The sequence below is a fragment of the Rouxiella badensis genome (assembly GCF_002093665.1).
GTDB classification, from domain to species: Bacteria; Pseudomonadota; Gammaproteobacteria; order Enterobacterales; family Enterobacteriaceae; genus Rouxiella; species Rouxiella badensis.
Map to the genome: position 1 here is coordinate 1 of NZ_MRWE01000015.1, position 57671 is coordinate 57671.

Below are 57671 nucleotides of genomic sequence, written 5' to 3' on the forward strand. Positions count from 1 at the left end.
ACCCTACGTATAGTAATAATCTATTGCATGAATTTAAAGGCAAAGACCAAAGCGTTCAATTGATTAAAATAAATAAAGACGTTCTCCTTAACGGCGCGACATCCTTCTTGTTCAACAACGATAATCAGCATCAGACTATAGAAATTAATAGAAGCACATTAAAAGAAGAGAGTGACGACATCAAGGTATGGCAAGGTCATTCTGTGGATGATAAAAGAACTGCGGTTTTTTCTATAAAAAATAACAAAGTAAGTGGTTTTGTTAAATTAAGTGATCATTCAGCTTATGAAATTCATCCGATATCAGAAGAGTTACATGCGCTGGTAAGAATCGAGACGGCGGGCGGTGATGAAAATGAATTTGACTATATCCAAGATGATAGCGTTGAGCCCGGTTTATGGGAGCACGATGAGCAATCCAGTAATGAGATCGCCAAAATAAGAGTGTTGTATGCTTATACCAATCAGTCGCGCTATAAATTTGGCAATAGTCCTGAATTGTATGCAAGCACATTAAATACCTCATTAAATTCAAGTCACGTAAGAAGTAATTCATTAGCTAGATTTGATGTGGCAGGCACGCTTGACACTAATGTAACTGAGACTAACATGAATAGTCTGCTTTCTAATATGAAAAATAAAAACACGCCCTTGGGTGCTGGAATAGCTCAAAAGCAAAAAGAAACCCAGGCAGATCTGATTGTTTTAATATCCGAACTCGGCGGAGGGCTGGCTTATAGGTCCGGAATGCATAGCGTGGTCAGTGCTAATCAGGCAATATCCAATAATACACTAGCGCATGAAATCGGCCATAATTTTGGACTTAATCATGGTGAAAAAGAACAAGGCATAACTGCCTATGCTAATGGTTATCGTGTTGCAGGTAAATTTAGTACTATTATGTCAAAACGTACAACGGGTGGTACAGCAATCAATTTCTTCTCGAACCCACAGTTGAAATTTAATGGCGACCCTATAGGTACAGTGAGCAGTAATGATGCAGTGCGCCTGATCAATGAAAGACGCTTTATTGTCGCTAACAACTTTCCTGACTGGGAAAATAAACATCCCCTTAACACAGGAATTTTACCCCCTCGTCAATTTTTTGAAGTTGTCCTGAAAGATATAAACAAAAATGAAAAATTAGTGCTTGATAAAGTAATCAGTAATCCGGGGGAATATAGCTGGCCTTATGAGGTCTCTATCGCAGTGAATGACTTTTTCCCAGCAGAGATCATTAGGGCTGGAGAGTTTCTCAAAGGGAGAATATCACCTGTTGTTGGTTCTGGTTATCGAAACAGCATATGGTTGAACCTTGGTAAGAAAGATGCCTATCATCTTGAAGTGAATCGCAAAACATATGCTCTATATAATGGTGTGAAGTGGTCAGACACCAGTAATATTAGCGGTGGTGATGGCCTTCCCGCTCACTCAACGGCAACGGCGATAGTTAAAAGTAAGTCAACCGGCAAGGTTGTCGAGCAATTTACCTTCACAAATCAGGGTGCTGATTTAAACAGTTATGGATGGCCCAGTAAACTGGCAGAGGTAATTAACAATAAGAAATCAAGCTATTTACGTGCAGGCGAAATGAAAGAAAGTGGTGATATTGAAATTATTAATGGTAGCGGCTACCGTAATAAATTATGGTTACCATTAAATAAAAAAAATGACCTAATCGTTGAATTAGCCATCAGTACAAATCAATAACTCTTTTTGAGGGTAATACGATAATCAGAAAGAAAAGATAACCTTGCCTCACCAGGGGCGAATTAATCTCCAGCAGTCAATATCGGGTACTGCTGGAGATTAATATTTATCCTTAGCGGATATGTTGCTTACCTTTGCTTATTTAGTGATGCAGCATTTCGTCGACAATCTGTGCTGCATCCAAATTAAGGCGGTAATAAGTCGGCCAGTTGTCCATCTCTTCCAGAAGCGCCTGCTGTGAAATATTTCCGATGAACATATGGAAATGACTGGAGCGACGCGGTGCAATAATGTGATCGCTGAACTGAACGTATTTGGGTGCCTTGCTGGTAGCGTCGTGGCATTCAAACAGATAGCGCACACCTTTCTTACCGGATGGGTAAGTTAAAATCTTGTGCCCGGCATAATCATATTTACAGGACGCAACCTGTTTACCGCGATGAAACTCTATAACGCCGTCCTCAATGCCAATGGTATCAACGTGGGTCGCATAGCCTTTGCGGTAATAGGCCTTAACTTCTGCAGGCGTTTTACCCTTATCCTGTTCGGCCTTCTTTTGGAAAACTGGGTCAAGTTCCCCGCTTAGCAGATACGGATAAACGGATTGCCACAGCCCATCCCAATCCTTAAGTACTCTGTCTTTCACATTTTTATCTTTAAAAATACCCATAGCCGCTTGCTCTTCCCCCGCTGTCATGGGCGCACCGTGTGAATGATTGCCGTGAGCAAAAGCATGACCACTTGCGATGAGCATTCCCAGAAATACTGCAACTTTTTGAAATTTAACCACGAAGACTGAATCCTTATCAACTTTGTAATGTAGTTATGTTATAACGTAACAATAAGTTTTATTCAACTCTACGTGCCCTACTTCTTCTAACACGCTACCAGAAACGCCGTTGTTAACCGCCCGTCATTTTTCTTTCATATTATTGTGTTAGGACGAAGTCAGCGTGGCTTTATAAAAAATAAACAAAGGTTAAACAAAACCCTCTCTTCGATTTAGCGCTTTATATAAACATTAAAAATACAACAACTAAGGACTATAGTTATTCTCGGCACGGGCGCAGTGATGGGTGGATTCAGTATGGCCATCTCGACCACGTGTTTAACCTGAGTGTTAACTGATGGGATTATTTAACCCGGAGAAAATATGACATTTTTGAACATACTGATTTTGGCAGTCATTCAGGGGCTAGCCGAACTGTTGCCCGTATCCAGTTCGGCTCACGTCATTATGGCAGAGAAAATTCTGGGGCTTGATCCCAGCGCGCCTGACATGACGTTGCTGTTGGTTATGCTACACACGGGTACCATGTTCGCCGTTATCGTTCATTTCTGGAAATCCTGGCGCGATACGTACTTTAGCTCTGGCGCCGCCTTTAAACGTAACGCCCTGCACATCATTCTGGCTACTATGATGACCGGTGTTGTAGGGCTGACGTTGCAGCATATCATCAAGGTGTTTTACGCCGGCAATGCTTCTACCTTTGAAATCGAATCATTGTTTAGCAACAGCAAGCTGATTGCTTCGGGGCTTGTGGCTGCAGGCATACTGATCATTGTCTCTTCAAGAATCAAAGAAAGTCATGCCACAAACCTTTCCCCTTTTCAATCGTTAACCATTGGTATCGTTCAAGGTCTTTGCCTGCCTTTCCGTGGGTTCTCACGCTCAGGCGCAACAATTTCCACCGCATTATCCCTCGGTGTTGCGCGTAAAACGGCTGAAGAGTTCAGCTTTGCCTTGGCCGTTGTTTTGACGCCAGTTGTTATCATTAAAGAAGTCGTCCGTGTGTTCCACGATAATGCCGCAACTCATGCTTCATTGACCCTGTCTTCAATCCTCTTGCCAAGTTTGTTGGGAATGGTTTTCAGCTTTATTGCTGGTTTACTGGCACTGCGCTGGCTTGCGGGCTGGCTTGAGCACGGTAAATGGCATCTTTTTGGGGGTTACTGTATTTTTGCCGCCTGCGTTGTTCTCTGGATTGGTTAACAATCTCTGCTGCACTGCTTAAAACTCATCATCCTGGCTCCCTTTACGGGAGCCTGTCAGGAAACTCTGTTCACCCTGCCCTTATTCCTTTTTTTCATAAGCTTATCCTATGGCTTGTTTACAATAGTTTGTGTTGACTATTTCGCCATGATGAAGAGATTTCACTACATATCAATGGCTAACGCCTTGGCAACCTCTGTATAGTAATGTCGCCGTAATATTGTTTTATAAGTTTTAATTATTAAGAGAAGCGTATTTATGAAGAAATTGCTGTTGTCCGCTCTGATCGCCACCTCTGTCTTGATGCTGTCCGCTTGTAAACAAGGTGATGATAATAAAGTAAAAGTTGCCATCAATACCGGTCCCGATCAGGCAATTTGGCAGGAAGTGCAGAAAGTTGCCAAAGAGAAATATAATCTTGACGTTGAGGTCATTCCTTTCAACGACTATGTTCTGCCGAACGAATCTCTGAACAGCAAGGACGTTGATGCCAACGCCTTCCAAAGCCTGCCTTATCTCGAAGCGCAGTCTAAAGAGCGCGGCTATCACTTCGCTATCCTGACCAAAACCTTTATTTTCCCGATTGCGGCTTACTCGAAGAAAATTAAAAACGTTAAAGACCTGCCGGATGGCGCAACGGTGACTATCTCTAACGAAGCGACTACGCTGGGCCGCAGCCTGCTGCTGCTCCAGGCACAAGGTTTAATCAAGCTGAAAGCTGGCGTAGGCTACTTGCCAACGACGCTGGACATCATCGACAATCCGAAAAAACTGAATATTGTTGAGGTGGATACGCCGCAGCTGACGCGTACTCTGGACGATCCTAACGTCACTCTGTCTATCATCAACACCAACTTCTCCTCACAGGTGGGTCTGTCTCCACGCCGTAACGGCCTGTTTATGGAAGACGCGGCGTCTCCATATGTCAACGCACTGGTTTCTCGTGAAGACAACAAAGACAGCAAAAAAATGCAGGAACTGAAAGAAGCTTTCCAGACTCCAGAAGTCGCGGAAAAAGCCGAAGAAGTGTATAAAGGCGATGCCATCAAGGCCTGGTAATGACGCCTTGATGCATCATCCGGTAGTCAGGGCTTTGGCTCTGCTACCGGATTTTTTTGCCTATAAAACAGGCGTCGCTACGTGAATTCTGAAAAATCCTGGCCTCTATGAGGCACAGATTTTACTGAGCGTTGCCGCTAAACGCCCTATTACGGTTCATTTTCTGGTGAGGTTGAGCCTCGTAAGGCTTCCGCTATGAAAAATTTATTCAATACAGGATTGAAGGTTTAATTCGAGCGCAAATGAATAGATTTCTCAACGTGATCTGACATAAATTTGCCCTGGTTAATTAAATGTTTAATGAGGGAGAACATATGTTTTTAGAGGTAGTCAGGCAGCTTTCTCTTTTGGTATGCAGAAATGCTGTTCCAGATGGAAATGTGAATCAGTCAAATTTTGCCAGAAAAATGTTGAATATAGCCAATACCGTTTTGCAGCCCTGCACTGTATATGCCGCAAAGGAACATACACCCTCCCTACCTTGGCAATATGGTTTTTCCTATAGGGACTCTTCTGGTCTCAATAAGCAATATGTTTCAGGGGAGACCCGCCTCATAGAGGCAAAATATACGCCGTTTGAATCAGATATTATTAATCATTTAACCGGCAACAAGAGCCATGAAAAGGTGAAAATTAGAGTAACATCCAGCGCAGTTAAGGTTCCAATGGACGGAATGGATGGCAATACTTATCTGGTCAGAAGTGATTTCGTGCACTACAGAGGCCCGGGAGGTCAGGTAACAATACTGCCCAATGGAGACGTTGATACGTCTGATGATCAACATATGAAACGAAATATGCTGCCGGGTATGCAAAGAAAAGCCGGCGATTTTGCAGTTTATGAAATTCCTGAAGAAAAAATGTCCCAGAGAAAGCGTGGTGAATTTTCCTCTTTTTCCTTATTACGAGAATACTAAGGGTAATCACCTCTAATCGCTATCAAGCTTTTCATTATTAAGTACAGATCCTACGCTAAGTACGAATACCGTAGGTGAAGTTTCATCGCTTTATTTAAGGGCTATTGAATGTTGTAACTAATTAAAGGTTATAAAAGAGGCTCCATCAAGGAGCCTTCATCTTATGCCCTAAGTTCATAATAAATATCGAATTCATCCTCATGCGTTTTGATAAACCCATGATTGATGTAGAACCGGTTAGACCGACTTCCACGTAATGCACCCAACCGCAGAGGCAATGTGCGCTCTCTTGCCGTCTTGATGACCTGTTCGATAGCCGCTCTGCCCAGTTGATGATTTTGATAATCAGGATGAATGTACAAATGATCCAAATAGAGATGGTCCATTTTATCCGTGATGACAAAGAATCCCGCTAGACTGCCCTGACTTTCAATTTTGAAGGTGTTCATCGGCAAGAATGTATCAAGAAAACGGTTTCTGACTCGTTGTTCATCAAACCGCCCGACGGCTTCCAGGCTAGGCCTCATTGCTGCTGCCCGTATTTCAGCAAGCCGCTCTCCGTCCTCCTGCTCTGCCATTTTAAAATCCATATCAGCACCCTCACCCTATTTCGAATAACCTTCCTATAACAGTCTGATCATTATGGCAAGCGTGCCGACATTTGTCAGGCTAGCTTATTATTGGCTCCTGAGATCGTTACCCTTTTCATCCTCGGTTTCAGTCTCAATGAAAAATGAGTGAATGAGCATTCCCCTTGCTCTTTTAACTCCCTGAATAGAATCATTAAAAAAAACTTACAAAATTCTAACATCAATCAAACATAACTTCTCTGGCACTGATTACACTTATCTTTTACGGGGTGATTTTACGCAATCCCTCAATGCTTATCCTGCCCAGGAGTTTTCATGACTAAACAAAGACGTTCGGTTCCCGGCGTTCACCCCTATGACGGCCCGGCGGGCGGTTGGGGTGCACTGAAAGCCACGGCGATTGCGGTCCGCACTCAGATGGATAACCTGACCGCGCCAGCAACCTTGCTGCGCACCAACCAGCCGGACGGATTCGACTGCCCCGGCTGCGCATGGCCAGACAAAGAAAAAAACTCGACCTTCCAGTTCTGTGAAAACGGCGCCAAGGCGGTCACCTGGGAGGCCACCAGCAAACGCGTCACGCCAGAATTTTTGGCGGCAAACAACGTGACCTCGCTACTGCAGAAATCAGACTTCGAGCTTGAGGGCTACGGACGATTAACCCACCCGCTGGTTTATAATAAGGAAACGGATACGCTACAGCCGGTTGAATGGGAAACCGCCTTTAGCCGCATTGCAGAAATCTTGCAAAACGTTGACTCGCCCGATGAAGTTGAATTCTATACTTCCGGCCGCGCCTCAAATGAAGCCGCGTATTTGTTCCAGCTGTTTGCCCGCGAGTTTGGCACCAACAACTTCCCCGACTGTTCCAACATGTGTCATGAGGCCACCAGCGTCGGCCTGCCGCAGTCTATTGGTATCGGTAAAGGGACCGTTTCACTGGACGATTTCGATGACACCGAGCTCATTATCTCCATTGGCCACAACCCCGGCACCAACCATCCCCGTATGATGGGGACGCTGCACGAAGTTGCGCGCCGCAACGTCCCTATCATAGTCTTTAATCCGCTGCGTGAGCGCGCCCTGGAGCGTTTTGCCGATCCACAGAACGTCATCGAGATGGCAACCTACACCTCCACCAACATTGCTTCGACCTACTATCAGGTAAAAGCGGGCGGTGACGCAGCCGCGCTGAAAGGCATCATGAAAGCACTGCTCGAGCTGAACGCTTCTGAGGGTAACCTGCTGGACAACGATTTTATTGCCGAACATACCCAGGGATTCGAGGTGTTTGCCGCAGATATGGCCTCAACATCCTGGGATGATATCGAGAAAGAGTCCGGCCTGACACGCGAAAGTCTTACACAGGTTGCCACGCTCTATGCCAAATCAAAGGCCACGATCGTCACTTACGGCATGGGCGTGACTCAGCACAACAAAGGGACCGCCAACGTTCGCCTGATTGCCGATCTTCTGTTGTTACGCGGTAACTTCGGTAAACCGGGTGCGGGGATATGCCCTCTGCGCGGGCATTCGAACGTGCAGGGAAACCGTACGGTCGGCATTACTGAAAAACCGTCGGCCGCCTTCCTGGAAAATCTCGAGAAGGTGTTTGGCTTTGTGCCGCCGAAAGAGCATGGTCACGACGCAGTAAAAGCGATGGAAGCCATGGCCGAGGGTAGATCCAAAGCACTGATTTGTCTGGGCGGTAACTTTGCTGTCGCGTTGCCGGATCCTGAGAAATGTTTCCCGGCAATGAAAGCCTTAGACCTGAGCGTTCACGTGGGAACCAAACTCAACCGCTCGCATCTTCTGGTTGCTAAGGAAACCTATGTGTTCCCCTGCTTGGGTCGTACCGAATTGGACCTACAGGCCAGTGGTCGCCAGGCGATTACCGTCGAGGACTCGATGTCAATGGTCCATGCCTCCTCGGGTAAGTTGAAACCCGCTTCAGAGTTTTTACTTTCTGAGCCGGATATCGTCGGTCGTATGGCGAAGGCAACAATCCCTCATACCAAGGTGCCTTGGATGGAGCTGGTTGCCGACTACAGCATAATTCGAGACCTGATTGAGAAAACTATTCCGGGCTTTGATAAATACAATGAGCGGATAGCTATCCCCGGTGGATTCCGTATGCCGCTGCCGCCTACCGAGCGTAAATGGCCTACCCCGACCGGCAAGGCGATATTCTCGGTGTTCGACGGCGTTACCGAAGATCTGGTCGTTGAAGGAGAAGACGTGTTGCGCATGATTACCCTACGCAGTCATGACCAATACAACACCACGATATATGCGCTCGACGACCGTTATCGCGGCGTGTTTGGCCGTCGCGATATTCTGTTTATGAGCGACACCGACCTTGAGAAGCGCGGGCTGGAGCACGGTGACCTGGTGGATATCGAAACCGCAGTACAAGGCAGTAAGCTGCGTCTGGAGAACATTACGGTGATCGCCTATAACATCTCGGAAGGTTCAGTGGGGGCCTATTATCCTGAGGCCAATGTATTGATCCCGCTTGACTATATCGATAAGGAAAGCGGCACGCCTTCCTATAAGTCCTTACCTGTCAGAGTCGTTAAACACGCGGTTACCGCTTAATTTCCTCCTCATCAAAATGCCGCTACTTGGCGGCATTTTCTCCCCCTTTTTTATTAGAATCCACATAACAATAGCCATTTTAAGCATTTGTAGTTAATGCGTGAGCAGATAATAATCCTTTGATTAGCAAACGTTAATTCATTGGAGAAATCATGGGCGATGTCATGATTAATGTCAGCGGGCTTAACAAAAGTTTTCATCAATTCGCCGCACTGTCAGACGTTAATTTCACCATTAAGCGCAGCGAAGTGGTATCTGTTATTGGGCCTTCCGGATCCGGTAAATCGACGCTTCTGCGTTCATTAAATCTGTTGGTAAAACCAGACAGCGGAATTATTCAGATTGGCGGCCAGCAAATAAATGCCGACGCACTGCATCACCGTCAAATTGCCGACTTCCGTCGTCAGACCTCGATGGTATTTCAACACTACAACCTGTTTAAAAATAAGACCGCGCTGGAGAACATCACCGAAGTGTTGATTTGTACCCAGCGTCTGCCTAAGTCTCAGGCACGCGAGCGTGGCATGGCGTTGCTCTCACAGGTGGGACTGGCCCACAAGGCCGATGCCTACCCTTCTACGCTCTCCGGCGGGCAGCAACAGCGCGTTGGCATTGCCAGAGCGTTGAGCGTCAATCCTCAGGTGATTCTGTTTGACGAGCCAACCTCTTCTCTTGACCCGGAAATGCGACGCGAAATTCTTAACCTGATTGCTGGTCTGGCAGACAAAAATCTAACCATGATGATTGTGACCCACGAGATGAGTTTTGCGCGCGACGTGTCTGACCGCATCTTCTTTATGGAGCAAGGAAAGATTATCGAACAGGGCAAGCCGAGCCAGATACTCAGCGCACCGCTCGAGAATCGTACCCGCACTTTCCTGCATGACTTCGCATGACTTTATTCTTCGCCAACGGAACGCCACACCATGAATTTTGACGTCAAATATATGCTGAGCATTATTCCCCATATCCTCAGCTATCTTCCCGTTACCCTGCTTATTTCCTTACTGTCTATTTTACTCGCCACCGCGTTGGGGATCATTTTTGCCCTGCTACTGCGCGCGGGTAAAGGTGCCGCAGGCTTTGCACATCTGTATATCTCCTTCTTTCGCGGTACTCCGGTGTTAGTGCAGTTGTTAATTATCTATTTTGGCTTACCGCAGATATTTCCCGCCCTTAACTCCATGAGCGCGATGAATGCGGTGATCCTCGGGCTTAGCCTGAATACTTCCGCTTATCTGGCCGAAATTTTCCGTGCCGCGATTGATTCCGTTGATAAAGGTCAGCTTGAAGCGTCGCTTGCCTCAGGCCTTAGCCTATTCCAAGCCTCATGGCGCATCTTGTTACCTCAGGCCTGCCGTAACGCCATTCCCGCCACCGGCAACGTCTATATTGGCTTGATCAAGAACTCCTCGCTGGCCTTCACCTTAGGCGTAAGCGAACTGCTGGCTGCAGGAAAGCTTGCCGCCACCGAATCACTTAAATACTTCGAGGCCTATTTTGCAGTCGGCCTTATCTACTGGGGATTGACCATTATTCTTAGCGAATTACAGCGTCGTCTCGAAAAACAAATTAATAAACCTTACGTCAACTAATAAAAGGGACCCACCATGAGGCTGTTAACACTGGCGCTGCTTGCCTGCTCGATCCTGACGCTGAACGGATGCGATAAGTCCTCCGGCCAGGCCGATGACCCACCCGTGCTGCGTGTAGGCACCTCGCCAGACGGATACCCGCATTACTTTATCGAGAATGGGATCGCGAAAGGCTTTAGCGTTGATATTCTCAACGCCGTCGCCGATAAGATTCACTATAAAATTCAGTGGGTCACTTCTGACTGGGTCGGCGTGCTCGGTTCACTTGAGACCGGCAAGGTAGACACCGTGGGCAACTTTGCCGATACCCCAGAGCGTCGTCAGAAATATGACTTTAGCGTGCCGTATTATTACAGCGCAGCGCAGTTGGCGGTCAGCAAAAATAACCAGAGCATCCACGGGCTTGAGGACATGAAAGGCAGAACTGTTGCCGCCGATCTCGGATCCAATTATGCCAAAGTATTGAAAGAGTTTGATCCGCAAAACCAGATAAATCTGGTGACCTTCGAGGGGCAAGACGTGATTTTCAACGCCGTTGCACAGGGTAAGGTTGACGCTTACGTGTCCGGACAGGTGATTTTACTCGGGCAAATCAAGCACAAGCATTTGCCGCTCAAGGTGGTGGGTGCGCCCTTTGGTGTGAAACAGGTGGCATTGCCTTTCAAAAAGAACGCGCGCGGTGAAGACTTGCGTAAAAAGGTCAATCTCGCACTCGAGCAGCTGCGCGCTGACGGTACGTTAAAGAAGATATCCGAGAAGTGGTTTGACACCGACTTGAGTATTAACCCTACCGCTACTCCATCAACCCAGACTGTGACGCCGGTAAAAGGATAATCCTCATGTCTTCAATGCATCTCGCGCTGTTTCTCGACCCTACCGGCTGCCACTATTCCGGCTGGCGTATTCCCGCAGCGAATCCCGTTCCGGCCGCCTCAGAATGGTCGGTACTTAAGGCCTTGACCCTCAAGGCCGAGGCCGCCAAGTTTGATATGGTATTTATGGCTGACAAACTGTCGATTGACGATATCTACAACGACAGTTTTAACGATGCGGTGCAGTACCGTATTACCGAGCGGCCAGAGCCATTTTCCGTGCTGTCTGCGCTTGGCGCGGTGACGGAGAAAATTGGCCTGGCGGGCACGGTATCCAGCTCCTTTATTCAGCCGTTTGCCGCCGCAAGAACCTTGGCCACGCTGGACCACTTAACGGGCGGTCGCGCGGCCTGGAACGTGGTGACCTCAACCAGTGACGCCGAGGCGCGCAATTTTGGGCAAACGCTGCTGAGCCACGAGCAACGCTATCTCAAGGCCGAAGCCTTCATTCACGCCGTCCGCACGCTGTGGGATACCTGGGACGATAATGCCATCCTCGCCGATCGAAAAAGTGGCGTGTATGCAGACGGGTCCCGTATTCGCTATGCCGATATTGATAACGACTGGTTCAAGGTGAAAGGTCCGCTTAACGTACCACGCTCGCCGCAGGGGCATCCGGTGACCATTCAGGCAGGCGGGTCGGGGCCATTTACCGCCCTTGCCGCACGCGAGGCAGACGCCATCTTTGCCGCCGAGAAATCCGACCTTGCCTCTGCCCAGAAATACTATGCCGACCTTAAGTCACGAGTAGTTGAACACGGACGCGCCGCAGACAGCCTGAAGGTATTACCGGGTTTACAGCCCATCGTAGGCGATACCCAGAAGGAAGCGGATGAGATTCTGGCCGAGCTGACCCAGCTGCATCATCCCCTTGCCACGCTCACTCACTTGTCAAACACCATGAACTATGACTGGGGCCAGCATCATCTCGACGATTTGGTGCCGGACATCGCCGCCCTGCTTGGTCGCCGTGAACGCTTTGAACCGATGCTTAATCACGCCCGCAATAATGGCATGACGCTGCGAGATTTCGCCAAATGGGTCGCGCGCTCGGGTTTTATTGTTGCAGGCACCGCCGATTCTCTGGCCGAGCGTATGACGACCTGGTACCGCGAACGGGCGGTAGACGGCTTTGTCATCATGCCGCCGTTTGTGCCCGCCGCGTCGGACGCGTTCTTCAGCAAAGTGGTTCCCCTGCTTCAGGAAAGAGGCGTGTTTCGCAGAGAATACACCGCCGATACCCTGCGCGGACACTTAGGGCTTGAGCGTCCTACGCCTCGGGTAAATCGATAATAACCCGTGTGCCAAAGCTGCCGCGCTCCACGGTTTATGGAACCGGCGTCATTAATGCAAAAAGCCTTACAGGAGAATGACCTGTGGAGAGCTTCTCATATCGCACAGGCGACAGAAATTCTGTATAAAAATATCCCTGACTCGGTGAGCCGCCAACATCTGCTCAGCGCGCTGAATGCCAGATCCTGGGATTACGCTCGCGGATGACGTATTGCTCAAGGAACAGCAGATTGAGGCCACCGATCTGTTTAAGGCGGATTTTTTAGAAAAAATTATCTATTTTCACTAAGGACAACCTGTGAAAGCACTGTTTAAAAAAGCCCTGTTAGCGGCGCTGCTGGCGACCTCCGTGTCCGCGCAGGCTGAAGACCTCCAGCTGCGCATCGCCTATCTGCGCGGCCCTACCGATCTCGCGCTGGCTAAAGAAAACGGCAGCCTCGACCGTGCGCTCGCCAAAGAGCATGTAAAAGTTAAATGGCTTGGCCCCTTTGCAGCGGCGGCTCCCGCCTATGAGGCCTTGAATGCAGGTGCACTCGACGTGACGACCGGCAGCTCTACCGCCTTTGTGACCGCCATAGCCGCCGGTTCACCTCTCATGTTCTTCGCCTACCAGGCCATGCCCGCAGACGGTGAAGGGATTGTGGTTCGCGATGACTCGCCGATTAAGACAATCCAGGACCTGAAAGGAAAAAAGGTGGCGGTCAATAAAGGCGGCACCGGGGAATATCTGCTCTCGCGCGCGCTGCAAACGGCGGGCATCCCGGAGAACGCAGTGCAGAAGGAGTATCTCAGCCCGGCAGATACCGGCACCGCCTTCGTGGGAGGACACGTCGATGCCTGGGCAATCTGGGACCCGTACCTGACGCTGGCGCGCAAGGACTATCAGGGGCGATTGCTGATCAACGGACATAATTTAGGATCGGAAAACGCCGCCGGGTATTTCGTCAGCCAGGCCTTTTATCAGCAGCATCCGCAGGTCATTAAAACGGTTTATGCCGTATTGCAGCAGCAGAATGCCTGGGCAAAAGCGCATCCTCACGAGGCAGGCGCAATTTGGGCGCAGCAGATGGGGCCGATTGGAAAAGGATTGGGTGACGGACTGGGCGAGGTTAATACCGTGCCCGTCACGCCGATAGGCGACATCGAGAAGCAGCATATCCGCAATATCGCACAGTGGTATCTTAAACAGGGGCTTATCAAACAAATCCCTGATATTGATGCACACGTGATTGATATTACGCGTTAGTCCCTTTTGCTCCCGCCTCCCTTTTACGCTGACAGGGGCGTGAAATGGCGGCAATAAAAAAGGATTCAAAATAAAGACACGAATATCCTTACTTTTGAACCCTCAATAATTGCTATCGTCATGTCATTATCTGAACGTTAATGATTTTAAGGTGACTCTCTAAGGCTACTGAGGGTGTCAGTACCGCTGCCAAAAAGAGTTAACCGCAGAAATGCGCAGAGATAAAACAATATTTTGAGCTTTGAATAGCGAGATTAGCGATATTGCCTCGCCCACCTAATAAGCTGCCGGGAGCAAGTGTTGGCGCATCTTACGAGTGACTGCCACCAGCTGATGCAAACCCGATTCAACCTCTGCGGCAGCTGACTCTTCCGGGAAACGCATCAGGGCCAACAGCAGCGTATTTTCCTCATCCGCCGCTAATGTCACCGGGCTGGCATAATTTAACTGGAGTGCACGATGCAGGATTGCCACGTCCGTAGGAAGCGCGCCCACCGGGCAACACATTTCCAGCGTTTCACCCGACTCGTTAAAATACACGGTCAGATCGTTATCAATCACCAAAGCCGGGTCGTCGCCGTCAATCTCCAGCCCAAGCGCGTCATAAAGACGGTATATAATATTTAGCATCTTCGGTATCACCCTTAAACGAGTTTTGACAGGCCTTGGGTCTCTTTCCAAACCTGGTGGTCACCGACTCGCGCATCGTAGGACAAATTGATAGCGCTGAGCGGGATGTTTTTTAACACTTTATTGCCCGAGGCGCTGGTGTTCTGCGCCTGAATCTCATGATTACCGCCACCGATCAGCACCTGCTGAAAGATCTTTTTGTTATTCGCGTCGAGAGGTTTTCCCGGTTGACTCAACGGTTGTCCCTGATGATGGCTTATCGCCTCGCGTTTTATTTCAGCGTCCAGCATACCGGTTCTGTCCTTACCGCTCTTGCAGTTCCAGCAGGGTACGGCACCAATTTCATACGCCAGCATCGCGATACGCTGCGGCGCTTTATAAGGTTCACCGCTATCACGATGGTGCGCGTTATTGGCCATGATCTGCTGAAGCTGCTGGGTCAGTTCAAGCACTTTTGCGGCATTTGCAGGATTGCTTTTAAGGTACGCGCCCACCATGCCGCCCGGCGGCGCACCGGTTTTTGCATTACCGCCTATCAACTGCTCAAGCGCCTTAGCATTGTGTTTATCTGATGCAGACCAGCCCATACCAAACTTGAGGGCTAACTCGTTAACGCCGAAGTTGAACGCCGCCACCCCCAGATTGACTTTTACTTCCTGCAGCTTGCCATTTTCCCCGCGAATGGAAAGACTGACCGGTGACGTTTTACTTAACGCCTGCCAGGCATTCATTTGGTCATCCAGCATAGTGTCTTCGTGTATTATCTTCGTCGCCGTCACCAACGCGGTGGAGACAATTTGCAGAGGCACCGTTTGCCCCGCCAGTGCACTTTTCAGTAACTCAGGTTTAGCGTAAAGGGCCGCCGTTGCGACCTCTTTTGCCCGCGCGAGTGCCCCGGCCTGACGCGTAGGATCGGATTTTTTCATCCCGAAAGGGGAAAGAATGGCGTGCCGCAGCCCTTTGAACAACGTCACCGGCTTTCCCTCTTTGTCGGGGACCGAGATTTCGGAAGACCAGAGATTGACCGCGTGCTTCGCCTCGGAGGTCGATGAGCTACAGACGCCTTTTCCCGCATAACTTTGCACAAAGATATCATCGGCGCCTAATTTCATATTCGACGCGGGCACCAGCGTGCAGGCGTAATGAGATTGATTGTGTGAGACCGTATTATTAAGCGTATTCCACGCCTTGTCATTGCGCAGTTGTGTTCCAGCTTGCGCAAACTGATGCCGAATAATTTTCACCGATTCCTTTAGAGAAATTTTATTTTTACTCGCGTGCTTTACGGCAATGTGCTTAATTAAATGGCCACTGAGTTTCTTGATGCTACTTCTTTCCTGCTTAGTCGAGGCTCTTTCTGCATTATCCGAAGTGTTTAACAGCACGGGCAGAGATAACAAACCGCGCTTGTCCAGTTTTAAATTATCCATAACAAACTCCGCACTATTCAGCTTGCCCTGTTCTATTTCTTTTAATGCGCCAAATGAACGGGCAGCACCTTGAGGTATCTCTCCCCCCGGTGCTTTTTCTGGTCCTTTTTGCTCATCCTTAGGCGGTGATTTTTCATATTTCACCAACATCAGCGTCGCTGACTTTGCACCCGCATCCGGCTGTAGAGCCTCAAGGCTATAAGAACGAACAGGAAAGTGGATTGAGGACAACATCAGGGTACTTCCTTGTAATAAAAAGAGCCGGTCGCATCAGTGCGACGACGGTATCAATACGGATCATCATAAAGCCTGGGGGAAATGCTTCTATCGAAATTCAGCAGAAAATTACGGATTTAGAACATCAGGTCGGCATCTAAAAACAGGGCTAAATAACGACTCAAAATACGGGGATTATGGCTAAGTCATTTCCCTTCATTATTAAGCAACTAAAGTGATTTTACATCGCACTTCCCCTCCCTTAATAATCGTTCCGCAATGCTTTCTGAGGGCGCTCAATGATTTCACTATTGCCTTCAATATTATGACTCCGATGGGAAAACGATGAAAATGTCTAAAAATATTCACGCGCTGTCTGCACTCACCTTGCTTATTATCTCCGCAGCCCAACCTCTGCATGCCGCAGAACAGCCGCAAAAAGGCGGGGACTTGACCTGGGGCGTGGAAACAGAACCCAGCACGCTTAACCCGCAGCTTAATGGTCAGGATAAAACCGAGCTGCTGCTGCGCGCGTCCTACGAGTCCTTACTGGCCCGCAAACCTGACGGCAGCTATATTCCATGGCTGGCATCCGCCTACAGCGTGTCTGACGACGGAAAAACCTATACCTTCACCCTGCGTGACGACGTAAAGTTCTCCAACGGCGAGAAATTTGACGCCAATGCCGTTGCCGAGAACTTCCGCCATCTTCAGGACCCCGCTTACACCGCTGGCTCCGGGCTGTCGGTGTTTGGCGCACGTATTGCCAACATCGCGACGCCGAATGACCATACCGTTGTCGTGACCCTGAAAGACGTTTATAGCCCTTTCCTGTCTTTCGCCACCAGCCTGAAGCTTATTTCACCTTCATCATGGAAATCCGCACAGCTGAAAGCCGGTGGCACCGAGATTATCGGCACCGGTCCGTTCATTCTGAAAAAATATGAGAAGGGTCAGCAGATCGAGTTTGTCCGCAACCCAGACTATCACTGGGCGTCCGCCAACGCCGCGCATCAGGGCCCGGCTTATCTCAACAGCGTTACCTATCGTTTCCTGCCAGAGTCATCGGTTCGTACCGGTGCACTGCTGTCGGGTCAGGTTGACGTCATCGAAGGCATTTCCGGCAATGACGCCAGTGAATTTAAAAATAACCCGGATTACACCTACCAGCATGCGCTTAACACCGGAACTCCTTACTCGCTGTTCCTGAACGTTAAATATGGATCTACACAAGAGCTCAAGGTGCGCCAGGCGTTGGTACAAGGGCTCGATATCGGCCCAATTTTACAATCGATTTATCGCGGACAGCGTACCCGGACATGGGGAATCACCTCGCCTATCGATCCCTTCTACGACAGCAGCCTGGAAGGGAAATACGGCAACAATCCGCAGCTGGCCAACAAACTGCTGGATGAAGCAGGCTGGTCCACCAAGGGCAGCGACGGTATCCGCACCAAAGACGGCCAACCGCTGACCATAGACATCGTGCAATCTCAGGCCACGGTTCGCGACCAACGTGACGTGTTGCTGCAAGCGCTTCAGGCGCAGGCACGACAGAAGCTGGGCGTTTATCTGAAGATTCGCTATGTCGACTCCGGCACCTACGCGGAAGTGCGTAACAACGGTAAGTTCGGCTCGATTGCCAACTCCAACACCCCGACCGACGGCGTCGATATTGAAAACCACTATCTGCCAATCAATGCCGGGGGAGCCATCAACTATAGCCGTACCGATGCCCCCGAAATTCTTCCGCTGCTCAAGGGGGCATGGCAGACGCAGGACACCGCCAAACGCAAGGCCTTCTATGCCCAGTTACAGAATATCGCCATTTTGCAGCAGGCGCTGGCTGTCCCGCTATATGAGCCGGAAGACCAGATTGCGGCGGCGACCTACGTTCACGGCGTGGGTTTCCGCCCGTTTAAGCAGATGCCGGAAAACACCTATGACGTCTGGCTGAGCAAGCATTAATCGGTCATCAACAGAACAAGCGCGAGGAGTTACATCATGTCAGTTGACAGCACCTTCACTTCACAGCGGGGAACCGGGCGTAAAGCCTCCGGATCGTCGTTACTGCTGGGCCGAATCGTCAGGCGGATATTGAGCGGCGCACTGGTGCTGTGGGCCGCGGTGACGCTGTCTTTCATCAGCGTGTACCTGGCCCCTGGGGATATCGTCAGCCTGCTGATTGGTGAACAGGTGCGTACGCCGGCAATTGAAGCGGCAATTCGCGCAGAATGGGGGCTGGATAAGCCCCTGTATAGTCAATATCTGAGCTATCTGTGGCGTATCCTGCACGGCGATTTTGGCCGCTCCTATCTGCTCAATACCGACGTCACCGGGCTGGTGCTCAACCAGCTGTGGCCGACGCTGAAGCTGACCGGTCTTGCCTTAGTAATTAGCGTTGTCTTTGCCGTGCTCATGGCGGTAGCAACCGCTCATCGCCGCTGGGGTCGTCGTATTGCCGGTTCCGTCGAGCTGCTGCTTGCTTCAACCCCTTCATTCTGGTTGGGGATCGTGCTGCTGTTTGTCTTTAGCTTTACGCTGCGCTGGTTCCCTGTCGCGGGCGATCGCGGTTTTTCATCGCTGGTATTGCCTGCGCTTTCGCTTGGGCTGGCACAGGGCGCGGTTATCGCCCAGGTACTTCGACGCGGGCTGGAAGACGCATTGGACGAACCCTTTGCCCTCACGCTGCGCGCCTGGGGGATCGGCAATATCACTATTCGCCTGCGTCATGCGCTGCGCCACGCGGCGCTGCCTGCCGTCACTCTGACCGGTTGGTTAATTGGCGGCTTGCTGAGCGGTGCCGTGATTACCGAACAGGTGTTTGGTCGTCCGGGGCTTGGAAAAATTACCGTCGATGCGGTGCTCGGCAAAGATCTGCCGGTAGTGCTCGCGGTCGCCATTTTCTCGGCTTTTGTTTACGTGGTGATGAGCACTTTGGTCGATATTCTTTATCTGCTAATAGACCCCCGCCTTCGCGACGCGCCCGTCTCGACCGAGGAAACGCCATGAGCCAAATATTTATCGCATCCGGCGTCAAACGCCGTTATTCCCTCGGTTACGGGCTGGCGGCATTTTATCTGCTGCTGGTGTTTATCGCCGTGCTGTTTCCGGGACATATCAGCCACTACGATCCGCTTAACGCCGACCCACTCAACGCGATGTTGCCCTCTTCTTGGCAGCACTGGCTGGGCACCGACCAATTGGGCCGTGACGTACTGACCCGCATCATCTACGGCAGTCGTTATTCCCTGCTGATTAGCCTGGCGGCGATGGCCATCGCCGTCAGCATCGGTAGCCTGCTCGGCCTGCTCGCCGGGCTGGCAAAAGGACCGCTGGACGAGTTTATTAGCCGCGCCGTTGATGTGATTTCGGCATTTCCTGACCTGCTGCTGGCACTGATGCTGATTGCCTTTACCGGGCCCGGTACCGTCAACCTTATCTTTGCGCTTGGCGTCGCTTCGGTACCGCGTTTTACCCGCGTGGTTAGGGCGCAAACCTTCCAGGTGATGTCCTCGGGCTACGTTGAACAGGCTAAAACCTTCGGTCTTAAGCGCCACGTGCTCATCTGGCGCCACGTGTTGCCGCACGCGATTGCCCACGTGCCGGCTCTGGCAACGCTGGGACTGGGTACAGCCATTATCGGTACCGCAGGCCTGAGTTTCTTAGGGATGGGGCCACAGCCACCGACCGCCGAATGGGGGCTGATGCTGGCCGAAGGACGAAATTATCTGCGCAATGCCTGGTGGATAGGCGCGTGGCCGGGCGTGGCTATCACGCTGACGGTTATCTCCGTGAATACCCTTGGACGCTATTGGCAGGCCAAATTTGAAGGAAAACAGCCATGAGTGATGCGCTTTTTATCGATATTCAAAACCTCAGTATTCGCTTTGGTGACAAGACGGTAATCAAAGGCCTCAACCTGCAGCTGAAACACGGTGAGTCAATTGCCTTCGTCGGCGAGTCGGGTTCGGGAAAAACTGTGACCGCGCGGAGCCTGATTGGCCTGCAGGACGGCAAGGCACGTATCGCTGCCGACCGCTTTTTGATTAACGGCGAGGACATGCTCAACGCCAATCAGCGGCGCTGGCGCAAAATTCGCGGCCAACAGATAGGCTACGTGCTGCAAGACGCGCTGGTGTCGCTCGACCCGCTGCGCAAGATTGGTCAACAGGTCAAAGACGCGTTGAGTGCCAGCCAGAACGCCGAACGCGGTAACCTTCGCGCGCAGTCCATCCAGCTGTTGAAATCGGTCGGCATGCCGGACGCCGAAACGCGGCTCGCGACCTATCCCCATCAGCTTTCGGGCGGGCTGCGCCAAAGAGCTCTGATTGCTACCGCACTCGCGGGGAAACCGAGCCTGTTGATTGCCGATGAACCCACCACGGCCCTGGACATGACGGTGCAAAAGCAGATTCTTGATCTGCTGCAAAAACGTCGCGACAGTGGACAGAGCCTGCTGCTGATAAGCCATGACCTGTCGGTCGTGGGGCAGTTAGCCGACAGAATATTAGTGATGAAAGACGGTGAAGTGGTCGAGGAAGGCGAAAGCGAGAGCCTGCTGCGCGCGCCGCAGCACCCCTACACGCAGCAGCTGCTTGCCGCAGTACCGAGTCCGGCCACACGAGGACTGCGGCTGTCCGGCCAGCGCGGCGAGGCGTTGCCGGTCAAGCATATCTCCAGCGGTGAACCCGTATTGGTAGCCAGCGGGCTCTACAAGCACTACGGCAACAAAAACGTGGTTAATCACGTCAGTTTTTCTCTGGCGGCGGGCGAAACGCTGGGTATTGTCGGCGAATCCGGTTCCGGCAAGACCACGGTTGCCAGAATGGTGTTGGGCCTGACCGAGCCGAGTGCCGGAACCCTCACGATTCAGGGCCAGCGCTGGAGCCAGATACCAGAGTCTGAACGTCGTCTGCGCCGCAAGGGGATCCAGCTTATTGCACAAGACCCGCTCAGCTCTTTCGACCCGCGTTATAACGTGGAAAAAATCATCGGTGAGAGTCTCGACAGCGTGGGGATCTATGGCGATGAGCGTAAAAAACGCATTTTGCAGCTGCTTGAAGAGGTACAGCTTGGCGGGAGTTTCCTGAGCCGCTATCCCCGAGAACTCTCTGGGGGTCAGCGACAGCGTATCGCCATTGCCCGCGCCTTTGCGCCAAATCCGGTACTGCTGATTGCCGATGAACCGGTCAGCGCGCTCGACGTGTCGGTTCAGGCTCAGGTGCTGGACTTGCTGGCAGAAATGCAGGCAGAACACAGCACGGCGCTGCTGTTTATCTCTCACGACCTCGGCGTGGTGCACCATCTGGCCGACCGGGTGGTAGTCATGAAAGACGGTTCAGTGGTCGAACACGGGCACGTTGATAACGTCTTCCATCGCCCTGCACATCCGTGGACGCAACAGCTTATCAACTCGCTGCCAACCTTCTGAAAACGCGCGGTTCCCTGCTCCCCAGGGACCGCTCATCTCTTCGCGTCGTGCGCCTGTTTAAAAAATCAGAAAATAGTTAATTCTCCCACGCTGGCACTGACCCTTTTTAGCGATGTTTTCCCCTGAAATTATTCCTAACTCACAGACTGGTGCTATCTTGATATTGCCAAACAACTAAAAGGAGTGAATATGGCGAGATCGACCTTTACCGTCAGAGTCCAGCTTCATGAAGCTGATTGGGCGCAATATGAAAAATTGCATGCGAAAATGGAGGAAAGTGGTTATGCGCGGCAGGTGACCGCCGAGTCGGGCACCACCTATTTCCTTCCCGATGGCGAATTCAGCATCAGAAGCTCAAGGCAGGAAGGTGAAATTGCCGATGAGGTGATAACCATCGCCAACGGGGTCAAGGACAATGCCTGCGCGGTGGTGACGAAATCAGCCGGCCGGGCAATACGGGGTTTGAGGAAAGCGTAACCATCAAAGGGGCGCGCTGCGCTCCCTTCTTCATGACGGTTGCAGGGGATTGTAAATATTGCTAAAGTCGCGGCCAGACATCAGAGCCATTGCTCTTTTGCGTAAGCGTTAACGTTAACCAACGCACTCTTCGCAGCCTTATGCTGCCTATTGTGTGGTGATTATTGTCATGGCTCAGCTCCAAACGCCTTCTGCGCGTGCTTCTACAGCGTCAAATTCCCTGTTTTTTCTATTTATTATTCTGCTGACCGCGGCAAATCTCCGTGCACCCATTACCTCAACAGGCCCAATACTCGAAGACATTCGCGCCGCGTTTGGCCTGAGCGCCTCCGCAGCGGGGTTGCTCAATTTTATTCCGCTGATGCTGTTTGCCCTCATAGCCCCGATTGCCTCCATGCTGGGCAACCGTGCGGGACTGGAAAAGAGCCTGTGGGTGGCCGTCTGTCTGATTATGCTCGGCAGCCTGCTGCGTATCTCGGCAGGGGAACCCGGTTTATGGCTGGGTACCCTGCTGCTCAGTTCAGGCATCGCGGCGGCAAACGTGCTGCTCCCCCCGCTTATTAAGCGTGACTTTAAACACCACACAGCCAAATATATTGGCCTCTATGCCTCGACGATGGCGATTACCGCCAGCATCGCCTCGGGCGTTGCCGTACCCCTGGCACAGATCAGTGATGCAGGCTGGCACCTTTCGGTCGGCGTGTGGGTCATTCCCGCCCTCGTGGCGGTATTTGCCTGGTTGCCGTTGCTAAAAACCGCTCACCGTCAGCAACGTCAGTCAGTCGCTTGCCCGGCAAAATCTGCCCCCCTTAAATCTCCTTGGCGGTCGGCGCTGGGCTGGCAGGTTTCGCTGTTTATGGCGCTCCAGTCGATGGTGTTTTACACGCTGATTGACTGGTATACCCCTTACGCGCAGTCGCAGGGCTTTAGTCAGGAAAATGCCGGCTGGCAGCTGTTTATCTATCAGGCAGTATCAATTTTCGCCAACCTTGCCTGCATGAGCGCGCTAAAAAAGCTGAAAGACCAGCGGCTAATAGGCTTTACCGCTTCTCTGGCTATTTTTATCGGTCTTGCCGGGCTGCTGATGCTGCCTGCCTGTGCGCTCATCTGGCTGGTTATCGCCGGTTTAGGTGCCGGAGCCTCGATGGTGACCTGCCTTTCGCTGTTCAATCTGCGCGCCACCGACCATCGTCAGGCCGCTCAGCTTTCAGGAATGGCACAGTGCGTAGGCTACGGGATCGCCGCACTGGGACCGCTATTTTTTGGCATGCTGCATCAGGCCAGTCAAAGCTGGACTTTGCCGCTGTCAGTCTTGCTGGCGATGAGTGCCCTACAGATGGTGCTCGCCCCACTTGCCGGTCGCGCAAAACATATTGAATAATACGCCAACGGCGAGCAGCGCGATAAAACGCTCATCGCCTCCATAAAAGAGGATGAGCAATGCACAGCATAAAGCAAAACGCCTGGCTGTATTGGTCTAATACCCTGACTAAAGGCTTTGAGTTCGCCTAGTGGTGATTATTTCTGGAATCATAATGACGGGTATTTATATTGACCAGTTCTGGTGGTAAGAATTAACCTGCATGGGATAAACAGCCCATTAACCGCTTATTCATTAAAGCGATTAATGGGCTATTTACAGCGGGGGAAATAAATACTAATCCTCGACTCGGTCGATTAATATTCCTGTTCAGGAGCCCGAAGCGGATCGTCTTTCTTGTAGTCAGGCTGAGGATTGTCTTTAACTCGCTTCAAATCTTCCTGATTTTTATCAAGGTCGCTCTTTTTACACATAATCGTCAATTCCTTCTGCCAATTTTGGCGGGATAGCGTTATTTCGGTACAACATTTGAATACAGGTTAGCCCACGGTTTTCACCGTGGGCCGGGTAGCCTGCACGTAGAACATTTCATCCATTGCTGCGTGGACTAGTGCCCGCCGTGACTATTTTTGCCACCTTTTTTACCGGCTTCACTTGCGTGCTCACGGTCATCAGCGAAGTTACCTGCGCCTTTTTTACCGCCTTTTTTGCCCGCTTCTGAAGTTTTGTTGTGATCGTCCGTACCTGATCCACCACGATGTTCGGCCATAATATCCTCCTATCGGATTTGTTCCATCATAATGACAGGGTCTTCCTTTTTCAGAGTAACATCCTGTTATTGACCCAATCTAAGAGCACGATGCTCGGAGTTAATAATAGTTGACCGCCCATTCATGTCAAAAATTGCGCAAAACTATTTTATAAAAAACCCACAACCTTTTAATTTTAAAATAAAAACAATTTTAAATATTTTATCGATATATTTAGATATTCTTAAATAACCAAAAAATTAAAATAAAGATGAAAGCTTAGCGTGTTTTTTGATAAGTTATTCTGTTTTTAAACTATTAAAAAAAACGTAGCAACTTATCCGTTAGTCCTTTATTTTTAAATGACTTAGCATGGCATGACCTATTACCTCATTTCCTGTCTTGAGCACATTCTCTCCCGCACCTTTTAAGTCTTCATATTTTTTGTTCTGTCCGAGCTTCATCGAGGCGGTGATATCGGTAATTTTTATCTCGACGCCGACAATCGCCTTTAGCATGGCGGCGATATAATCTGCGGGGGCATCGGCAAGCCGCCACGGAGAGGACTGCGTTGATTCCTGCCTGTCAGTGAGGCTAGCCAGCATCTCGCGCAGGAAAGCCTCATCGTGGTGAAAGTGAATATGCCCTCGAACATGTACTGCACGGTAGTTCCAGGTCGGCACCTCGCGATGAGTTTTATGCTTGCCTGGATACCAGTTTGGTGAAATATAGGCGTCCCCGGCCTGGAATACCACCAGCACTTCCGCGCCATTGGGGACGTTCTTCCACACCGGATTAGCACGCGCGACGTGCGCGCGCAGGCTGTCACCTGACGCCGCATTTTTGGCTATCTCGAAGGGAATATGTACTGCATCAAGCCCTGGATCGCCGTAGGTTATCATCGTTCCCAAGGGATATTTTTCCATTAATTCATATAAAAATTCGCTTCTCGACTCTTTATAAGGTGCAGCAACGTACATGTTTTATCTCCCAATCAAAGAAAAAATAGGCGCAGGATGCCGGAATTCACGACAAATTATCGCGATAGTGGTTTACTGTTAAGGTCCACTTTCAATAAAAATGGCTAAGCCAGATAACCTCAAGAACAGTCCAGGATGCCCAGAAAAGCCAAGACGATAGATATTCCCGCCATCGGTGAGCTAAACCGCCAGGCGGGTCAACTCAGCCTGCAGCTGGCGCGTGCCTTGAAAAAAGCTATCCAGCGTGGCGAACTCAAAGCCGGTGACCCACTGCCCTCGACTCGGACACTGGCGTCTTCGCTGAGGCTGGCACGCGGCACGGTCATTGAGGCATTTGAACAACTCATCGCCGAAGGTTTCTTCGAGGCGGTGAGAGGCTCGGGGACGCGGGTGGCCAACGAGCTCTCCGAGCTTTCCTCGCCGGTTACCCCGCGGGGAAAAGACCTGGAGCAGCCCCCGGCGCTCTCTGCTCAGGCAGAGCGCTACGCACTTGCCGGCGGGAAAATCAAACTGCTGGAACCGGTGCCCTTTGCCGTTTCCGTTCCTGCTGGCAGCACGTTGCCCGATGATATCTGGCGGCGTCTGGGCAATCGCATTCGTGCCAAAGGCCCCGGCGCTCCATCAGGCTATGCGTCTCCCGCAGGCGCGCTTCCTTTGCGTGAAGCCATTGCCGAATACGTGCGAAAATCGCGTTCGGTGCACTGCACCCCCGAACAGGTCATCATTGCCGCGGGCACTCAGCAGGGTCTCTATCTTTCCAGTCAGGTGCTGCTTGATGCCGGGGAGAAGGTCTGGGTTGAAGATCCTGCCTATCACGGTATCACCTCCATTTTTGAAACCACCGGCCGTCAGGCGCAGATGATCCGCGTCCCTCTTGATGTCGAAGGGCTCAACGTTACCCGCGGGATTGAGCTTTGCGCAGACGCCAAAGCTGCGTTTGTCACCCCTTCGCATCAGTATCCGGTCGGCATGCCAATGAGCATGGCGCGTCGTCTTGCCCTTATCGACTGGGCCAAGGCCAATCGTTCATGGATTGTCGAAGACGACTATGACACTGAGCTGCGGTACGCTGGGCATCCGTTCCCCTCTTTGCAGGGGCTGTCCCCAGAGCGGGTTATCTATCTCGGCACTTTCAGCAAAATACTCTTTCCTTCGCTGCGACTTGGCTATGTGGTGGTCCCCGAGCCGTTGGTCGATGCCTATCTGGGCGCAAGAATGTTGATCGACCGTCACCCCCCCAGCGCCGATCAGTACGTGCTGGCCAGCTTTATGGCAGAGGGACACCTTGACCGACACATTCGCAGAATGCGCGGCGTGTATGCCGAAAAACGAGAGGTGCTGATAAACGCCGTGATAAGGCATATGGCGCCGGAGCTGGCGGTGCTTCAACCGGGCGATCAGGGAATGCATATGGTGCTGTGGCTACACAAGGGGATACGTGATGTGGAGGTTGTTCAATACGCTATCGCGGCGGGCGTTTCGGTGCGCGCGGTATCGCCGATGTACTCAGCGGGCAACGAGAGGTCTGGACTTATCCTCGGGCTAGGCGGCTTTACCGATGAAGCCATTATCGGCGCGGTTAAGAAACTCGCCGCGATAATTCAGCGCATAGCGCCTTAAAACAAAAGCATGGCCCCGCCGCCGCTACCGGTGCGCCGACGGAGCCGATGCTCAGCGTGAAAACCTTTTTGCGCCAAACACGCAAACCAGCACGCCAGCCATGATGGCTATCATCGAGGGTTCGATGGTTTCATGCAGCACCCATCCCGCCAGCGCAAGTCCGAAGAAAGGCTGCAACAGCTGGAGTTGTCCGACAGAAGCAATGCCGCCCATCGCCAGACCGCGATACCAGAAAATAAATCCGACCCACATACTCAATATCGACACATAGGCCAGCGCGATCCAGGCCTGAGGTGACACTACTGGCCAGCCGTGCGGGGCGGTATAGAGCATCGCGCCCGCGCTTAACGGCAATGAAATCACCAGCGCCCAAGAAATGACCTGCCAACCGCCGAGCACTCTCGACAACACGCCACCCTCGGCGTAGCCCAGTCCGCAGAGCAGAATAGCAGCAATCATCAGCATATCGCCGGTCAACGAACCCGCCGATCCATGCTGCATTGCGTAGCCTGCCACCAGAACGGCACCTAAAATCGAGAACAGCCAGAAGCCCAACCTTGGCCGCTCACCGCCGCGCAGCACGCCAAAACAGGCGGTAGATAAAGGAAGTAAGCCAATATAGACCAGAGAATGAGCCGACGTGGTATGCTGCAGGGCAAGTGCGGTTAAAAGCGGGAATCCTATGACTACCCCGGCCGCCACAAACAGCAGCGGCACCCGCGTTTTACGCCCCGGACGTGCCTGTCGGGTGAAGGTAAGAACACTCAGCGCCAACAGTGCGGCAATCACCGCTCTGGCCGCCGTCAGAAACAGCGGATCAAACTCCATCACCGCAATGCGCGTCGCGGGAAGCGATCCGCTAAAAATCAGCATCCCGATGAAACCGTTTATCCAGCCGCGAGGGGTTGTTTCTACCCTTCCTGAACCTACCGAAATCGTTTGTGCTTTACTCTCCATTATTACCCTGCTCCTTGATTGTCGAAGCAGAGATTCTCAGCCAAAAAGTGGATTAGGGTAAGAACCACTTTAGGACAAAATGAACGAGCCAGAATACCGTAACACCTTGGAGAAAGGGCTTTCACTGCTACAATGAGTCTATATGGCTATTTTTTGACCTAGCCGCTTTCAACGCCGTGCAATTCGGCCTCGCTCACCTCTTGTTGTGCGTACTCATTACGTTTCTTATGCTCGATCCTCTTGCGTACGCGCGAGGAAATTTTCTTGAAAATGGCTTTCGTTCAATGGATTAAGAACAGAAGAGATCCCCAGGCTTCACAGGGAACAACACCCGCACAGCGCAAGGACGGCAGCGAAGTTGCCCCCCTCGCCGCAGAAATTTTTTCCATCGACCAGATGGAGCGGTTCGGAGAGAAACTGGCTCAATCGCACAAGCTTTCGACCAGAAAGGCGCCCTACTATTTGCTGAACCGGCTCACCGAGAGTGAAAAGATCCTCTCGGACAACTGTAACGTTCTCAGCGCCGGGGGAGACAAAAGTATCGCACCCGCCGGTGAGTGGCTGCTCGATAACTTCTACCTGATTGAAGAACACATCAGGCTGGTGCGCCAGCTGTTGCCTAAAAACTTCGGTATGGGGCTGCCCACGCTGGTTAGCCCACAGAGTTGTCCGCGTATTTACGACATCGCCACCGAGGCTATTGCCCACAGCGATGGCCATTGGGACGCTTGTACCCTGACGCGCTTTATCAATGCCTACCAGCAGGTAACCCCGCTGCGACTCGGCGAGCTATGGGCTTTTCCGGGAATGCTGCGCCTGGCACTTATCGAAAACCTGCGGCGTATCAGTATCGAGGTAACCCAGGCGCAGCGCGAACGTAATCTTGCCGAAAGCTGGGCCAACAAGATGCAGCAAAGCGCGGAGAACGATCCGGCCGGTCTCATCATCGTGATTGCCGATATGGCACGCAGCAACCCGCCGCGCACCAACGCGTTTGTTGCCGAACTGGTGCGCCGTCTTCAGGGACACGGTTCAATGCTGGCGCTGCCGCTGACCTGGATTGAACAACGACTCGCCGACGTTGGCTTAACCTCCGCCGAACTCATCGTGCGCTTCAATCAGCAGCTGGCGCTGAGCCAACTGTCGGTGAGCAACAGCATTGCGGGACTGCGTAAGCTGAACGAGATGAACTGGGCTGACTTTGCCGAGAGCGTCTCGGTGGTTGAAAAGGTGCTGCACGAGGATCCGGCCGGAATTTATCCGGCCATGTCTTTCGCCACCCGTGATAACTATCGTCACGTCATCGAGAAACTGGCACGCCATTGCCCGTTTAGCGAAGAGGAAATCGCCCGGCATGTCATCGGGATGAGTCAGCGCTCTCCAGAAGGCAGCCAACAGCACGTCGGGTACTATCTGGTCGATTCCGGACGCAGCGAGCTCGAAAAAACGCTGAATATCCGCTATTCATTGATGAACTATTTCCGTCATCAGATGAACAAAACGCCCCTGCTGTCGTGGCTTGGCAGCCTGAGTCTGCTTATCACCGCCCTGACCGCTAATTTACTGTTCGAGAGCGATCAGAGCGGGATGGGCTGGACGATGTGGCTCCTGCTGCTGCCGATTGTCATTATGTGCAGCCAGTTCACCATGGACCTGCTTAATGAAACCGCCAGCCGCAGCCGCACGCCTCGCGCACTGCCGAAAATGGACTTTTCACTGCATATCCCTGAAGAATACGCCACGTTGGTTGCCGTTCCCTGCCTGCTGGGCAGTCGAAGCGGCATTGACAAGCTGATAGAAAGCCTTGAGGTTTGCTATCTGGGCAATACTCATCAGCATCTCTATTTCGCGCTCATCGCCGACTTTTTTGACAGCAAGACCGCTATTTTGCAACTCGATCAGCAGTTGCTCAACTACGCCAGCAACCGCATTATTCAGCTCAACCGCCGCTATGACGCCGACCATAACGCCCGCTTCACGCTGCTGCATCGCGAGAGTCAGCTCAATGTTTCGCAGGGCGTATGGATGGGCTATGAAAGAAAACGCGGCAAGCTGAGCGCCCTGAACCGCTGGCTGCTCGGGGAGGAGAGTACGTTTACCACCCTGGTCGGCGCAACTCAGGCCCAGCTTTCATACGTTCGCTATGTCATTACGCTCGACAGCGACACGCTGCTACCTCGCGACCACGCGCATCAGCTGGTTGCGGCGATGGCGCACCCGCTTAATCGTCCGGTCTATGACCCGGCGCTAAAAAGAGTGGTCAAAGGTTATAGCATTCTCCAGCCGCGGCTCGCCGAGGAGATCCCCCGCTACGGGCAGAGTCGTTACGCTGCCGTGTGCAGCAGTCTGCCGGGCACTGACCCTTATACCTCGATGTCATCCGATATTTATCAGGATATCTTCGGTGAAGGATCATTCGTCGGCAAAGGCATTTACGACGTGGCGATGTTTACCCGCGCGACCGACAATACCTGCCCTGAGAATCTGGTGTTAAGCCACGACTTGCTCGAGGGTTGCTATGCTCGCTCCGGGGTACTGAGCGACGTGGTGCTGTATGAGCAGTATCCCGCCAACTATCTGGTTGACGTTGCGCGGCGAACCCGCTGGATACGCGGTGACTGGCAGTTGCTAAACTGGCTGCGGCTGCGCGTAGAACAGGCCGACGGAACCCGCTGCCCGAACCCGTTAAGCATGCTGTCACGCTGGAAACTGCTCGATAACCTGCGGCGGAGCCTCGCCGCCCCCGCGTTACTGATGATGCTGTTTGCTGCACTGTTGCTGGCGCCCAACACGCTTTACTGGCTGCTGTTTATCACCACCCTTTTGCTGTTGCCGAGTGCGGCCGCGCTGGCACTGAACCTGTTGAACAAAGGTGCGCAGGTGCAGCTTTTGCCGCATATAAAATCGGTCGCGCTCGGTATTTTATCGCGGCTGGCACGCATCGGTATCTATCTTGCCACCCTGCCGCATGAAAGCGCTTATACCTTAAAGGCCATTGTGGTGACCCTCTGGCGGCTTAACGTTAGCCATCGTCGGCTGCATGAATGGGCCAGCAGTGGGCAGGACGGCAAGCCACAGTTTCTGCTGTCAGCAGAAAATCTGTATCGCATCATGTGGGTTAACCCACTCGCGGGTGTGCTTATCATGGCATTGACCCAGCACATCAATCCGCCGTTTTTGCCGGTTTCGATGGCGTTAGGCCTGCTGTGGATAGTGGCCCCGCTGTTGCTCGGCTGGCTCAGTCGCAAGCCAGAAAAACCCAAGGCTGAAATTGATTGCACCCAGCGCACCTTCCTGCGGCGCACTAGCCGCGAGACCTGGTCCTATTTCTCCACCTTTGTGAATCAGCAGGAAAACTGGCTGCCACCGGATAACTACCAGGAAGTGCCTGAGCCGAAGATTGCTCACCGCACCTCACCGACCAATATTGGCCTTTCCCTGCTGGCGAATTTAACGGCAATGGACTTTGGCTATATCACACAGGGGGAACTGCTTCAGCGCACTAACCTTACGCTGGATACGCTGGACAAGCTCGAGCACTACCGGGGTCACCTTTATAACTGGTATGACACGCGTACCCTTCAGCCGCTCAATCCACGCTATATCTCGAGCGTTGACAGCGGCAATCTGGCCGGACATTTATTGGTGCTGTCCACCGGTATCGCTGCGCTTCGCCATCAGCCGGTTATCGACATCAAACAGGTTCTGACGGGCCTCGAAGATACCCTGCTGCTGATTGAGAATGAGGCCAACCCGCTACAGCGCGAAGGCCTGAGCCTGATGCGCCAACGTTGGGCCAAGGCCGTGCGGCGCCCTGTTCACAGGGTTTATCCCGAGTTCGAAGCCATGCTGGGCATTGCGACAGACCTGTTGCAGCATAATGGCACCGAGAGCCTCGGGTTGCGCGAGCTTCACCGCCAGCTGGAGGCATTTTGCACCGAGTGGTCGCAGCTGTTCGCCTGGATGAAGAACGAGCCACGGGACAAAAAACTGCCTTCGCTGCTGTGGTTGTCGCAGCTGGAGAATAAAGTACCGGGTCTGGATCAGGCGCTGATTGAGGAGACCGCCCATCTGGCGCGACAGCGACTGGTGCTGATTAACGAGCTTGAACTGCGTCTCACCGATCACGCCCGTATGGATTTCCACTTCCTGTATAAGAAAGAAACCCAACTGCTGAGCGTGGGCTATAACTGTGACACTAACAAACTCGACGGCGGTAACTATGACCTGTTACCGTCAGAGATTCGCCTGACCAGCTATTTCGCTATCGCGACCAACCAGCTGCCGTTGAAGAGCTGGTTTGCGCTGGGGCGGCTGTTTACGCTGATCGACAGACAGCCGTCGCTGATGTCGTGGAGCGGTTCGATGTTCGAATATCTGATGCCGCAGCTGGTGATGCCAACCTACCCAGACTCTCTGCTGCTGCAAATGGGCCGCACCGCCGTTGCCCGCCAAATTGCCTGGGGGCAAGAAAACGACGTCCCGTGGGGCATCTCCGAATCGGCCTACGCGGCCTTCGACGCCGCCCAAAACTACCAGTATCGCGCTTTCGGCGTGCCGGGGTTAGGGCTGAAACGCGGTTTGGGCGAGGACATGGTCATCGCGCCCTATGCTTCGGTGATGGCGCTGATGGTCAAACCGCAGCAGGCCTGTGACAACCTGCTGCGCCTTGAAACTCTTGGTGCACGCGGTAAGTATGGCTTTTATGAGGCGCTGGACTACTCGCGATCGCGGCTCAATCACGAAGAAAACTTCTCGCTGGTGCGCACCTACATGGCGCACCATCAGGGCATGAGCCTGCTCGCGCTGTCTCACACGCTGCTCGATGCACCGATGGTTGAGCGCTTCGTAAAGAATCCTTCCTTCCAGTCGGCCCTGCTGCTGTTGCAGGAACGCGTGCCGGACGCACCGACCATGTACAGTCCACGCAGGCAGTTTGACACCATTGATGCGCTGCAATCGGTTAGTGTCGAACCGCGGCAGTTCACGCGCGTTGACACGCCAACGCCAGAGGTTCAGCTACTGTCGAACACCCAATATCACCTGATGTTGACACAGTCAGGCGGTGGCTACAGCACCTGGCGAGATTTGGCCCTGACCCGCTGGCGTGCAGACGCAACGCGCGATAACTACGGCACTTTCTGCTATATCTCTGACCCAAACACCGGTGAAGTGGTGAGTAATACCTGGCAGCCGGCGGGGAAGAAAAACGGACAATACCAGGTGGTGTTTACCGACGCCGCCGCCGAGTTCACCCGCATTGAAGGCTCGCTGAGCATTCAAACCAAAATCGTGGTCTCACCGGAAGATGACGTCGAGATTCGGCGTTTGACCCTGACACATCGTGGGCGTCAACCGCGCATCGTCGAGATAACCACCTACGCAGAGGTGGTACTTGCGCCTTTGGCTAACGACATGGCGCACCGGGCCTTTAGTAACTTGTTTGTCCAGACCGAGCTGGTGCCTGACAGAGAAGGCATTCTCTGTCATCGCCGCCCGCGTGAAGAAAACGAGGACTGCCCGTGGTTGTTCCACATGACCGCTATTCACGGCGAGACGGAGCGTGAGACCTCCTTCTCCACCGACCGTGCGGCCTTTGTCGGACGTGGCCGGACACCGTCATCCCCTCTGGCGATGAGCCGTTCAGGATTGCTCGATAACAGCGCCGGTGCGGTACTCGACCCCATTCTCGCTATCCGCCAGCAGGTTGAACTCAAGCCCGGGATCCCGCTGGTCGTTGACCTGGTCTACGGCATTGCGGAAACACGTTTGCAGAGCCTGTCGATGATGGAAAAATACCGCGACAACAACATCGCCGACCGCGTATTTGCCATCGCACGCTCGCACAGCCAGGTGGCGCTGCGCCAGATTAACGCGACCGAAGAGCAGGCCAACCTCTACAACCAGCTTGCCGGTGCGATTATCTTCCCTAGCGCCGAGATGCGACCAGATGCCTTGATCCTCAGCCGCAACCGGCGTGGACAGTCTGCCTTGTGGAGCCATTCGCTTTCCGGCGACCTGCCTATCGTGTTGCTTTCCATCACCCAAACTGAAAATATCGCACTGGTGACTACGCTTATCCAGGCCCACAGTTACTGGAGAATGAAAGGGTTACCGGTAGATTTGGTTATCCTCAATGATTCCCATGAGGGCTATCAGCAGGACCTGCATAACGAAATTCTCGACCGCATCGCCGTGGGTTCTGAGTCCGGGCTTATTGACAAAAATGGCGGAATATTCGTGCGTATTACCGAGCACATTCCGCCAGAAGACCTGACGCTTTTGATGAGCGTGGCCGCCGTCGCTATCGACGATCGCAACGGCGAGCTCACTGACCGAATGAGCAAAAAAATGCAGCCGCTGATTCATATGCAGCCAAAGCTTGAAACGCTGAAAAATCTCCCTCCGCTCGCCAGCCCTGCGCGCGAGTTTCCGACCGACTCGTTGGCGTTCTATAACGGGCTGGGGGGATTCTCACCCGACGGTCGTGAATACCAGATTGTGCTTCGACCTGGTCAGGATACGCCGGCCCCCTGGGCCAACGTGCTGGCCAACGACAACTTTGGCAGTGTGATTTCAGAATCTGGGCAGGCCTATACCTGGTTCGAAAATGCCCACGAGTATCGGCTTACGCCTTGGGAGAACGACCCCGTCAGCGACAGCGGGGGTGAGGCGTTTTATCTGCGTGACGAAGAGAGCGGCGAAATCTGGTCACCGATGCCGCAGCCGGTGCGTACCGACGGCGACTACCTCTGCCGCCACGGATTTGGTTATAGCGTCTTTGAGCATCGTCATTTGGGCATCGACAGCGAAATGACCGTGCTGGTGGACGAGAACGCCGCGGTGAAACTGTTTATTCTGACGCTAAGCAACCTTTCCGGCAGAACGCGCAAGCTCTCAGCCACCGGCTACGTTGAATGGGTATTGGCCGACCTGCGCGCGAAATCTGAAATGCACATCGCTACCCGAGTCGCCGAGGTCAACCTCGGCTGCGGCGTGCTGGCCACCAACTATTACGGCACCCCCGAAAGCGAACGCACCGCCTTTTTCGCTGTCACCGGCGTTCACTGTTCGGTCACCGGTGACCGCCGTGAATTTTTAGGGCGCAACGGCTCGCTGGCCGCACCTGCCGCCCTGCAACAGGAAAGGCTTTCCAACAAAACCGGTTCCGCGCTCGACGCCTGTGCGGCGGTCCAGTCTGCGACCAAACTTATCGACGGCGACAGACGAACGCTGGTGTTCGCACTCGGCGTAGGCAAAAACGCTCAGGAGGCCGGTGAGTTAATTCAGCAATTCCTGAATCAAGAGTCTGCCCGTAAAGCACTGTGTCAGACTCACCATCACTGGCACCAAAAGCTCGACAAAATTCAGGTCACCACGCCAGAACCCGCGGTGAATCTGCTGGTCAACGGCTGGCTTATCTATCAGACCCTCGCGAGCAGGATTATGGCGCGCAGCGGCTATTATCAGTCCGGCGGTGCCTTTGGCTTCCGCGACCAACTACAGGACACTCTCGCGCTGGCTCACGCCGCGCCCGAGAGGATGCGCGAACAAATCTTACTCTGCGCCTCACGTCAGTTTCTGGAGGGCGACGTACAACACTGGTGGCATCCTCCGTCCGGTAAAGGTGTGCGCACGCGCTGTTCCGACGACTACCTGTGGCTGCCGCTGGCCATCTGTCATTATGTTGAGGTAACTCAGGACGTTGACGTGGTCCACCAGCCCGTGGCCTATCTCGAGACGCGGCTGCTGGCCGCCGACGAGGAGTCATTCTATGGCCAGCCTCAGCTCAGTCCGCAGAGTGAATCGCTGTTTGAGCACGGCGTGCGGGCGATTAAATACGGCCTGAAATTTGGTGAACACGGACTTCCATTGATGGGCAGCGGCGACTGGAACGACGGCATGAACAACGTGGGCATTAAAGGGCTCGGTGAAAGCGTGTGGCTTGGATTCTTCCTTCTCAAGGTGCTGCAAAACTTCGCCCTGCTCGCCGACAAGCTCGGTCAGACCGACATCGTCGCTCTCTGCGGTCAACAGGCCGCTCAACTGAAGAAAAACCTTCACGACCACGCCTGGGACGGTGAGTGGTATTTGCGCGGCTATTTCGACAGCGGAGAAACGCTGGGGTCACACCTTAACCCCGAGTGCCAAATCGATGCTATCGCGCAAAGTTGGGCGGTGCTTGCGGGCGCAGAGGATGCCGAACGGACCCAGCGGGCGATGCATGCGCTTGACCAACGCCTGGTTGATGAAAACGCGGGGCTGATCAAACTGCTGACCCCACCGTTCGACGATAAAGGCCCGAATCCGGGTTATATTCGCGGTTATCTGCCCGGTGTACGCGAAAACGGTGGGCAATACACCCACGGTGCGATTTGGGCGGTGATGGCCTTTGCAGAGATGGGAGAAACGCGTCGCGCATGGCAGCTGTTGGCCGCCATCAACCCTATCAACCACAGCCTGACCCGCGAAGCCGCAGAACGCTATAAGGTTGAACCTTACGTGATGACAGCTGACATCTACAGCGTCACGCCACACGTTGGGCGCGGCGGCTGGAGCTGGTATACCGGCTCGGCCGGCTGGGCCTATCGGCTGATAGTCGAGTCACTGCTGGGCATTACGCGTCACGGCGACTGCATTGCCATCAATACACAGCTTCCCGACCACTGGCCGCAGGTGACGCTCACTTATCAACAAGGCAGCAGTCAGTATCAGATAACCGTGAAACGCGCTGAGGACGAGCGACGCGTGACGCTCGACGGCCAACCTTTGTCTGACAGGATGATCCCCGTCAAAGACGACGGCAGTTCTCACGTCGTAGAAGTCTGGGTCTAGACAAAAAGCAGTCTGTGTTCACACCCCAAAAGTCTCAGGGCAGGCCGGGCGGTCTGCCCCTGAGCCACACTCTTCAGTAACCATGGCATTTTTCTTTCTTTCGACAACGGTCGGTTGCTTAGGGTTTATGGCTAAGCCGTCGCGCGATAGTCAACCGGTGTTGCCCTACTCCAGCCAATTTCCGGGGCAATAAGCGTGATGAAGTCGGTCAGAATCTGCTGATACTGGTCGATATTGAACTCATACGGCAGCTCGATGCGCAGCTCTTCAACCTCGTGCAGCAACGGATCCTGATGAAGCTGTTCGAGAATTTGGTCGGCGCTTCCGACCAGGTCTGGTGAAAACAGCGTACGGCGTTCGCCCTGTGGGGAGAGCGTGCGCGCATGACGTGAGGCCGCAAAATCGGCGTAGCGCTTGCGGGTCGCCGCATCGGCGCTGTCGAACGGCACCACGACTCTACCGCGTGCTATGCGCGGTGTTCGCACTGCGTTGGCTGGCAATGCCGAACGAAAAGCCTCAATTTGGCGCAGTTGCGCGGTGTAATAATCGTCGGTTCCCTCACCCGAGGTGAGATTGCCAATTAACAGATTCAGGTTCTGCGACCCCGCCCATTTTACGGAACGCAGCGAACCGCCGCCGTACCACAGGCGGTCGGTCAGTCCCGGCGCATAAGGCTGCAATCTTGGGCGTTGGCGATTACCGGGAGACTCGATAAAACTCTCTTTGTCACCAAGGTAGCGACCGCTCAGGTTGTCGATAAGCCGCGTAACGCGATGATACGAAAAGTCCTGCGCTCGCCAGTGGTCATCGAAAACCTCAGGCCCTAACAGCTCGGCATGAGCAGGTTGACCGGCGCTTAAGCCGACGTTCAAACGTCCGTGCGACAGCACGTCCACCGTCGACAGGTCCTCCGCCAGTCTGAACGGGCTTTCGTAGCCAACCTGAATGACCGCCGTACCCAGCTCGATGGTGCTGGTACGCTGACTGGCGGCGGCCAGGAAGGTACTGGCCGACGAAACGCCGTGCTCGAGATGGCGTTGGCGAACCCAGGCACCGTTGTAGCCCAGCCGTTCACCGGTCTCAAACAGCTGTAGAGTCTCTTCAAGACCTTGCCAGGGTGCGTCATCGGGGTAATTGCCGGGCGTGAGGAAAGCGAGATGAGAAATGTTGAGCTGCGTCATAAACGGTTGTCCCTAAGCGTGAAAATCAAAGTTCGGCCATTATGCGTAACAGAATTTACAAAGTTAAATGCATAAAACGGCGATGCTTAGCACAAATAGAAGATAAAAAAACCCGCCAAACGGCGGGTAAAAGAGACCACGACTTCTGCTGGGGAGGCAGTATTATTATTAGTATTCGGTATCACAAAACGCGATGACGCAATCACCCGTCGTGATGCAACGCGGTTACGGATAAAGTCCCCGGTCCTTACGCGCCATAAGAATACGCTCACAGGCTACGGCATAGGCGGCAGTACGCAGTGTCACGCTCAGGCTTTCAGCCTTGTTCCACACTGCGGACAATGCGTCTTTCATGATGCAGTCGAGCCGCTGATTAATCTCTTCCTCGCTCCAAAAGAAGCTCGAGAAATCCTGAACCCATTCGAAATAACTGACGGTAACGCCACCGGCATTGCAGATGACATCAGGCACCACGGTAATCTGGCGCTGGCGCAAAATATCATCGGCGGCAGGCAGCGTCGGTCCGTTAGCGCCTTCCAGCACCAGTCGACAGTTGAGCGCTCTGGCGCGCTCCACGGTGATTTGCCCTTCGAGCGCGGCCGGTATCAGGATATCGAACGCTTTAAGCCAGAAATCACGGTCACGTATCGACTCGGCCTGAGTGAATCCGGCAATGCTGCCATGCTCGCGCTGCCACGCTAATAAAGCCGGAATATCAATACCTTCTTCTCGATAGAGGCTACCGCTATGGTCCTGAATTGCGACAATACGCGCACCCTGCTGATAGAAAAGCTCGGCAGAAATGCTGCCGACGTTACCGAGCCCCTGCACGGCCACGCGACTGGTTGCAACGTCCAGCCCAATGCGCGCCGCCGCCGCCATGCCGGTAACAAATACCCCACGGCCGGTCGCTTTCACGCGCCCCAGCGACCCACCGAGATGAACCGGTTTGCCGGTCACGACGCCGGTGGTGGTCGCACCGACGTTCATCGAATAGGTGTCCATCATCCAGGCCATGACCTGCGCATTGGTGCCAACGTCGGGCGCGGGAATATCCTGCTGCGGCCCAATGATGTTGCCAATCTCGCTGGTATAGCGGCGAGTCAGCCTCTCAAGCTCTTTCACCGAAAGCTCACGGGGATCGACGCGCACCCCGCCTTTGGCACCGCCAAACGGCAGATTGAGCGCGGCACTTTTAATGGTCATCCAGGCAGAAAGCGCCATCACCTCCTCCAGCGTGACGTCAGGATGAAAACGCACGCCGCCCTTGCCCGGTCCCCGCGAGAGATTATGCTGCACCCGATATCCTTCGAAGTGGCGGACCGAGCCGTCGTCCATCTCCAGCGGGATATCGACTATCAAGGCTCTTTTAGGGTGACGCAGCGTGTCCGCCCAACGGGTCAGGTCACCGAGGTAGGGCAGCACGCGTTCAACCTGCGCCAAATAGGTTGCCCAGGCGGAATCTGCATCGTCCGAAACGTAAGAAAGCGCAGTCATTATTTAACCTCTTAATTTAGGGGGCTCATCATTCAGGCGAAGAAAGTCCTCACCGGTGAGTGATAATAAAAATGTGTGTTATTTTTTAACGACTATTCAGTAAGCTATTCAGGTAGATAGCAGATTCTGCCCCTTGCCGCAGGGCGCGCCTGCGGCAAGGGACGATATTATTTAACGCGATAATCTTCCACAGAGAATGAATTGGCGTGTGCGAAGCCCTGTAGTCCGCCAATAAGTACCGACATCAGCTGGCTTCCCACCTGTTTTTCACTCAGCCCAACGGTATCCAACAGGTCAAAAATCTCACGTGGGTCAAAAAGAATGTTCCACAGGAACACGGCTTTATCACCGATATCCGGAAGGCTCATTTCCGCCATCGCGTCACGCAAGGCCGGACGGACAGAATTCGCCTGCACCAGCAGGTATTCCGCGCCTTCCCACAGACGTTCGAGATAGCCCCGGCGGTTACGCATCGGCACCATCGCCGCGCCGCGCTGCCGCACCAGTTTTATCCAGTAGCGGCTGACCTTCTCAAGCCTTTCGAGGCCGCTACCGGTCTGCTCCTGACTGTATTCAAGCAGCAGCTGACCCACTTCCTGACGGTAGGTGTTCAACACCTCTTCGACCGAGGCAAACTGGCGATAGGCAGTCGCAACGGAAACCCCGGCTTCGTTGGCGATTTCCGTCATGCTGATAGGGCCTTCCGAGACTTCAAACAGCCGCGCACCAGCCTGGATCAAGTTTTTTCGATTCCTTTCGGTATCACTACGCATGGTTTTTGCCATTTCACTCTCTGCCTTGTTTCAATCTGTACTTACGCCATTAGTGGAATGTCCAATAATGAATCAACCCAGTGATGCCAGCCCGCGCTTGAGCCGCTTGACCCCTTCGGCAATCGCCTCTTTGCTGGCGGCGTAGGAAAGGCGAAGATGCCCTTCTCCCGCTGCACCAAACTCACTGCCCGGACGCACGGCGATACCCTGTTCGCGCAGCAGTGCCACCATATCGATCGCCGGAATAGGCAACGAATATGACGGGAAGCAGTAAAATGCGCCTTCCGGTTCGTTAAGTTTTAAACCGGGGATGGCCTGCAGGCCTTCCATCATCAGAATGCGGCGTTCACGGTAAACATCATACATACGTTTGACATCATCCTTGCACTCCTTCAGCGCCACAACCGCCGCACGCTGGACGGCGGTGTTGACCGAGCCGTTGACGGAATTGTGCACGCGGGCGGCGGCGGCAATCATATCAGCCGGACCAGCAAGATAACCTACGCGCCAACCTGTCATGGCATAACTTTTTGAAAAGGTTTGGCAAAACAGCGTACGACCGCGGAACGCTGGCACCTGCAACACCGAAGTAAACGGCTTGCCGTTAAACACCAGGTCGCTGTAGGCCTCATCGGCGATGACCAGCGTATCGTGCTGATTCACCAGACGGCCCAGGGTCTCAATCTCTTCACGCGTATGCACGATACCGGTCGGATTGCCTGGGTTACAGAAGACGAACAGCTTCGCGCCCTCAAGGCAGTGGTCCAGCAGCTCGAGGTCCCAGTGCAGGTCAGCCTTGCACGGCATTGGCACGCAAATTCCGCCTGCCATGTTAACCAGATCGGCGTACAGAGAATAGGTCGGATCGGGGATAACGACACGATCGCCCGGATTCACCATCGACAGAATCGCCGCCGCCAACCCTGCGGTACCGCCGTGGGTGACCAGCACTTCGCCCGGTTTCACCGGATACCCCGACTGGGCCGAAACCTCTTCTGCCAGAGCTTCACACAGCAGTTTGTCCCCCAGCAACGGCGCATAGTGCGTAAAACCGTTTTTCAGGGCGTCGGCCGCCGCCTGCACGATGCGCGGCGGGGTATCAAAATCTGGCTCGCCCATCGCCAGCGAGACCATATCGCCGCTGGAGGCTGGCTGCTGCACGCGTAAAGAAGTACGTTCGATACGTAATACAGCCTCGGAGGCCGTGAATTTTTTAGCTAAAGAAGACATGTTTCACCCTTAATTTTTGCAAGTTCGGCGAAGGCTCACCACCCTTGAACGTTTCGCCGAAAGATGATTATTTGGCTGATAAATCAGCCGGTGCACCCTTCCAGCGGCTCAGCTCGAGGTCGCCCGAAATATCACGCATAAAGGTAGGCGCGACGATCAGTTCTTCAATCACCGTGCGGGCTGGCAGCCCAGCGCAGAGTACCACTGCCTCGGCGACGTCCTCCGGCTGCACCATGTTGTCGCGAATACTTTGCGTTGGCGGATTCGCGCGGTTATCCATAATCGGGGTATTTACCTCGCCCGGCAGGATGCAGGTTGAACGGATGCCGTCGTTGCGGAAGGTATTGTGCAGGTAAGTCATAAAGTTGCGCACGCCGGCCTTGGCCGCCCCGTAAGCCGCACCGCCCAGCAGGTTTGGACGCAGCGCCGCCAGCGACGACACGGTGATGATGGTGCCATTCTTCTGCGCCAACATGCCGGGCAGCACCGCCTGTGTCAGCAGAAACACGGCCTTGAGGTTGACGTCCTGCACCTGTTGCCACTCCTCTTCTTCAATCCAGCGCGCATTCAGCGTTTTGCTGGCGCTGCCAGCGTTATTAACCAGAATATCGACCGTGCCAAGCTCGCCGTTGACCCAGCTAATCAGCGCCTGAACCTCGTCCTTATTTTCGATATGCGTCGCACAGCTCCAGGCCTGACCGCCGTTTTCGCGAATGCCGCGCGCCACGCCTTCAAGCACCTCTTTACGACGCCCCACCAGCACCACCTTCGCACCGCGCGACGCCAGCAGCTCTGCCGAGCTCTTGCCAATCCCGCTGCCTGCACCGGTAACGATGATGACTTTTCCTTGTAATGAATCCATGTTCAGCCCCTTGCCAATTCTTCGATAGTGACGCCGTAGTCGCGCAGTGCGCCTTCTTCGGTGATGTAGCCTTCCTGCAAATCAAACAGAATGGCCGCTTTGCTGCGTTCAGCAACCGGGCTTTTACCGCCGCCGCCTGGCATCTGAATCGTGACCTCATCCCCCGGGAACACGTCGTGACGACCGACCGGTTTTTCCAGCTGTTTGCCGTTGATGGCAATAAAGTTAGGCGCACCTGCTTCACCGCCCAGTACGCCCTGCGCCGGATGCTTTTGACGCGAATAGAACATGCTGTGCGAGAGTGGGAATTTGCTGGTGTTACGGATCACCATGCGCTGGGCCACGCCGCCGCGATAGCGACCTGCGCCTCCGGAGTCCGGCACGATGGATTTTTCGGTAAACAGCAGCGGCGTCGCGGACTCGATAAGCTCGACCGGCGTCGATGACATGTTGCCCGGAAAACCGGTCACGATTCCGTCGGCAGAAGGCCGCGCGCCGGTACCGCCGTTAACGCAAAGGCTTTCAACAAAGCGGCGGCCGTCGTCAAACTGACCGGCGAAAACGTCACAGGTCACCGGCGCACTGCCGGAATGGCCCATCACGCGCTCGGGCATGATTTCTGAAAGCGCGGTAAAGATGGCGGCGTGCGCCATGTGTCCTACGCGGTTACGCATTTCCACCGCGCACGGCGGACGGGCGTTAGCGATAGAGCCTACCGGCGCGGTCACGGTGATCGACTTAAAGCAGCCTTCGTTGTTCGGCAGATGCGGCTCCAGCAGGCACTTCAGCGGATAAACGCTGTAGGCGTAGGTAAACGACATCGGGCAGTTGCTGCCGAACAGGGATTCGGCGGACGAACCGGCGTAGTCAATCGTGATGTTGCTGCCGTCGACAATCACCGCCACGTTAAGGTGAATGTCGCCTTCGTAATCGCCAATATCGACCGCCGCCTCATAACGTCCGTCCGGCACCGCCTCAATCGCCTTGCGCATCGCGTTTTCAGTCAGGGAATGGATTTTCTCCGCCAGCGGCTCTACCGAGTCGAGCTTCAGGTCATCCATCAGGCCTAGCAGGCCGTTGGCACCAATCTGGTTGGCAGCAAGCATTGCGTGCAGGTCGCCCTCCACCTGATCCGGTGAGCGCACGTTAGCCAGCAGCAGGTCCAGCAGCTGCTGATTCACCTCGCCCTCGAGCATCAGTTTGCTTGGCGGGATCAGGAAGCCCTCTTCAAACATGTCGCGCGACGAGCCCATATTCAGCGAGCCGCCGATGTCGGACATGTGTGCCGCCGAGCCGGTGAACGCCACCAGTTTACCGTCGCGGAACACCGGCGTGACAATGGTGACGTCGTTCAGGTGGCCGGTTCCCAGCCAGGGATCATTGGTAATCAGGCTGTCGCCCGGCTTGAGCGTCTCGGCCGGATATTTCGCCAGCAGATGACGCACCGTCGCCGGTAAGGTCCCGATAAACACCGGAACGCTGGTTTTTGGCTGCGCCAGCGAATTGCCTTTGGCGTCCATCAGCAGGCAAGAATAGTCGCCTACCTCACGAATAATGCTTGAGAAGGCCATGTTGACCAGCGTCGCGGCCGCCTCCTCAGAGATACTGACCAGACGGTCCCAGGTGATCCTCAGGCTGATCGGGTCATTCAGAAAACGCAGGTTATCAGGGGTTGAGGTCGTCATTATTTCAGCTCCATCAGAATATTGCCTTGTTCATCAAGCATGGCGGACGCACCGGGTCCGACATAAATCGCACACTCTTTCTCCTGCAATAATGCAGGGCCATCAATCCAGGCATGAGTGACCATTAGGCTACGCGGCACGACGCGACAATCGCTGAACCCTTCGTCGCGGCCCAGATAAACGGCAAGGGTTTTCTCCTGCGCGCCCTCGTCTGGCTGAGCCTGCTTGTCGCTGGTATTCATCTGCGGTGGCGTGGTTTGAACGCGGCCACGCCAGTTGACCACTTCCACGCCCTGTCCTTTCAGCGTACGGCCAAAGCGAGCAAAATGGGCGTCTTCGAAGGCGGCAATCAGTGCGTCAACGTCACCCTGTTCGATAAAGGATCCCGGCAGGCTGACGGTCAGCTCCGAGCCTTGTCCGACGTAGCGCACGTCGGACAGTTTTTGCGTGCTGGCGGTAGCCGGTTCTACGTTGGCTGCGGCCAGTGTGGTAAAGGCTTCATCAAACCCTTCGGCGAAAGTACGATGCACGGCCGCCATGTCGATACCGGGCTGTAGACGGCAGCGATCGCTGCGCACGAAGTCGGCGCTCGGCGGTGCAGTCAGCAGTCCAAAGGCGGAATACACGCCAGCACCATTCGGGAAATAGACCTTTTTAACGCTCAGAATCTTGGCAAGTGACCAGGCGTGGCTCGGGCCTGCGCCACCAAAGGCCAGCATGGTCATCTGGTGCGGGCTGACGTTTTTCTCAACGGAGTGCGTGCGCAGCGCCTCGGCCATTTTGCTGTTGGCCACTTCGTGAATGCCCCACGCCGCGTCTTCGATGCTCAGGCCCAAAGGCTCGGCAATACGCGAAATAGCCTTGCGGGCGGCAGCAACGTCGAGGGTCATCCGCCCACCGAGGAAGGCGTCTGGGTCAAGCAGGCCGAGGACCAGATTGGCGTCGGTAACGGTAGGCAACTCGCCGCCACGTCCATAGCAGGCCGGCCCTGGGTAGGCACTGGCGCTTTCGGGACCTATTTCCAGCAGGCCGAGCGAATCAACGCGCGCAATACTGCCGCCGCCCGCACCGATTTCAATCATGTCGACCACCGGCAGTTTCACCGGCAACCCGCTGCCTTTCAACAGACGGTCGGCGCGCCCGACCTCATAGTCGGTCGTAATGGAAGGTTCGCCGTTGCGCACAACGCAGGCCTTCGCCGTGGTGCCGCCCATATCAAATGCCAGCACCTGGCTGTGACCGTTCTTACGGGCAAACGCGGCGGTAGCCACGATACCCCCCGCAGGACCGGACTCGATGATGCGGGTGGGAAAGTCCGCCGCGACCTGCGGAGCCATCAGGCCACCGTTGGAGCCCATCACCAGCCAGTCGCAAATGAAACCGCCGTCGCGCAGCTTCTGCTCAAGACGCGCCATGTAGTTGCGAGCTTTGGGCTGCACGAAGGCGTTCATGGCGGTCAACACGCCACGGTCATATTCGCGAATTTCGCGGGAAACTTTGTGCGACACCGAAATTGAAACCCCCGGCAGTTCGCGACTCAAAATGGCTTCGATGCGATTCTCATGTTCGGGCCAGGCGTAGGCATGCATACAGAGCACGGCCACGGCCTCGTAGCCCTCATCGCGCAGTTTTGCCGCCAACGTGACCACTTCCTGCTCGTCCAACGGTGTGACAACGTCACCTTTACTGGTCAGGCGTTCATTGATTTCATAGGCCTGTGAACGGGGGATTAACGGCGCGGCAGGTGCACCGTTAAGGTCATAAATGTCATAGCGATATTCACGCCCCAGCACCAGAACATCACGAAAACCTTGGGTGACGACGAAGGCGGTTTTCGCGCCGCGTCTTTCCAGCAGTGCGTTAATCGCAAGCGTAGTCCCGTGAGTAATCGTCTGGATCTCGCTGGCCTCAAGCCCTGCCATCTCGACCAACTGAGTCAGACCGGTATAAGCCCCCTCGGACGGATCGTGCGGCGTAGTCAACGTTTTATGACGAAGCGCGACGCCTGTTTCGTCGTTTAGCAGCACCAGATCTGTAAACGTGCCGCCAATATCAAATCCCATTCGCCATGTTGACGTGTGTTTCATAATTACCTCGACAGATGTTCAGTTGCTCTGATAACGCATTCGGGGTCCGTTACTCCGCACGCAGCGGCTTACCGGCAGTTTCTTTGAGATATAAGGTACTAATCAGGGTCAGCATCGCGGTGATAATAACCATGTAGCTCGGGATGCTGGCGATACCGGTGAGGCCGATGAGCCAGGTCATCAGCAGCGGCGCAGAGCCTCCAAAAATCACCGTAGAAAGATTGAAGCCGATGCTGTAGGCGCTGTAGCGCACGTTAGTTGGGAACATTTCGGCAAGCGTGGCCTGAATGACCGCCGCATGACCGGCGAAGGCAAAGGCCAGCAGAATCGCGGCCATACAGGCCAGCGGCATCATGCCCAGCGTCAGCAGCCAAAAGCACGGATAAGCCAGCAGGGCCATCGCTATCGCCGAGGCAATCAGCAGTGGCTTACGGCCAAGACGGTCGGAGAGCCAGGCCATCATCGGGATAGCGCCGATAATGGTCAGCAGGCCACAGGCGGTGACCATCAGGCTCTGTATCTGAGCGAAATGCATCACCTTGTTGAGATAGGTCGGCATATAAACGAACAGCACGTAGTAGCCGGGTCCGTTGACGGCCGGTAAGGTCACCGCCAACGCGATAGCCTTGAGATGACGTTTAGAGGTCAGCACTTCGCGGATTGGGTTGCGCACTACCGCTTTATTCTGCTTAACCATCTGAAAATGAGGGGTATCTTGAATGCGAGTGCGGATATAAACGCCGATCAGTGCCATCGGGATAGCCAACAGGAACGGCACGCGCCATACCCAGTCCCTCATCGCCTGGGCGCCGTAAATATTAATCAGGCCGCTTATTAACAGGCTACCGAACAACAAGGCGATGAACGACCCCATCACCAGCGGCGACATGACGACCGCACGGCGGTCATCTTCGGCATATTCCGCCACAAAGGAGCCGGCACCCGAGACTTCTCCTCCTGCCGAGAAACCCTGTACCACGCGCAGTAAAATCAGCAAGGCAGGCGCTGCCCAGCCGATGCTTTCATAGCTTGGCAACAGGCCGATGGCCGCCGTGGCCAGTGAAATCATCAACAGCAGGATGGCGAGTAATTTCTGGCGGCCCATTTTATCGCCCAGGTATCCACAAATTACGCCACCGAAAGGACGAACAACGAAACTGACCGTAAAGCCCACGTAGGTCAGCATTAGCCCCGCGTCAGAGGTGTTCATGCTGCTGGCGGAAAACACTAGCACCAGCGTACTCACCAGAAGACCGTAAATGCCGTAGTCATACCACTCAACAAAGGATCCCACGCCGCCCGCCAGTGAAGCACGTTTGACGATATTGTTTTTTGCCGAGTCTCTCGCCGGCAAAGCGTAATCCATCGATGCAACCTGAGATTTATTCATTGTTCTGCCCTGCTAAAGTAGTGATGAAATCCGGCCCAAAACGGTGGCTGGGCCGGTCTTGTGCGCTGTGATTTAGCGGTATTGTCCGGTGACTTCTGCGGTCATCTCGGCTTCACGTTTTGCCACTTCCTTGACTTTCTCCAGGACGTCCTCTGCTCTCCAGAAAGGAATAATGATGATGCCGTCGTCGTCGGCAACGACGATGTCGCCCGCACAGCAAACCACGCCGCCGATGGCAACCGGTTCGCCTATCACGCCCGGACCATTCTTGTAAGGCCCTGCAGGACTCGTGCCACGTGAGTAGGTTGGGAAATCAGTTGATTCAATAATTTTTTTGTCGCGCACTGCACCGTCGATAACCTGACCGCGTGCTCCGGCGTGTTGAAAGCGCTGGGTCAACTGCTCGCCCACCAGAGCACGGTCGATGTGCCCCATGCCGTTGATCATCATCACGTCGCCCTCTTCGATGTAGTCGAGAGCAATGATCACCGCCGCGTTATCGCCCGCCGTAACCTGTACCGGAAATGCAAAACCGGTAAAGGCGGTGTGATTGGTCAGGGGAATAATCCCTGCGTCACACATACTCAGGCGTTCCATGGCGTCGCCGATATTGGCAACAGGAAAAGCGGCGAAAGCATCGAGCCACTCTTTTGAGGGACGTTTCCAGCGTGGAGCAATACGAACTTCTGCTGTTTCTAATGCCATTTTCTCAGACCTCAACGTAGGGAATAAAAATGAAAAGCAATTCTCGAATGAGAATGTTTTATCATTTTAAAAATTAAATGTTCAACGTTTTTTTTCTGAACCAAAGGGTCAGGAAGGGCTATTTAAGAGGCTAAAAAACACAAAACAAGAGAATTAAAATTAATTATAAAATTGATTAAAATCATTAAGTTAACTTATTATACAAGCATGATATTTGTGATGAAGATAACATTATTAAGTCAAATATCAGCAGCCATTCAATTTTCTTATGGCTAGATAAGAATTGGCATGAAATAAATCATTGTTTTGGTGCAAAATAACCAATGAATATCAGCATCCGCACTGTGCAAGTGCAGAATAAATTTGAGGGGTAAAATAATCCCTTATAACAGGGGATAAGCAATTTTATATTTTGTGGTGCGGCGCACAGAATTGGTGCGCCGTGAGAATGAGCCTGTCTGGCTTTGATAGGGGGATTTTTTGCAGTAACAGGGAAATCGTAAAATCTATCTGCGGCTAACCGTCAGTTTTACGCTGCCGCGATTATTGCCGTACGCCTGCCAGGCATCGTTGGCAAAAGCATACAAGTAGCCGCTGGCCTTCGGTGTGAAGACTTGCCTTTCACCTATCTGGAACACCTCGTGGGGCAAAAAGTCATTTTTATGCTTCGGGGTCGCGTCCGGCAGATAATCGTTGGCGACCATGCCCGTCAGCACAAACCAGCCAATACGTTCTTCGCGCTTGGTGAGCCAGAAATCGGCCTGATAGTTGCCGGTCATCTTGCTGTAGAGCAGCTCAAATTTGCCCAACAGTGACGACAAAGCCTGCGGAATTTTGCCGAAATGGAATTTACCGTCGCGAGTGCCTTTCGGCCCGCAGTTAATATGACCGTCGAGCCACTCACCCGTGGCATGAAACTCGTACGTCACGCCCGCCTGCAAATAAAACCCGGTAAAATTCCAGAATTCATGTGCGAAAACCTCAACGCCGATTGATTGCTCTTTCTTCAGCGCTTGCCCCTGCCAATAGTCACGCTGAGTCAAAGGTGGGTTGCGATGCCTGTCGAGCGCAGACTGATGCAACGAGGGGTTCTCGTCGCTGAAAAAAGGCACGTTGCGCGGGCGGGTCTTGAGATCTTTGAATACTCCAATCGCGGAATCATGCTGCTGGTCGAGAGAGTCGGGAACTATCTGAGCGAGTGAAGCCTCCCTAAACCTCAGCCCTTCGGCTTCGGCCTGCTCTATCATCCAGCGCAATGCGCCATCGGATAATCCATGCTGCACGTAGCCTCCGCCCACGTCCGCATGCACGCCGGGGAACCAAATCTGCTTAACGTCCCGCGTTGGATCAACGCCGGTCCACAGCGTGGGCATAAAAGTTTGCCGCTTTTCATCGATGGAGATGGCGTGACGCGCCGTTTTAACCATCGGACTCAGGCTGGTATCGTGGAATTTATAGCGCGAGCTGCCGTTTAGTAGACTCAGAAACGCCACGTCTTCCGGGATCCCTAATGCCCCAACCGTGTCCCATACGCCAATAAAGTTTATCGGTACGGTGTGGCTACAGGACTGGCCGGGCGTGACGTAGTGAAAGGCGCGCTCTTCACTGGCGATGACCGTTTTTTGCGCACGGTAGCAGTTAAAAACATCCTGAACCGCTGACCAGGTTTCCTTCTCACTTAGCGGATGCGAGCGCAGGTCGAGCAGCCCACAGTGTGAAATCATGCCACCAAGGCTACGCACGGTAAAGGCCCCACGGCTGAAGCCAAACAGCCAGATGGTGGCACCAACCTGGTAATTTTTGGCCAGCCAGCAGTAGGCACTCATGATGTTTTTATCCAACCCGTCACCGACGATGCCGTCAATAATGCGACGTATTGCGCCCCCTTTGGTGCCGACGCCGGGATGATAGTAAGCCCGCTGCTCAAGCCCCTCTTTATCGGTTTTTTCGAGCGCGTTACGCATTTTAACCACGTTAGTGGGAACAGATATACCGCCGTCGGTTTGCTCGGGAGTATTCCAGGTACCGTCACAGAAAATAATCAGATGCATAAAGGTTTTCACCTCATCCCTTTTGACTTAGAAACCATAGGAAACCAGTTTAAACCTAGCCTGTTACCTTCAGGGTGCAAAGTCTTAATCGACATATAAAAATGATTCAATTCAGGAATTCAGCAGTTTGTCTGTTTGGGGGATCGCGTGCGGATGATGATCGAGGTTTTGAGTCAGGGGAATTTGATGCTTAAGATGCCTGTTACCCAGGTAAAAGCCGGATGGACAGCGGATAGCGACGTCATGCTGTCGTGGCAACCGCACAACGTTTAGGCATTAAAGGTGATGGCACACTGATTATGCTTAAACGCTAGCTCCCTTAAGGCGTTAGCGTTAATCAGTCTCACTATGTTCAGTCAGCTTTCTTCGGCTTATCGTTGTCCTGCTGATGGCGTTTTTCCGCTAGCCAATCCTGAATCATCTGCAGTAAGAAGAGCCGTAAACGCAACGGTGAACGGTCATACACTTTCCAAAAACTCAGACTCTGTTCCATGAAAGACTCCTGCTTGATAACCACGTACTGAAGAAGGTTTATTGTACAGGTATAGCACAGGCTATATTTGTTAGCCATAGCAAAGTCAGCAAAAATTGGTGGTTGGAGATACTTGGTTTACAATGCCTCCCATTGTCGCGAGGTATGTGGCTTCTGGAAGTGAAGTAAAAAGCCATTGAGCAAGAAAAAAGGCGGGCGTTGTGAAAAATAAGAAAGTAGGTCCATTGCTGGATGTGGAAGATCACGCTCAGGGCTTTTTACAGGTGCGCGAGGCGCATCGTCGGGAACTCATGGATGACTATGTCGAGCTTATCTCTGATTTGATTCAGGAATTTGGTGAAGCAAGGCAAGTCGATTTGGCCGCACGTTTGGGGGTTTCTCAGCCCACGGTGGCAAAGACCCTGAAAAGGTTGGCGAGCGCGGGATTGGTGCGCCAGTTGCCTTATCGCGGCACGTTTTTAACCCCTGAAGGTGAGAAGCTGGCGGCGGAAAACCGTGAACGCCATAACGTGGTTGAGGCCTTCTTTATTGCATTGGGCATAAGCCCTGAAACGGCGCGGCTGGACTCCGAAGGCGTAGAGCATCACGTCAGTGATGAAACGCTGGACGTGTTCCGTCGTTTTACGGAACAGAAAAACGCCGGGAAATAATCCCCCTCCGCTAAAAAGTCAGGAAGACTTGTCATTTTTCCTGACTTTTTACTGATATTTCTGCTTCCCCCATCACGGTTCATAAATAGTTTGCCCCATTATCGTTTCTTTTCATTTAACTCGTGCAAAAATAGCCCCCCTCTACGCCTGACCCCACTCTTTGTTAATAAGGATTTAAACGAGATGACGTTCAAGCCTATCGCTATCGCATTTTTGAGCCTTTCCTTTATCACCTCCGCTCAGGCTGCATCCTCCGAGCAGGATAAAATCGACTCGATAATCAAGCCGTTAATGGCCCAATATCAGATACCGGGTATGGCCATTGCCGTGAGCATCAACGGTAAAAATACATTCTACAACTATGGCGTTGCGTCCAAAGAGACGCACAAGGCGGTGAGCCAGAACACGATTTTTGAAATCGGTTCACTGAGCAAAACCTTTACCGCGACGTTGGCCAACTGGGCCGCACAGCAGGGCAAAATTTCCTACTCTGACGCCGCCAGCCACTATATCCCTGAGTTGCAAGGCACCGCGTTTGACAAAATAACGTTGCTAAATCTGGCCACGCACACCTCTGGCCTGCCGCTATTCGAGCCAGACCACGTGAAAAACAACGCTCAGCTTATGGCCTGGTTTAAGCAGTGGAAACCTGCCCAACCGGCGGGCACCCAGCGCATCTATTCGAATATGGGGATTGGATTGCTGGGCATGATAGCGGCCAAGAGCCTTAATCAACCGTTTACCGACATCATGCAAAATCGTATGTTGCCCGCGTTGGGTATGCACAATAGTTATGTGCAGGTTCCGCCCGATAAAATGGGTGAATATGCTCAGGGCTATAACAAACAGAATCAGCCGGTGCGCGTCAATCCTGGGGTATTGGACGCCGAGGCCTACGGCATAAAGTCCAGCTCGGCGGACCTGATTCGTTACCTGAACATAAATCTACGAACTCAACCCATTGACGCCAAATGGCAGACAGCGGTAGACGCGACGCATCGCGGTTACTATCAGGTCGGGCAGTTTACGCAGGATATGATGTGGGAAAACTACGCCTATCCGTCAGCGCTGAAAACCCTGTTAGACAACAACGGCTCGCAGATTATTTCCCAGCCCCAGCCGACTCAGGCCATCAACCCGCCGCAGCCCCCGTTGGAGCAGGCCATCTACAACAAGACCGGCTCTACCGGCGGATTTTCGACCTACGCCCTGTTTGTGCCTATCAAAAAGATGGCAATCATTGTGCTAGCGAATAAGTCTTACCCTAACGAGGCAAGGGTTAAGGCGGCATACGAGGTTATGAAGGCCGTCGATCCGGACTTTTAATTATTGAATATGTGTTTTTAATTCAAAACATAATGATTTAAGTCAAAGGCGCGCGTTTTGCGCGTCGGGAAGGAAAATAGCCTTTGTACAGAGGGTTTCCACTAGTAGGGAACCCTCTGCATTCAAGGCTTTCAACCGCCTGGCTCAAGCCTCAACCTAGCGCCAATATTTTTTCCTGCTGGTCTTGCCTATCCCTGGATTGTAACTGTTGGTCGGGTCAAGCTCGCGCATGTGCTGCTCGTATTCACCGGAGGCAGAGTACAAATGCCCGACGTTGTGTTCAGCGGGATATTTCGCACCGCGCCGGTCAAGATACTCCAGCACCTCATGCTTGAAAGTCACCGGGTCTACGCCAGGCTTGAGGATGTAGTCCTGATGGTTTACGAAGCAGAAAAAGTGCCCACAGCAGGAGTCTTCCAGCACCTGCGCCTGAAGATGTGCGGGTAACACAATTCGCCACTGGTCATCGTTACGGCGCAGCGCTACGTCAAACGCCATCAGCCGCTGGTTGGTGTCGATGCCCATATAGTCGCAGTACGAAACCGTACAGCCGCCAACGCCGAAGCGAACCAGGAAGGCGTCTTTTTCTTCACGCGAGTCGCAGGCAAAAAATTGCCCCGATTTCCCTGCGAAAAACGAGGTCAGCATAAGCTGCAGTTCAGGCGCGTGGCGAGCCTCGGTTTTTATCATCAGATGATGCTCAAACTGGTCTCGATAGTCGAGGATGCGTTTCGACACGCGCTTCGGCGTCAGGTTATTTACCCCTTGCAGCACTTTATCGACCAGATTAAGCGGTAAGAAACCGGCCTTTTTCACCCGCAGGTCCCATTTAGCCTTCCCGGCCATTAAAGACGGTAAAGCCTCTGGCCCCAAACGATCGATTGCCCAATAAACATGCTTGGAGTAACGCACCGTCAGATCAAACGCGTTGCGGTGGATATATTCCGCCTGCTGAGGCAGTTCTTGCAGATTTTGCAGCAAATAACGGCGTAGCCCGACAAGCTCTTGCTCATCGTTGGTGCCAATATAGAAAGTCTGCGTGCGGTCGCCTTTATCGAAGGTCGAAAGCCGAACCGCAAACACCGCTACCTTTCCCGCGCTGCCCGAACTGTCGTGCAGGTATTGCGCGTTGCCGTTAAAGCGCGTCGGGCTATTGGCATCGACGTCACGGATAACCTCAGCATAATCGTCGGCCCAGATTTTCCCTTCCCAGTCCGGCGCGGTGCCGGTGGTGTAATCCTGATTTTCGAGACGCGCAATCATCTCTTCTGGCGTATTGCCCAGAAATACGCCCAGATGATTGACCAGAGAAAGGCTACCGTCGTTGTTAATCTGCGCGAAAAGGGATTTTTCAGTAAACGCCGGGCCGCGCCGAATGAGCGAACCGCCAGAATTATTGCAAACGCCGCCAATCACCGAGGCGCCAATGCATGAAGAGCCAATCACGGAGTGCGGCTCTTTATGGTGCGGTAACAGCGCCTTTTCCAGCTCGGTCAGCGTGCTTCCGGGGAAAGCAATAACCTGTTGCGCGTTATCAATGATCTGCACACCTTTTATACGCCGCGTGCTGACAATAACGACGTCACGATCGTAATTATTGCCGTCTGGGGTTGAACCGCCGGTCACACCGGTGTTGGATGCCTGCATCAATATAATTTTGTCAGCGGCGACGCATAGCTTCAGTACCTGCCAAAGTTGCAGCAGGGAGTCAGGAATGGCTACGGCAAGCGCCTGTCCCTGACCGACGCGAAACCCCTTGGTATAATAGGCTTTATCATTTTCACTGGTCAGTAACTGGTCGCCGGTCAAAATCTGCTGCAACTGAGGAATAATTGCTACACCCTTCTCCATCTGCCTTTCTCCCTTGGCCGCGCGCGTGAACGGCGGCTGACGATTCAATAAAATATTCTGATTTTTTAGTGGTTATAAAACTGCCCGAGTACAGTGGCAGAATAGGAGTATCAAAAAACTTTCTCTAATCTAAAACGGTGATTTTCCGTCCAGAACCCGTGCAATAACGTTTAATGCGCCCTGTTGGTTGTTGCTTTCAGTCCGATAATCCGCCACCGAGGCGACGGTCGGGCTGGCGTTAGCCATCGCAAAACCAAACCCGGCATGGCGCAGCATTTCAATATCGTTGTCACTGTCGCCAACGGCCACGACGTGTTGATCTTTAATGCCCCATCGCGCCTGAAGCAGGCTGAGGCCGTTGGCCTTGTGCAAACCTGGGATAATCAGGTCGATAAAGCCGAAGCCGCTGCCGACCGGCTGAGAGATATCACCCACCTCGTCGGCAAGTTTCTTAAGCAGTGCCGGGATAGCGTCATTGGGGACGTTTAATGAAAATTTGAAAATAATGTCCTCTACCGTCGAGAAGTCTTCCACCTTTTTCAGGCGACGATAGTGATTCGACATTTTTTCGACGATAGCCTCGCTCATTGAGACATGAGCATAGGCGCTGTTTTTACCGCACACCACCAGATTGATGTCTTGAACCTCTGCCAGCACCTCGAGAATACGTGCAACGTGCTCTTTGGCAAACTCGCCACAGTGGATCTCCTCACCTGCGTCCACCACATAGGCTCCATTTTCAGCAACGAAGGCTATCTCCTGCTGAATTTCTGGAAAATAGTGCACCAGCTGATAAAACTGATTGCCACTGGCGACCACGAAGCGGATGTCACGCGCCTTGAGTTCGGCATACTGCTCGAGAAAACGTGCTTTATCATAGGCCTTATCGTCATTGAGAAAGGTCCCGTCCATATCAACCGCAATCAGTTTAATTGACATAAATTTTCCGTTTTTAAAAAGAAAAAAAGAATCGTCGCCGGCTGTCTGGCAGCAGCGCTGGCGCTAAAGCTAAGCCGATAACGTATTATCCGCTAACCGTTCACCCTGTCGATTGACCTGTAACAACGAAATCTTACGATGAGATCCAGATCACAAAACTGTGATTAATCCACCGACGCTTTATCAAACAAAGGCAGAGAACTGGCGTTAACTGCTTGTTCTTATTGCCTGACTCAAAATTTGCCTAGGTTATTTAAAGTGTTGGCAAAGGTTGCCGATGCTTGTCTTCGTTAAAAGTTTATGTAATCTTGCGCTCGCAAAAAAATGTGCGCCAGGTCACTTTATTGACGCACTGTTTGAGTGTCATCAGGGTCAGATAACGATGCATTACCCCGCATCGGCATTTTATCTCTAAGTCAGAGGCGCCATTGAAAGCGAATAATCTGACAGCCATAAGTAACAGGAACTTACATGAACGAAAAATCTACAAGTTACAAAGGGCCTCTGGCTCTGCTAACGGCGCTATTCTTTATGTGGGGATTGATTACCTCACTGAATGACATCTTGGTTCCACATTTAAAATCCCTATTCGAATTAAGCTACGTTCAGGCCTCGCTGGTTCAGTTCAGCTTCTTCTTCGCCTACTTTGTGATGTCTTATCCGGCGGGTAAAGTCGTCAGCAAGTTTGGCTATAAGGCCGGTATCATCATGGGCCTGCTGGTTGCCGCACTGGGCTGCGTGCTGTTCTATCCTTCGGCGTCATTGCGCTCTTATCCGCTGTTCCTGCTGTCGCTGTTCATTCTGGCCTCCGGTTTAACTCTGCTACAGGTTGCGGCAAACCCTTACGTTAACTCATTGGGAAGCGCAGATACCGCAGCCAGCCGTCTTAACCTGACGCAGGCGTTTAACTCATTGGGTACCACCATTGGTCCGGTGCTGGGCGGCATGTTTATTCTTTCCGCCGTGGTGCTGACCGCTGACCAGATTTCTCATCTGCCTGCCGGTGAGCTTCAGCATTACTATGCCAGCGAGTCCTCTTCGGTGCAGATGCCCTATCTGGTGCTAACCGCGGTACTTATCCTGATTGCTCTGGTGATTAAATTCAGCAAGCTGCCAGTCTTGAGCAACGAGAAAGAGCAGGACGACGGTAAAGACCACAGCCTGTGGAAGAAAAAGCATCTGGTGTTGGGTGTGATCGGTATCTTTGCTTACGTAGGTGCGGAAGTGTCTATCGGTAGCTATCTGATAAGCCTGCTGGAGCGCCCGGACATTGCCTCTCTTTCTGCGGTTGACGCCAGCCAGAAGCTCTCCCTTTACTGGGGCGGTGCGATGGTAGGACGCTTCCTCGGCAGCGTGCTGATGACCAAAATCAAGGCCAACCGCCTGCTGGCGTTTAACGCGATGATAGTGGTTCTGCTGATTGCCTCGGCCATCATCACCAAAGGCACTTTCAGCATGTGGGCGATTCTGTGCGTTGGCCTGTTTAACTCTATTATGTTCCCGACCATTTTCTCGCTGGCGCTGAACAAGTTGGGTGGTTTGACCGGCCGTGCTTCAGGCGTGCTGTGCATGGGTATCGTCGGCGGCGCAGTCATGCCTATCATTCAGGCTGCCGTTGCCGACCACGTTTCACTGCTGGTGTCTTTCGTTGTGCCACTGGTGTGCTACCTATACATCGCCTGGTATGGCTGCAAAGGCTACAGGCCAACTCACTAAGCGAATTCATTTTGGCCCTCCTTCTCAGCGAGGGTCAACATTTTCTGCCTGAGGGTTAATTAACAAAAATAGCCGCTTTTTTCTTCATTGATATAAATAAAGCAGACAGAGCCTCAATATTCAATGCCACCTCCTCCGGCACCCGACAGCTCACCGAAAAATACTCACCAAGGTCTTCAAACTCATACTGATTGCCAAATACATCCTCAAGATATTCAATGCTCCCGGATTTATTTAACTCAACGCTAATTATTAGCGCAGTGTCTTTGATCGATATAAAGAAATCGTAACTATATTGAAACTCTATTTTTATTGGCAGCGTAATGTGCTGGGTATCGACCTCCTGAAGAGGACACCCCAGGAACTGTAGACAATGAATCGCATTATTAATAAGCTTATTATTCTCTTGTTCATTCTGTTGATGACCTGACGAACTCATTTATCGTCCTTATGGCTGACATCTTCATGCCAGATTATTGATTCGAGCAACCTCCCGAGCGCTTCTACTTTCAATCTGCTGTTTTTCTTGCCGATAGCGGTTTTTCTCGGCATCAATATCAAGTCTTTTATAAAGTTCATTAGATTGGACATGAGACGAATAACGGCGAATAATATTATTCACTTGGTTCTCATGATGATAATCAGCATCCTGTAAATTTCTATTTAGCGCATTTTCTTCCTGCCGTAGCAGCTCAGATCTGTTGCTTTTGCTGA

The 57671-nt window shown here is 53.0% G+C and carries 45 protein-coding genes (1 of these 45 running past the window's edge); 23 read left to right on the forward strand and 22 right to left on the reverse strand.

The window, feature by feature from the left end:
- A partial coding sequence (locus tag BS640_RS10535) for a reprolysin-like metallopeptidase (protein WP_241528195.1) occupies positions 1-1709 on the forward strand: 1709 nt, incomplete at its 5' end.
- Positions 1710-1851: 142 nt separating this feature from the next.
- Here the strand turns inward: BS640_RS10535 and zinT are convergent.
- A complete protein-coding gene (gene zinT, locus BS640_RS10540; protein WP_084912529.1) occupies positions 1852-2499 on the reverse strand; it encodes a metal-binding protein ZinT in 648 nt (215 codons plus the stop codon).
- 363 nt (positions 2500-2862) lie between these two features.
- On the opposite strand from zinT, the gene BS640_RS10545 reads away from it, so the two are divergent.
- From BS640_RS10545 to BS640_RS10555, 3 genes are all read left to right on the forward strand, one after another.
- The gene (locus BS640_RS10545; RefSeq protein ID WP_017491780.1) at positions 2863-3702 is read left to right on the forward strand and encodes an undecaprenyl-diphosphate phosphatase; all 840 of its coding nucleotides are present in this window, start codon (positions 2863-2865) and stop codon (positions 3700-3702) included.
- A 258-nt stretch (positions 3703-3960) separates the two neighbouring features.
- Positions 3961-4761 (forward strand): MetQ/NlpA family ABC transporter substrate-binding protein, encoded by an 801-nt coding sequence (locus tag BS640_RS10550; RefSeq protein ID WP_017491779.1) that lies wholly within the window; start codon positions 3961-3963, stop codon positions 4759-4761.
- A 314-nt stretch (positions 4762-5075) separates the two neighbouring features.
- Positions 5076-5678: a hypothetical protein gene (locus tag BS640_RS10555; protein WP_017491778.1), complete on the forward strand. Its 603-nt coding sequence runs from the start codon at positions 5076-5078 to the stop codon at positions 5676-5678.
- Between the two features lie 161 nt (positions 5679-5839).
- Here BS640_RS10555 and BS640_RS10560 read toward each other — a convergent pair whose 3' ends face one another.
- Positions 5840-6268, reverse strand: a complete 429-nt coding sequence (locus BS640_RS10560; protein WP_084912530.1) for a GNAT family N-acetyltransferase — start codon at positions 6266-6268, stop codon at positions 5840-5842.
- A gap of 315 nt (positions 6269-6583) precedes the next feature.
- Here BS640_RS10560 and BS640_RS10565 point away from each other — a divergent pair, with 315 nt between their 5' ends.
- The 7 genes from BS640_RS10565 to BS640_RS10590 all read left to right on the forward strand — a co-directional run bounded on the left by BS640_RS10565 (position 6584) and on the right by BS640_RS10590 (position 13872).
- On the forward strand, positions 6584-8866 hold the full coding sequence (locus tag BS640_RS10565) for an FdhF/YdeP family oxidoreductase (protein WP_084912531.1): 2283 nt from the start codon (positions 6584-6586) through the stop codon (positions 8864-8866).
- A 164-nt stretch (positions 8867-9030) separates the two neighbouring features.
- Positions 9031-9762: an amino acid ABC transporter ATP-binding protein gene (locus BS640_RS10570; RefSeq protein ID WP_026110514.1), complete on the forward strand. Its 732-nt coding sequence runs from the start codon at positions 9031-9033 to the stop codon at positions 9760-9762.
- 30 nt (positions 9763-9792) lie between these two features.
- Positions 9793-10461 carry an amino acid ABC transporter permease gene (locus BS640_RS10575; RefSeq protein ID WP_017491775.1) on the forward strand — a complete coding sequence of 223 codons (669 nt, stop codon included), beginning with the start codon at positions 9793-9795 and terminating at the stop codon, positions 10459-10461.
- Positions 10462-10476: 15 nt separating this feature from the next.
- Positions 10477-11295 (forward strand): amino acid ABC transporter substrate-binding protein, encoded by an 819-nt coding sequence (locus tag BS640_RS10580; protein ID WP_017491774.1) that lies wholly within the window; start codon positions 10477-10479, stop codon positions 11293-11295.
- Between the two features lie 5 nt (positions 11296-11300).
- Positions 11301-12626, forward strand: coding sequence for an NtaA/DmoA family FMN-dependent monooxygenase (locus tag BS640_RS10585; protein WP_017491773.1), 1326 nt, complete (start codon positions 11301-11303; stop codon positions 12624-12626).
- 54 nt (positions 12627-12680) lie between these two features.
- On the forward strand, positions 12681-12833 hold the full coding sequence (locus BS640_RS22060; RefSeq protein ID WP_157388717.1) for a hypothetical protein: 153 nt from the start codon (positions 12681-12683) through the stop codon (positions 12831-12833).
- 91 nt (positions 12834-12924) lie between these two features.
- Positions 12925-13872 (forward strand): aliphatic sulfonate ABC transporter substrate-binding protein, encoded by a 948-nt coding sequence (locus tag BS640_RS10590; protein ID WP_017491771.1) that lies wholly within the window; start codon positions 12925-12927, stop codon positions 13870-13872.
- A gap of 276 nt (positions 13873-14148) precedes the next feature.
- Here BS640_RS10590 and BS640_RS10595 read toward each other — a convergent pair whose 3' ends face one another.
- Both BS640_RS10595 and BS640_RS10600 read right to left on the reverse strand, forming a co-directional pair.
- On the reverse strand, positions 14149-14502 hold the full coding sequence (locus BS640_RS10595) for a type III secretion system chaperone family protein (RefSeq protein ID WP_017491770.1): 354 nt from the start codon (positions 14500-14502) through the stop codon (positions 14149-14151).
- Positions 14503-14516: 14 nt separating this feature from the next.
- Positions 14517-16166, reverse strand: a complete 1650-nt coding sequence (locus BS640_RS10600; RefSeq protein ID WP_084912532.1) for an inositol phosphate phosphatase SopB — start codon at positions 16164-16166, stop codon at positions 14517-14519.
- A 333-nt stretch (positions 16167-16499) separates the two neighbouring features.
- Here BS640_RS10600 and BS640_RS10605 point away from each other — a divergent pair, with 333 nt between their 5' ends.
- The 6 genes from BS640_RS10605 to BS640_RS10630 all read left to right on the forward strand — a co-directional run bounded on the left by BS640_RS10605 (position 16500) and on the right by BS640_RS10630 (position 23440).
- Complete coding sequence (locus tag BS640_RS10605) at positions 16500-18116, forward strand: ABC transporter substrate-binding protein (protein ID WP_206600926.1); 1617 nt, start codon at positions 16500-16502, stop codon at positions 18114-18116.
- Positions 18117-18152: 36 nt separating this feature from the next.
- Positions 18153-19160: an ABC transporter permease gene (locus BS640_RS10610; protein ID WP_017491767.1), complete on the forward strand. Its 1008-nt coding sequence runs from the start codon at positions 18153-18155 to the stop codon at positions 19158-19160.
- Positions 19157-19996, forward strand: coding sequence for an ABC transporter permease (locus BS640_RS10615; protein WP_084912534.1), 840 nt, complete (start codon positions 19157-19159; stop codon positions 19994-19996). The genes BS640_RS10610 and BS640_RS10615 overlap by 4 nt, the downstream gene beginning before the upstream one ends.
- Positions 19993-21582, forward strand: coding sequence for a dipeptide ABC transporter ATP-binding protein (locus BS640_RS10620; protein ID WP_017491765.1), 1590 nt, complete (start codon positions 19993-19995; stop codon positions 21580-21582). Before BS640_RS10615 ends, BS640_RS10620 begins: the two co-directional genes overlap by 4 nt.
- Before the next feature lie 189 nt (positions 21583-21771).
- Complete coding sequence (ghoS, locus tag BS640_RS10625) at positions 21772-22059, forward strand: type V toxin-antitoxin system endoribonuclease antitoxin GhoS (RefSeq protein ID WP_017491764.1); 288 nt, start codon at positions 21772-21774, stop codon at positions 22057-22059.
- 169 nt (positions 22060-22228) lie between these two features.
- Positions 22229-23440, forward strand: a complete 1212-nt coding sequence (locus BS640_RS10630) for a CynX/NimT family MFS transporter (RefSeq protein WP_084912535.1) — start codon at positions 22229-22231, stop codon at positions 23438-23440.
- A 547-nt stretch (positions 23441-23987) separates the two neighbouring features.
- Here BS640_RS10630 and BS640_RS10635 read toward each other — a convergent pair.
- Together BS640_RS10635 and BS640_RS10640 are read right to left on the reverse strand one after the other, a co-directional pair.
- Entirely contained in the window at positions 23988-24149 is a 162-nt protein-coding gene (locus BS640_RS10635) for a con-10 family general stress protein (RefSeq protein WP_084912536.1), read from the reverse strand.
- Between the two features lie 324 nt (positions 24150-24473).
- A complete protein-coding gene (locus BS640_RS10640; RefSeq protein WP_084912537.1) occupies positions 24474-25109 on the reverse strand; it encodes an FMN-binding negative transcriptional regulator in 636 nt (211 codons plus the stop codon).
- A 135-nt stretch (positions 25110-25244) separates the two neighbouring features.
- On the opposite strand from BS640_RS10640, the gene pdxR reads away from it, so the two are divergent.
- Positions 25245-26729, forward strand: a complete 1485-nt coding sequence (gene pdxR, locus BS640_RS10645; protein WP_084912538.1) for a MocR-like pyridoxine biosynthesis transcription factor PdxR — start codon at positions 25245-25247, stop codon at positions 26727-26729.
- 51 nt (positions 26730-26780) lie between these two features.
- On the opposite strand, the gene BS640_RS10650 is transcribed toward pdxR, so the two are convergent.
- Positions 26781-27686 (reverse strand): DMT family transporter, encoded by a 906-nt coding sequence (locus BS640_RS10650; RefSeq protein WP_017491758.1) that lies wholly within the window; start codon positions 27684-27686, stop codon positions 26781-26783.
- 264 nt (positions 27687-27950) lie between these two features.
- Here BS640_RS10650 and BS640_RS10655 point away from each other — a divergent pair, with 264 nt between their 5' ends.
- On the forward strand, positions 27951-36521 hold the full coding sequence (locus BS640_RS10655; protein ID WP_420916430.1) for a glycoside hydrolase family 94 protein: 8571 nt from the start codon (positions 27951-27953) through the stop codon (positions 36519-36521).
- Positions 36522-36652: 131 nt separating this feature from the next.
- On the opposite strand, the gene BS640_RS10660 is transcribed toward BS640_RS10655, so the two are convergent.
- The 10 genes from BS640_RS10660 to BS640_RS10705 form a co-directional block, all read right to left on the reverse strand.
- The gene (locus tag BS640_RS10660; protein WP_017491755.1) at positions 36653-37702 is read right to left on the reverse strand and encodes an LLM class flavin-dependent oxidoreductase; all 1050 of its coding nucleotides are present in this window, start codon (positions 37700-37702) and stop codon (positions 36653-36655) included.
- A gap of 225 nt (positions 37703-37927) precedes the next feature.
- Positions 37928-39199: a Glu/Leu/Phe/Val family dehydrogenase gene (locus tag BS640_RS10665; RefSeq protein ID WP_017491754.1), complete on the reverse strand. Its 1272-nt coding sequence runs from the start codon at positions 39197-39199 to the stop codon at positions 37928-37930.
- A 167-nt stretch (positions 39200-39366) separates the two neighbouring features.
- Positions 39367-39939: a TetR/AcrR family transcriptional regulator gene (locus BS640_RS10670; protein ID WP_225741477.1), complete on the reverse strand. Its 573-nt coding sequence runs from the start codon at positions 39937-39939 to the stop codon at positions 39367-39369.
- A gap of 105 nt (positions 39940-40044) precedes the next feature.
- Positions 40045-41202: a pyridoxal phosphate-dependent aminotransferase gene (locus BS640_RS10675; protein ID WP_017491752.1), complete on the reverse strand. Its 1158-nt coding sequence runs from the start codon at positions 41200-41202 to the stop codon at positions 40045-40047.
- A 67-nt stretch (positions 41203-41269) separates the two neighbouring features.
- Complete coding sequence (locus BS640_RS10680; RefSeq protein ID WP_017491751.1) at positions 41270-42064, reverse strand: SDR family oxidoreductase; 795 nt, start codon at positions 42062-42064, stop codon at positions 41270-41272.
- A gap of 2 nt (positions 42065-42066) precedes the next feature.
- The gene (locus BS640_RS10685; RefSeq protein WP_017491750.1) at positions 42067-43749 is read right to left on the reverse strand and encodes a hydantoinase B/oxoprolinase family protein; all 1683 of its coding nucleotides are present in this window, start codon (positions 43747-43749) and stop codon (positions 42067-42069) included.
- Positions 43749-45836: a hydantoinase/oxoprolinase family protein gene (locus tag BS640_RS10690; protein ID WP_084912539.1), complete on the reverse strand. Its 2088-nt coding sequence runs from the start codon at positions 45834-45836 to the stop codon at positions 43749-43751. Before BS640_RS10690 ends, BS640_RS10685 begins: the two co-directional genes overlap by 1 nt.
- 49 nt (positions 45837-45885) lie before the next feature.
- Positions 45886-47226, reverse strand: a complete 1341-nt coding sequence (locus BS640_RS10695; RefSeq protein WP_017491748.1) for an MFS transporter — start codon at positions 47224-47226, stop codon at positions 45886-45888.
- Positions 47227-47298: 72 nt separating this feature from the next.
- Positions 47299-47931: an RraA family protein gene (locus BS640_RS10700; protein WP_017491747.1), complete on the reverse strand. Its 633-nt coding sequence runs from the start codon at positions 47929-47931 to the stop codon at positions 47299-47301.
- Positions 47932-48437: 506 nt separating this feature from the next.
- Positions 48438-49982, reverse strand: a complete 1545-nt coding sequence (locus BS640_RS10705; RefSeq protein WP_038328474.1) for a DUF2235 domain-containing protein — start codon at positions 49980-49982, stop codon at positions 48438-48440.
- Positions 49983-50099: 117 nt separating this feature from the next.
- On the opposite strand from BS640_RS10705, the gene BS640_RS21910 reads away from it, so the two are divergent.
- On the forward strand, positions 50100-50255 hold the full coding sequence (locus BS640_RS21910) for a TOBE domain-containing protein (RefSeq protein WP_225741575.1): 156 nt from the start codon (positions 50100-50102) through the stop codon (positions 50253-50255).
- A 79-nt stretch (positions 50256-50334) separates the two neighbouring features.
- Here BS640_RS21910 and BS640_RS22065 read toward each other — a convergent pair whose 3' ends face one another.
- Positions 50335-50475, reverse strand: a complete 141-nt coding sequence (locus BS640_RS22065) for a hypothetical protein (protein ID WP_017494172.1) — start codon at positions 50473-50475, stop codon at positions 50335-50337.
- A 200-nt stretch (positions 50476-50675) separates the two neighbouring features.
- Here BS640_RS22065 and mntR point away from each other — a divergent pair, with 200 nt between their 5' ends.
- Both mntR and ampC read left to right on the forward strand, forming a co-directional pair.
- Entirely contained in the window at positions 50676-51125 is a 450-nt protein-coding gene (mntR, locus tag BS640_RS10710) for a manganese-binding transcriptional regulator MntR (protein ID WP_017494171.1), read from the forward strand.
- Between the two features lie 183 nt (positions 51126-51308).
- A complete protein-coding gene (gene ampC / locus BS640_RS10715; RefSeq protein WP_084912540.1) occupies positions 51309-52451 on the forward strand; it encodes a class C beta-lactamase in 1143 nt (380 codons plus the stop codon).
- 156 nt (positions 52452-52607) lie between these two features.
- Here ampC and dld read toward each other — a convergent pair whose 3' ends face one another.
- Together dld and BS640_RS10725 are read right to left on the reverse strand one after the other, a co-directional pair.
- The gene (gene dld, locus BS640_RS10720) at positions 52608-54302 is read right to left on the reverse strand and encodes a D-lactate dehydrogenase (RefSeq protein WP_084912541.1); all 1695 of its coding nucleotides are present in this window, start codon (positions 54300-54302) and stop codon (positions 52608-52610) included.
- Between the two features lie 129 nt (positions 54303-54431).
- Complete coding sequence (locus BS640_RS10725; protein WP_017494168.1) at positions 54432-55241, reverse strand: Cof-type HAD-IIB family hydrolase; 810 nt, start codon at positions 55239-55241, stop codon at positions 54432-54434.
- A 471-nt stretch (positions 55242-55712) separates the two neighbouring features.
- Between BS640_RS10725 and fucP the strand changes: the two genes are divergently transcribed.
- Positions 55713-56957, forward strand: a complete 1245-nt coding sequence (fucP, locus tag BS640_RS10730) for an L-fucose:H+ symporter permease (protein WP_084912542.1) — start codon at positions 55713-55715, stop codon at positions 56955-56957.
- Positions 56958-57012: 55 nt separating this feature from the next.
- On the opposite strand, the gene BS640_RS10735 is transcribed toward fucP, so the two are convergent.
- Both BS640_RS10735 and BS640_RS10740 read right to left on the reverse strand, forming a co-directional pair.
- Positions 57013-57396 (reverse strand): hypothetical protein, encoded by a 384-nt coding sequence (locus BS640_RS10735; protein WP_084912543.1) that lies wholly within the window; start codon positions 57394-57396, stop codon positions 57013-57015.
- A gap of 24 nt (positions 57397-57420) precedes the next feature.
- On the reverse strand, positions 57421-57671 hold the 3' portion of the coding sequence (locus tag BS640_RS10740) for a hypothetical protein (protein WP_017492687.1). 151 nt of this gene lie beyond the right edge of the window; the window shows 251 of its 402 coding nt (coding positions 152-402); its start codon lies beyond the right edge, outside the window; it ends in the stop codon at positions 57421-57423.

What these genes read in the sequence shown, in the direction of transcription:
- fucP (WP_084912542.1), top strand. Translation starts at nt 55,713, where the DNA reads ATGAACGAAAAATCTACAAGTTACAAAGGGCCTCTGGCTCTGCTAACG.
- BS640_RS10635 (WP_084912536.1), bottom strand. Translation starts at nt 24,149, where the DNA reads ATGGCCGAACATCGTGGTGGATCAGGTACGGACGATCACAACAAAACT.
- BS640_RS10700 (WP_017491747.1), bottom strand. Translation starts at nt 47,931, where the DNA reads ATGGCATTAGAAACAGCAGAAGTTCGTATTGCTCCACGCTGGAAACGT.
- pdxR (WP_084912538.1), top strand. Translation starts at nt 25,245, where the DNA reads ATGCCCAGAAAAGCCAAGACGATAGATATTCCCGCCATCGGTGAGCTA.
- BS640_RS10595 (WP_017491770.1), bottom strand. Translation starts at nt 14,502, where the DNA reads ATGCTAAATATTATATACCGTCTTTATGACGCGCTTGGGCTGGAGATT.
- BS640_RS10690 (WP_084912539.1), bottom strand. Translation starts at nt 45,836, where the DNA reads ATGAAACACACGTCAACATGGCGAATGGGATTTGATATTGGCGGCACG.
- BS640_RS10615 (WP_084912534.1), top strand. Translation starts at nt 19,157, where the DNA reads ATGAGCCAAATATTTATCGCATCCGGCGTCAAACGCCGTTATTCCCTC.
- BS640_RS10660 (WP_017491755.1), bottom strand. Translation starts at nt 37,702, where the DNA reads ATGACGCAGCTCAACATTTCTCATCTCGCTTTCCTCACGCCCGGCAAT.
- BS640_RS10650 (WP_017491758.1), bottom strand. Translation starts at nt 27,686, where the DNA reads ATGGAGAGTAAAGCACAAACGATTTCGGTAGGTTCAGGAAGGGTAGAA.
- BS640_RS10545 (WP_017491780.1), top strand. Translation starts at nt 2,863, where the DNA reads ATGACATTTTTGAACATACTGATTTTGGCAGTCATTCAGGGGCTAGCC.
- ampC (WP_084912540.1), top strand. Translation starts at nt 51,309, where the DNA reads ATGACGTTCAAGCCTATCGCTATCGCATTTTTGAGCCTTTCCTTTATC.
- BS640_RS10550 (WP_017491779.1), top strand. Translation starts at nt 3,961, where the DNA reads ATGAAGAAATTGCTGTTGTCCGCTCTGATCGCCACCTCTGTCTTGATG.
- BS640_RS10695 (WP_017491748.1), bottom strand. Translation starts at nt 47,226, where the DNA reads ATGAATAAATCTCAGGTTGCATCGATGGATTACGCTTTGCCGGCGAGA.
- BS640_RS10610 (WP_017491767.1), top strand. Translation starts at nt 18,153, where the DNA reads ATGTCAGTTGACAGCACCTTCACTTCACAGCGGGGAACCGGGCGTAAA.
- BS640_RS10725 (WP_017494168.1), bottom strand. Translation starts at nt 55,241, where the DNA reads ATGTCAATTAAACTGATTGCGGTTGATATGGACGGGACCTTTCTCAAT.
- BS640_RS10620 (WP_017491765.1), top strand. Translation starts at nt 19,993, where the DNA reads ATGAGTGATGCGCTTTTTATCGATATTCAAAACCTCAGTATTCGCTTT.
- BS640_RS10570 (WP_026110514.1), top strand. Translation starts at nt 9,031, where the DNA reads ATGATTAATGTCAGCGGGCTTAACAAAAGTTTTCATCAATTCGCCGCA.
- BS640_RS10555 (WP_017491778.1), top strand. Translation starts at nt 5,076, where the DNA reads ATGTTTTTAGAGGTAGTCAGGCAGCTTTCTCTTTTGGTATGCAGAAAT.
- BS640_RS10600 (WP_084912532.1), bottom strand. Translation starts at nt 16,166, where the DNA reads ATGTTGTCCTCAATCCACTTTCCTGTTCGTTCTTATAGCCTTGAGGCT.
- BS640_RS10705 (WP_038328474.1), bottom strand. Translation starts at nt 49,982, where the DNA reads ATGCATCTGATTATTTTCTGTGACGGTACCTGGAATACTCCCGAGCAA.
- BS640_RS10685 (WP_017491750.1), bottom strand. Translation starts at nt 43,749, where the DNA reads ATGACGACCTCAACCCCTGATAACCTGCGTTTTCTGAATGACCCGATC.
- BS640_RS10735 (WP_084912543.1), bottom strand. Translation starts at nt 57,396, where the DNA reads ATGAGTTCGTCAGGTCATCAACAGAATGAACAAGAGAATAATAAGCTT.
- BS640_RS10675 (WP_017491752.1), bottom strand. Translation starts at nt 41,202, where the DNA reads ATGTCTTCTTTAGCTAAAAAATTCACGGCCTCCGAGGCTGTATTACGT.
- ghoS (WP_017491764.1), top strand. Translation starts at nt 21,772, where the DNA reads ATGGCGAGATCGACCTTTACCGTCAGAGTCCAGCTTCATGAAGCTGAT.
- dld (WP_084912541.1), bottom strand. Translation starts at nt 54,302, where the DNA reads ATGGAGAAGGGTGTAGCAATTATTCCTCAGTTGCAGCAGATTTTGACC.
- BS640_RS10640 (WP_084912537.1), bottom strand. Translation starts at nt 25,109, where the DNA reads ATGTACGTTGCTGCACCTTATAAAGAGTCGAGAAGCGAATTTTTATAT.
- BS640_RS22060 (WP_157388717.1), top strand. Translation starts at nt 12,681, where the DNA reads ATGCAAAAAGCCTTACAGGAGAATGACCTGTGGAGAGCTTCTCATATC.
- BS640_RS10560 (WP_084912530.1), bottom strand. Translation starts at nt 6,268, where the DNA reads ATGGATTTTAAAATGGCAGAGCAGGAGGACGGAGAGCGGCTTGCTGAA.
- BS640_RS22065 (WP_017494172.1), bottom strand. Translation starts at nt 50,475, where the DNA reads ATGGAACAGAGTCTGAGTTTTTGGAAAGTGTATGACCGTTCACCGTTG.
- BS640_RS10585 (WP_017491773.1), top strand. Translation starts at nt 11,301, where the DNA reads ATGTCTTCAATGCATCTCGCGCTGTTTCTCGACCCTACCGGCTGCCAC.
- BS640_RS10565 (WP_084912531.1), top strand. Translation starts at nt 6,584, where the DNA reads ATGACTAAACAAAGACGTTCGGTTCCCGGCGTTCACCCCTATGACGGC.
- BS640_RS10665 (WP_017491754.1), bottom strand. Translation starts at nt 39,199, where the DNA reads ATGACTGCGCTTTCTTACGTTTCGGACGATGCAGATTCCGCCTGGGCA.
- BS640_RS10575 (WP_017491775.1), top strand. Translation starts at nt 9,793, where the DNA reads ATGAATTTTGACGTCAAATATATGCTGAGCATTATTCCCCATATCCTC.
- BS640_RS10630 (WP_084912535.1), top strand. Translation starts at nt 22,229, where the DNA reads ATGGCTCAGCTCCAAACGCCTTCTGCGCGTGCTTCTACAGCGTCAAAT.
- BS640_RS10680 (WP_017491751.1), bottom strand. Translation starts at nt 42,064, where the DNA reads ATGGATTCATTACAAGGAAAAGTCATCATCGTTACCGGTGCAGGCAGC.
- BS640_RS10605 (WP_206600926.1), top strand. Translation starts at nt 16,500, where the DNA reads ATGTCTAAAAATATTCACGCGCTGTCTGCACTCACCTTGCTTATTATC.
- BS640_RS10580 (WP_017491774.1), top strand. Translation starts at nt 10,477, where the DNA reads ATGAGGCTGTTAACACTGGCGCTGCTTGCCTGCTCGATCCTGACGCTG.